Here is a 55,209-nt window from a genome sequence, read left to right on the forward strand (position 1 = left end):
GGGCTCCCAGGCGAGGGACTCGTGCAGGACATGGCGGATGGTCGTGGTGACGGCGGCCAGGGCGATCGTGTTGCTCACCGGGACCACCTGCTCCGCTGCCGGTCGAGGTAGTCGGCGTGGTCGACCTGCGGCGGGCCGGCGGGGGCCTGCGGCGGGGCCGCCGGCTCGTCGCGCCGGACCTCCAGCCGGTCGATGTGCACGTGCACGTCCCCGGCCGCCGGGACGTCGAGCTGGTCGAGCCCGACCTCGTGCGCGCGGCGGTTCCGCCGTCCGGAGGGGACGGCGACCAGCCGGTCCGCCTCGCGACGGGTGACGGCGCCGGCCTCGACGAGGGCCGGCGCGACGTACCGGGCGAGGAGCTCGGCCGGATCGATCGTCCGCGTCGCCGGTGGGCTGCCCGGGTCTCGCACGCCGGTGTCGCTGGCGGGCTCGCCGGGATCGGCGGGCTCGGCGGGCCTCGTCGCGGCGCGGGTGACGACCGGTTCGCGGGACGGGGCCGGTTGCCGGGCTGCCGGCGCCCGTGTCGGCGGGGCATCGGCCGCGGCAGCTACCGTCGTGGCAGCTTCCGTCGCCACCGCTTCCGCGGCCGGCGCGTCGGTGGCCGGCGCCGTCGGCCGGTTCGTCGGCTCAGAACGGGCGACAAGCGCGGGGCGAGGCGCCGGTGCGGTCCGGTCGCCGGGCACGGACGGCTGTGCCGTCTCCGGCCGTGCGGACCTCCGCGGCGTCGGCTCCCCCTGGTCCGGCGCGATGTCGCGCGACGGCGGGGAGGTCTCGTGCGGCCGTGCGGCCGTGACCTCGTCCCGTGCCGCCTCGTCCCACGCGGGCGCCGCCGGCAACGACCCGGCCACCCGCTCCGGGAACGGGAGCTCCCGTTCCGCCGGCCCGATCTCCCGTGCCGGCGCCGCGGCGTCGGCGGGGGCGCGCTCGAAACGCGATGCCCGGCGGGCGGTCAGCGCCGGCCCGGCGGCCCCCGAGGCCCGTGCCGCGATGCGGTCGAACACGTCGGCCATCTCACGCCCCCGCTCGCGTCAGGCCGAGGTACGCCCGGCGGCGCCACGGGGACATCGCCAGGATCTCGTCCTCGGACCACCCGAAAGCTCCCGCCAGCTCGGCGACGTCGGCGAGCAGCGCGGACGCCTGCTCGGTGACCCGCTCGGCCAGCAGCCGCACCACGTCGACGTCGGCCACCGTCTCGCGACCGCAGCCCGGGCACGTCACCCGGGCGCGCGCGGCGGCGGCGCCCGCGAGCGCCTCGGCCGCGTCCGCCACCCGGTCGGCGAGGCCGGCGCGGTCGGCGCGGTCGGCGCCTGGAGGCCACTGCTCGCAGCGTTCCCGGAGGTGCGTTCCGGGGTCGTCGGACTCGAGGGCGGCCAGGACGTCCGTCGTCGTCGGCGTGCGGACGACGACGTCACCGCCCGCGGCGGGCACGCGTGCCTCCGCCGGGGTGGCGGCCGGGGCCGCGAGCGCGTCGAGGGCGAGGGCCACGTCGAGCACGTCGCCGCACCCGGCACAGTCCAGCACGGTGGCCAGGGTGGGGCCGGTCCGCTCCCGCAGCTCGGCCAGGGCGGCCTGGGCCGCGACGGCGAGCGGCAGGTCGCACGCCGTGGCGAGGTCCGGCGCCGCGCCGCGCGCCAGCAGCACGACGGCACCGCCCGCGGGAGGCGGCGTCGTGCCGAGCGCCTCCCACAGCGCGAGCGTGGCGGCGGTCGAACCGTGCGCCGTTGCCGGATCCGCCATCACGTCACGGCTCGACGAACGACGGCTCGGTCGGCTCGGTCACGGCGTAGTCGCGTTCCCAGCCCTCGTTCTCCAGCTTGAGGGTCTGGATCGCCACCGCGTTGGCGTTGGCGTCGAGCTCCGGCAGCGCCTGGAACTCCGATACCCAGCACCGGTACAGCCGGTAGGAGATGGCGAGCTGTCCGGCCTCGTTGTAGACCTCGATGATGACGTCCTTGCGGAAGTCCTTGAGCGCGACCTCCGAGCCGAGGCCCGAGCCGTAGTTCCATACCTTGTTGGCCCACTGCTCGAACTCGACGTCGTGCGTGACGCCGCGCTCCAGCGTGATGGCCTCGAACTCGCTGCGGCCCGGGGACTTGCGGGACGACGACGGGTCGCCGCCGTGCCGGTGCTTGACCACCTCGGTGGTCTTCTTCAGTGCGCCGACCTTGCTCACGCCGGCGACGAACTTGCCGTCCCATTTCACGCGGAACTTGAAGTTCTTGTACGGGTCGAAACGCGTCGCGTTCACGGTGAACTCAGCCACGGGATGCCTCCTAGCCTGCCGCAGCAGAGGTCTTCTGCTGGATCGAGATCATGACGAATTCCGCGGGCTTGAGCGGTGCGAACCCGACCTGGATGTTCACGATGCCGCGGTCGATGTCGTACTGGGTGGTGGTCTCGGCGTCGCACCGCACGAAGTACGCGTCGCGCGGCGTGGTGCCCTGGAACGCGCCCTTGCGGAACAGGTCCTGCAGGAACGCTCCGACGGACAGGCGGATCTGCGACCACAGCGGCTCGTCGTTCGGCTCGAACACGACCCACTGCGTGCCGCGGTAGAGCGACTCCTCGAGAAAGAGGGCCACCCGCCGCACGGGGACGTACTTGTAGTCGTCGGCGAGGGCGTCGGAGCCGCGGAGCGTGCGCGCGCCCCACACCACGGACCCGGACTCGCGGAAGGTACGCAGCACGTTGACGCCGGCCTGGTTGAGCGGCCCGTTCTCACCGTTGGTGAGGTCGAGGGCGAGGTCGACGACGCCGGTCAGTCCGGCCTCCAGCCCGGCCGGGGCCTTCCACACCCCGCGCGAGCCGTCGGTGCGCGCCATGACGCCGGCGACCGCGCCACCGGGCGCGAACGTGTCGATCGTCCCGTTGCGCAGCGGGTCGGCGTGCCGGATCCGCGGGAAGTAGAAGCCCGCGTTGCGGGTCGCGGTCCCGGTGAGCCCGACGCTCGTCGCCCATCCGGCCGCGTCACCCAGGGTGAGGGCGGCGGGCGGGTCGACGACGAGGAACGCACGCCGGTCGACCGCGTAGTCCAGCGCGTCGGGCCACACGGCCGCCGGGAGGGTGCCCGCCGGCGTCGGCGGCGGCAGCACGATGATGTTCACGAGGTCGGCGAGCTCGAGCGCGTAGAGCCCGCGCTTGGCGGCGGCGAAACCGGTGCCGACGTAGTCGTCCGCCACGACGGCGCCGCCGTCGGCCCCGGCGGTGCCGTCGAGCTCCACCGTCGAGGTCACGGGCGTCGGCCGGACGCCGGGCAGAGGGCCGTCGACGCGCAGCAGGCGCGACGACCCGAGGATCCGGTCCACGCGCAGCGGCCCGTCGGCGACGGTGACGTTGCGGAAGACCTCGAGCGGATCGGTCGTGGCGGGGTCGCCGTCGTGGATCGCGAGGGTGAACAGGTCGCCGCCGGTGATGCCGCCGCCCTGGCCCGCCGCGATGTCGTCGGCCTCGGCCGTCGAGGCGGGGTGCGACACCACGACCTGCAGCGTGTTCGCCCAGACGCCCGGGCCGACGGCAACGAGCCCGAGGCCGTCCACGTCGACGGTCGCCGTCGCGGCGTCGTCGTGCGCGACCCGGACCACCAGAGCCGGCCCTCCGCCGTTCAGGTAGAAGTCGCGCACCGCGTATCCCAGGCCGCCGTCGCGCGACAGCCCGCCGAACGTGCGCTCGAACTCGGAGAAGTTGCCGATCGCGACAGGCGTGTCGGCCGGGCCGCGGCGAGCGACCCCGACGAACGCCGTGACCGCAGTCGCGACACCTGTGACCGTGCGGTTTCCGCTCGGCACCTCGGTGACATAGACGCCCGGGTAGGTGGGTGTGATGGTCATGAGTGCTCCTTCGTGGCCACGGTGCGGTGAGGCGCCGTGATCCGAGCATCCAGGCCGTCCGTCACCCCCGCGTCACCCGGTCGTCACGGGTTCCCGTCCCGGGTCCCCGCCCGGATGCCGAGGTCGCCGAGGCGCAGCAGAACGTCGCGCAGCCTCCCGCAAGCCGGGGAGAATGACCGTCATGAACTGGAATCTCGTGCGCAATGTCATGGTGCTGGTCTCGATCGCCTACGGCGTCACGACCGGCCTCCTCTGGAGCATCGACTCCCCCGCCGCCCTGGTGTTCACGATGGTCGGGGCGGGCGTCGTCGCCATCGGCTGGGTCGCCGTCGGGTCGTTCGGCCAGCAGGACGGAAACGGCCCCAGGGGTCAGCACTGAGGCGATCCGGCAGCCCGCGCCGTCGTCCCACGGTCTACCGGGGAGTCCCATCGGTGGCGGGCCGATGCGGCCCGCCACCGGCAGCGGCGAGGTTCAGGTCGGAGCGATGATTCCGGCCGGTCGCTCAGTGGCCCGGGAACGATGGTGGCCGCTTGGCCAGGAACGCTGCCGTGCCCTCGCGCATGTCGCCGGTCGCGAACGTCCTCCGGAAGGCCGCTTTCTCGATGGCGAGCGCGTCGGTGACGGGGCGCCCGATCGAGCCGTCGATGGCTGACTTGGACAATGCGACCGCGACCGGTGAGCGGGTGGCGATCTCGGCAAGTGTCGCGGCGGCAGAGTCGAGCATCTCTTCCCGGGTGTCGAACACCCGGTTGACCAGTCCGATACGCCGCGCTTCGGCGGCGTCGATCTTCCGGCCCGTATAGATCAGCTCCCTGGCCCAGCCGGGGCCGACCCGGTGGTGCAACCGCGCGCAGCCGCCGAAGCCTGGGATCAGGCCGAGCGACACCTCGGGCTGGCCGAACACCGCTGAACCGGTGGCGTAGATGAAGTCAGCGGCCATGGCCAGTTCGCAGCCGCCGCCGAGCGCATAGCCGGACACACAGGCGATCACCGGGACGGGCAGTTCTTCGAGCAGTCGGGTGACCCTCTGGCCGAGCGCACCGAACGCCTCGCCCTCGTCCGGCGTCATCACGGACATCTCCTTGATGTCGGCTCCTGCGACGAACGCGCGCTCACCGGCTCCGGTCAGGATGACGCCGCGGATGGCGCCGCCGGTCGACGGCAGCGGGCCTTCCAGGAGGGTGCGCAACTCGGTGAGCACCTGTTCGTTCAGCGCGTTCAGCGCGTTCGGCCGGTTCACGGTGACGGTGAGGACGCCGTCGTCGTCCGACAGCAGCAAGGTCTTGTCGCTCATGGTCGTTGCCTCTCAGGAGTCCCAGATGGCGCCATAGGCCGGGATGCCCCGCATCTCCAGCTGCTCGACCACGTTCCAGGTGGTCTTCTTGTTGGAGATGCAGATCACCGCTTCCGCGTCGAACTCGCGGTACGCCTGGTAGGCGAGCGCCACCAGGTCGGGCTTGCCGGAAGCCGTGGTGTCCCAGATGACCGGGTCAGGTTGCACGGCGAGGATCTCGTCGACCAGGTCGTCGCCGAAGGTGGCCCGCGGGTCGCGAGTGGACCAGACGAGGCGAGAGGGCGTCTCGCGCGAGAGCAGGTGCGGCAGGCAGGGACCGATACCGCTGCCGGTGGCCACCCACACGACGCGGCGGAACAGCCGGTCGATGTTCCCGACGCCGGCTGTCGGGATGCCCTTGACCCACAGGTGCGACGGGCGGTCGTCGATCAGCGCACCGGTCCAGTCGCCCGCCCGGGAGATGGTGAGCCGGAATCCGGGCGCACCGGGAGACGGCACGTTGGCGAAGGAGTGCCATTCGCGCCACGGGCTACGGCTGACCGTGGTGGACGAGCCGGCGAACGGCGTCACGCCGTAGTCGAAGCGCACGAGCACGACATGCGAGGAGGGCGAGGTCGTTCGTACCGGCACCCGGCGGAGCCGGAGCCAGGGCAGGGCGATACTGACCGACACGACGAGCAGCACCAGGAACGGCGCCGGCCCGGCCTCGGAGAAGAGGAAGGAGTGCAGCCAGAACAGGGCGAGCAGGCTCCAGCCGCCGAAGCGGTGCATCAGCTCGAACCGGTTGTGGTGCCGCGCCCGGAACGCCGGCAGCGCGAACGCGATCATGGCGAGCAGCAGTGCGGCGATCACGTAGGTCACCACGAGCACCGCCACACTAACTGGCCGCACGGTCGCAGTGGCCGCGAAGACCAGGAACCACCCGGTCGCGGACACCATCCCACCGACGTGGATACCCCCGAACACGTGGTAGACCTTGCCGAGCAGGGCGCGCACCGGCAGCGGCCAGGTCACCGGCGCGCTGGTCGCGGACAGGAAGATCGCGTTGATCACGTACTGCTGCCGGATCAGCACCGCGAGTGCGACGTTCGCCAGCATCATGCCGGAGATCGTGCCCAGGTCGCCCGGCCGGCCGCCGCCGGCGAGGACCACGAGGTTGACGGCGACCACGCCGGCGGCGAGCCGGTTGTGGTGCATCAGACGCCTGTGCCGCCACATGCGGCGCCACCTCCCGTGAACCGGTGGCAGCGGGCGGGCGAGTTCGGTGTCGGCCGATGTCATGCCATGACCTCCTGCGCGGCGAGCCCGGCAACCAGGGCCCGCTTGTCGACCTTGCCGCGGTGCGTGGTCGGCAGCTCGGCGACGGCGCGGACGGTGGCCGGCACGCAGTAGTACGGCAGGCTGCCGGCCACCACATGGCTGGCCGTGACGACGTTCACTTCCTCCGGGGTCACGAAGCCGATCAGTTCGCCGTCGTGCAGCACGGTCGTGGCCCGTTCGCATCCGGGCGTCCGTTCCAGCGCGGAGGTGACCGCGTCCAGTTCGATCCGAAAGCCACGAACCTTCACCTGTTCGTCAGTGCGTCCGTGGTGCTCGAGCCGGCCATCGGCAGTCCAGCGGCCGAGGTCGCGGGTGCGGAACATGCGGTTCTCGCCACCAAGGAACGGATCGGGAAGGTAGCGCTGCGCGGTCAGCTCGGCATTGCCGAGGTAGCCCTGGCTGACGCAGGCTCCGCCTGCCCACAGTTCGCCGACCTCGCCGACCGGGCACGGTCGCAGGCGCTCGTCGAGAACATAGACGGTGGTGTTGGGCAGCGGCGAGCCGATCGTGGGTTCCTCGCCGCGCCGGTGCGGCGGGGCGACCGTGTTCACGATGGTGACCTCGGTGGGTCCGCACGCGTTGTGGAACCGGGTAAACGACGACCAGGTGTCCGCGAGCAGGCGCGGGCAGCGCTCCCCGGCCACCGCCACCACGGAGACGTTGCGGCACAGGTCCGGATCCAGGCCCGCCAGCACGCTCGGTGTCGCGATCACCACATCCACCGAGCGCACTGCCTGGAGGATCGAGGTGCCCCTGATCACCAGTTCCGCGCCGTTGCAGAGCGCCACGAAGATCTCCCACACCGCCATGTCGAACGCGATATTGAGCAGCTGCGACACCTTCATGCCCGGCCGGACGCCGAGTGCTCCCGGCCCGTGCGTGACCACGTTGCACAGGTTCGCGTGCGTGACGACGACTCCGTTCGGCACGCCCGTGGTACCCGAGGTGAAGATCACCACCGCCGGATCCTCCGGCGCGCTCGCGACCACCGCGGGCGGTTCCGGACGCTCCCCGGAGAGCTTGTCCACGGCGAGCACCACCCGACCGGGCAGCGCGGGCAGGGCCGCGACGAACTCGGACAGCGTCAGCACGACACGGATGTCAGCCGTCGCGACCATGTGCGCCAGGTGTGCACTCGGCGCGATCCGAGCGTCCTGCGGCACGTACGCGGCCCCCGCCTTCAACACCCCGAGGATGCCGACAACCATCGGGATCGAGCGCTTCACGAACAGTCCGACTCGATCACCTTTCCTGACGCCGAGCCGCACGAGCGCTTCAGCGAGCAGATTCGCTCGCCCGTCGAGCTCGCGGTAGGTCAGGGACTCGCCGGCGTGCGTCACCGCGACAGCCTCCGGCCGAACCCGGGCCATGGCCTCGAACGCCTGATGCAGCAGGACGAACGGCGGCCGTACCGACGCCCCCGTCCCGAAGCGTTGGAACAACTCCTGGTCGGATGGCGTCAGACCAGCCAAGGTGGACCGGTCGATGTGATGGGTCATTTGCGGCTACTCCGTTTCGAGACACGCTCGCAAATGAGAGCGGCGTCGAAGCCCTCATCGACAAGCCCAGACAGAGATTCGACGCACGGGGCCTCCGGAAGCCGGCGGATGGCGAGCCCGAGGCCCCCTTACGTGATGTCACCGTAGGGCAGATCACCACGAACCCGGCATGGATGTAAACGTTTTAGTCGACCGGAAGTGCAGTCACCCGGCGAGATCCTGCGCGAACTCATCCTCGACCCCACCCGGATCTACCAGCCCACCAGGCCCACACCGAAAACGACGAATGGCCTGAACCTACGAAACGTAGGTTCAGGCCATTCCGATGTCCTGCGACATCACACGTCGGGCTGACAGGATTTGAACCTGCGACCCCTTGACCCCCAGTCAAGTGCGCTACCAAGCTGCGCCACAGCCCGTCGGGCGTTCCCGAGCAAGCCCGAGACTACCCTGTTCGGCCCCGGAGGGCCGACCGAAATACTACCCCACCTCGGATCGTGTCTCGCACTCGGACCGGTGGTGACGGCCGACACGGTCCGACGACGACGCCACGGGGCACCCTCCAGGCAGCGCCGAAATTGCGTTGCGCCCCCGGTTCGCCGTCGTCGATGCTTGGCCGCCTGCCACCGGCACCATCGATCACAGAACCGGGAAGGAGGAGACACCATGAGCAGGAAGCGAACCCAGGGACACGCGCTCCCCGCCGACGCCGTCCGCGAGCGTGCCGAGCACCGCCGGTCCGGCGCGGCCGGGGTGCACGCCGATCAGACCGCCCGGGCGCACCGCACCGGCCGCACGAACCGCATCGGATCGCGCTCGGCCCGCCGTCGTGCGGCGATCGCAGGCGAGGCGGCGTGAGCCTCAGGACCCGGCGACGACCCGCAGGTCCGGGTTCAGCTGGACCACTTCCCCGACGCCGTCGAGGTCACACTTCTCCTGGTACTCCGCGTCGTCGTCGAGCGGAACCCACCCGCCGCCCGATTCCACGGTGTCGCCCGGACGCACGGTCACCTCACCGCCGCCGACGACGACGTCGTCGCCCTCCTTGCCGCGCCGCGTCCCGAACGGCCAGGACACGAGCGACGGCTTGCCCTCGCCCGAGAGCAGGACGAAGCAGCCGCCCTGGACGGCGATCTCGCCGCCGACGAGGGCCTCCATGTAACCGTCGGGCTCGATCGAGGGCTGCACGACGAACGGGCTCCTGCCGTCGTCGGACGGCGCGGAAGCTGCGCAGCCGGCCGCCGTCGGGACGACGACGATCGCAGCCAGAACCCGGCTCACGATTCCCGTTGACCACCGCATGTGCATCTCCTGTCCGGATGGCCGGCGGACCGCACGACCTCTCACACCCTCGATGTCGTGTGAACGTGGATCCTTGCGGACGGGGCCCTCACAGCTCGCCCAGGAGGTCGAAGTCGAAACCGTCGGCGCGGGCGAGGTAGAGGCGGTGCGCGGCGTGGTTGCCCTGGAACCGCATCAGGCCCCGCGGCCCCTCGTAGACGACGCCGTCCACCGAGCGGTCGATCGCGGCCACCGCCGCGCTGCCCGCCCGCTCGACGATGGTGCGCAGCGCGAAGATGCCCTCGTAGCAGGCCTCGGCCGCCGCCCCGACGGCCGGGGCGTGCGCGCCGTGGTGGGCGGTGTAGCGGCCGATCAGGTCCAGCGCCCCGCCCGTCGCCAGGCTCCGGAACCAGCCCCCGGTCGAGTAGAGGTTGGCCGTGCCGCCGGCACCGCTGCCCATGAGCATGTTCTCCTCCATGAGGGTGCTCAGGCGGACCATCCGCTCGTCCAGGCCCCGGCGGGCGAACACCCGGTTGAAGCGGACCGCGTTCTGCCCGACCATCAGCATCAGCACGCCGCCGGCGCCCGAGGACTCGAGGTCGGTCGCCACGCCGCCCAGCTGGGTGGCGCTCGCCCCCTGCGCGGGCAGGAACCGCGCGCCCGCGAACTCCACCCCGAGGGACGCCACCTGCGCCGACAGCACCTGGAACGTGCGCCGCGGCCACGCGTAGTCGTCCCCGACGACGTACCAGCTGCGCACCCCGAGCTCGGCCCGCAGCCGCGCGACCGCGGGGAACAGCTGGGCGGACGGCACCTCCCCGGTGACGTACAGCCCGGGCCGCGTCTCGGCGCCCTCGTAGGCGGCCGGGTAGACGTAGGGCACGCGGCGCCCCACGAGCGGGACGACGGCGTTGCGTACCGCTGACGTGTGCCATCCGGTCAGCGCGTGCACGCCGCGCGACGTGAGCACGCCGGCCACCTGACGGCGCAGCACGGGGAGCGGCTGGCCTGCGTCGAGGAACCGGGCCCGCACCGGGCGGCCGAGGATCCCGCCCGAGGCGTTCAGCTCCGCGACCGCCAGCTCCGTGACGGCCTGGCACGACGGGCCGTAGATGCCGCCGGGGCCCTGGAAGTGCAGCAGGGCACCGATCACGAAGTCCGACATGACGCCCCGTCCCGCGATGGGCCCTTTCCTGGGCTCGGCCAGTGCTGGCGGGTAGTGTACGAGCACACAGGGAGGGCGAGCGATCATGCGGTCTGGACGTGAGACGGCCACGGCCACGCGCCGCGCCGGCGCCGGCGCGGGCACCGGCGACACGGCAGCCGCCGTGGCCACGCTGCGCGAGTCCGTCCTGGCCGCGCGCCGCGCGGCCAGGACCGCCGCCGGCGTGCTCGGTCCCGAGGGCTTCGCCCTCGACGAGTGGCTGGTGCTCGACGCCCTGGGCGCGGGCGACGGCCTGACCATGTCCCAGCTGCGCGCGGCGGTGCTCGTGGACAAGGCGACGCTCGGCCGCCGCGTCGACGACCTGCTGACCAAGGCTCTCGTCTACCGGGAGGTCGACGGCCTCGACCGCCGTGTCATCCGGGTCTACCTCTCCGCCCGCGGCCGCGACGTCCTCTCACGCCTCACGGCGCGGCTGGCGCAGGGCTAGCAGTCCCCCGCCCCAGACCGCCAGCAGCACCACGGTGAGCACCACCCCGTACGGCTCGAGGCTGATCGCGTCCACGGGGAGCCCGCCCAGCCACGGAGCGTGCTCCGCCGCGACCTGGAGCAGGGTCACCGTCCCGATGCCCAGGGCCGCGAGCGCCGACACGCCGGTGACGACGACGTCGTAGCGCACCCCGGCCCGAGGACGAGGGCCCGCCGTCCCGGCACCCGCCCCGGTGTGCGCGTAGACGCGCCGGGTGGCCGCGCCCTGGGCCGAGTCCAGCAGGGACATCCCGGCGGCGAACAGCAGCGCCAGCGGCAGGGCCGCGTACCACGCGACCTGCCCGAGGGCCGCCGACGCCGTGATCGCCATCAGGCCGATCTCCGTCGCGGTGTCGAACCCGAGCCCGAACACGAGCCCGACGGCGTACATCCGGGACGGCCTCTGCGTGGCCCACCCGAACCGGCGCAGCGCCCAGCTGACCGGGCCGCCCGCCGGGTGGCGGCCGTCGCCCGGCGCGGATCCCGCCCGGTGGCGCAGCGCGCGCCGCAGCATGACGAGGTTGACGGCGGCGATCGCCAGCAGGAACGTCCCGGAGACGAGCGGGCCCCAGACGCCGGTCGCCCGGTGCAGCGGCGAGGACTCGTCCTCGAGCATCGGGGCGAGGGCGCCGGCTCCGAGCGTCAGCAGCAGGGCCGCGGCGAGCACCACGGTCGAGTGCCCCAGCGAGAACCAGAGACCGACGCCGCGTGCGTCCCGGCCCGATCGGAGCAGCCTGCGGGTGGTGTTGTCGATGGTGGCGATGTGGTCGGCGTCGAACGCGTGGCGGAGGCCCAGCGCGTAGGCGGCCAGCCCCGTCGCGACCGTGATCGCCCCGGCCCCGCCGTCCAGGGCCAGCGCCGCGGCCAGGCCCCCGGTCCCGGCGACATGGAGCGCGGCGACCACGGGCACCGTGGCGCCACCGCGCGGGTACGCCGGCCGGGCGCCGGTCGGGTTGCTGGTCATGCTACCTCCGTGGGTTCTGCCTGGTCAGGTTCGGGAAGCGCCGGCGGTTCGAGCGGGCTGAGGTGGGTGGCCGGCCCGAGCCAGCGGCTCAGCACCCCGCCGCGTGCGAGCCGGAGCACGACCGCGTCGCCGCCCGCCGCCCCGGGCCCGCTGACACCGCCGGCGCCGGGGTCCGGGCCGCCGTGCAGCGTCACCACGGTGTCGATGACCGTGTGGTCGCCGAGGACGCCGGGAACGGGGTCGTCCCCGGCCGCGGACAGTTCCTCGACCAGGACCGGCCCGTCGTCGTCGGCGACGTCGGTGCGGAGCACGACGCGGCCGCCGCGCTCGCCCGTCCGGCCCAGCACCACGGTCTCGCGCAGGGCGAGCCGGGATCCGGCGCCGAGCCGCACCGTGGTGGTGCGGTGCGCCTGCGCGCCGTCGGCCACGACGAACGGCAGGCCCGCCCAGGCCGCGACCGCCCCGGCGCCGAGCCGGATGTCGGCGTCCCAGCGGCAGCGGGCGCCGGCGCCGTCGTACGCGACCGTGCCGCCGACGTCGGTCAGGGTGAGCGCGCATCCGGGGTCCACCCGCACGCTGACCACCACGTGGTCCCCGCCGAGCAGCAGGGCGCCGCCGGCGACGAGCGCCACCTCGGCGTGCACCCGGTCACGGGCGACGAGCCGGGCGGCGAGCAGCCCGTCGGAGGTCCGCACGCGCACCGGCGCGCCGGGCACGGCCGGGCGCTCGACGGCTACCCGCGTCACCCGCGGGACCGGCGTGGCCGGCGGCATCGGCCGGTCAGCGGGCGTGGTCGTGCGCACGCTCGCCCTCGTGACTGTGCACGAAACCTCCGTCCTCGTCCGCGTGGAAGTGCGGCGCCATGGGGCCGGGATCCTGCGCGACGTGCGCGCCCGCGCGGAAGCTCGCCAGCACGCCGAGCACCCAGGTGCGCAGCTCGGCCACCGATGCCTCGTCGCCGCGCGAGAGGGCGACGACGGCGCGGCCGTCCCGCGCCGCCGAGGCGTCGGCCACCATCCGGGCGACGTCGACGCCCACGTACGGCGCGAGGTCGGTCTTGTTCACCACCAGGAGGTCGGCGCGGCCGATCCCGGGACCGCCCTTGCGGGCGACGTCCCCGCCGCCCGCCACGTCCAGCACGAAGATCTGGGCGTCGACGAGCGCGGGCGAGAACGTCGCGGTGAGGTTGTCGCCGCCGGACTCGATGATCACCAGGTCCAGGGGGTCGAAGTCGCGCTCCAGGTCCTCGGCGGCCAGCAGGTTCGCGGTGACGTCGTCGCGGATCGCGGTGTGCGGGCACGCTCCGGTCTCCACGGCGCGGATCCGCTCGGGTGCGAGCACGCCGGCCGAGCGGAGGAAGCGCGCGTCCTCGTCGGTGTAGATGTCGTTGGTGATGACGCCGAGGCGCAGCTCGGCGCCGAGGGCGCGGCACACGGTCGCGATGAGGGACGACTTGCCGACGCCGACGGGCCCGGCGACGCCGAGGCGGAACGCCCGGGAAGGGGGGATCGCGGGCACGGGGACGGGTGTGGTCTCAGGCACGGAACAACCTCTGGCTCTCCAGGGCATGGGCCTGCGCCCAGCCCTCGGTCTGCGGTGAACCGGAGGCCGGGATGTCCTCCGGGGTGGTGCACGCCGCTACGCGGAGCACGTGCGGCTCCGCGGCGGCGCACGCGTCGAGGACCCAGCGCGCGGGGGTGACCGGATCCAGGGGTTCGAGCTTGAGCAGTGCGGACGCCGCCGTCTGGGCGTCGTCGTACACGGTGAGGCGGACCGTGTCCGCGGCGGGCAGGCCGGTCGCCGCGGCGACCGCCCCGAGAACGACCGCGCGAGGCAGCGGCCCGTGTGCGGCGGCATGCGCCGCGAGGGCCCGGACCGCGGGCGCCTCCGGCCAGAGGGAGCAGGCCAGCCGCAGGTAGCCGCGGCCGAGCAGGCGCGCGGCCTCGCGCAGCGCGGGCGCGGGTGTCCGGGCGGCCCACGCGCCGACGACGTCGGTCAGGGAACGCGCGGGGAAGCCCCCGAGCGACCGCGCCGTCACCACGGCCGTACCCGCCTCCACGAGGCTCGCGGTCGTGGCGCGCCCGGCGAGCCAGGCGGGCACCGCCGTGACGGGCATGCCGCCCAGCAGCGCCGGCTCGAGACTCGCCGAGTGCGCGTGCCCGCCGCCGGGCAGGCGTCCGTCGGCGAGCAGCATCGCCACCGAGAGCGCGTGTCGTGAGGTCACGGGCCGTCCCTTCAGAACATCGAGTAGAGCTGGGCGAGCGGGAGCCGGACGGCGGGCGCCGGCTCGACGAGATCGCCGTCGACCCGGATCTCGAACGTGTCGGGGCGGATGTCGATGCGGGGCAGGGCGTCGTTGTTGCGCATGTCCGCCTTGCCGACGTCGCGGGTGGGCGTCACGGCTACCAGGTCGCGACGCAGCCCGACGCGGCCGGCCAGCCCGTCCTCGATCGCGGCCCGGGCGACGAACGCGAGCGAGAGGTCACCGGCGATCGCGTCGCCGAACGCGGGACGCTGCAGCACGGGCTGCGGCGTCGGGATCGACGCGTTCGGGTCGCCGAGCGCCGCCCAGGCGATCACGCCGCCCTTGAGCACCAGATCGGGCCGGACGCCGAAGAACCGCGGGTCCCACAGCACGAGGTCGGCCAGCTTCCCCGGCTCCACCGAGCCCACGTGATCGGCGACGCCGTGGCCGATCGCCGGGTTGATCGTGTACTTGGCGACGTAGCGGCGGGCACGCTCGTTGTCCGCCGGCTCCGACGCGCCCAGCGGCCCGCGGCGGTGCTTCATCACGTGCGCCACCTGCCAGGTACGGGTGATCACCTCGCCGATCCGGCCCATCGCCTGGGCGTCCGAGGACGTGATCGACAGCGCGCCCATGTCGTGCAGCACGTCCTCCGCGGCGATCGTCGTCGCGCGGATCCGCGACTCGGCGAACGCCAGGTCCTCGGGGACGGCCGGGCTCAGGTGGTGGCAGACCATCAGCATGTCGAGGTGCTCGGCCACCGTGTTGACCGTGTGCGGGAGGGTCGGGTTGGTCGAGCCAGGGATCACGTGCGGGAGGCCGGCGATCGTCAGGATGTCCGGCGCGTGCCCGCCGCCCGCGCCCTCGACGTGGAAGGCGTGGATCGACCGGCCGCCGATCGCGTCGACCGTCGAGGACACGAACCCCGCCTCGTTCAGCGAGTCCGAGTGCAGGGCCACCTGCAGCCCCCACTCGCCCGCGGCTCGCAGGGCGGCGTCCAGCGCCGCCGGGGTGGCGCCCCAGTCCTCGTGGATCTTGTACCCGCCCGCCCCGGCGAGGGCCTGCTCCGCCAGTGCTTCCGCACCGACGGTGTTGCCCTTGCCGAGCAGCAGCACGTTCACCGGCACCGGGTCGAGGGCGCGCAGGACGTGGCGCAGATGCCCGGCGCCGGTCACCGTCGTCGCCTTGGACCCCTCGGACGGACCGGTCCCGCCGCCCGCCACGGTGGTGATGCCGGTGGCGAGCGCCTCGTGCAGCGCCGACGGCGACAGCAGGTGGACGTGGGAGTCGAAGCCCCCGGCCGTGAGGATCCGTCCCTCACCGGAGATGACGTCCGTCGAGGGCCCGATGACCAGGTCCGGGTGCACGCCGTCGGCGATGTCCGGGTTGCCCGACCGGCCCAGGGCGACGACCCGCCCGTCCCGCACGCCGACGTCCGCCCGGATCACGCCCCACCAGTCCAGCACGACGGCGTTGGTGATCACCGTGTCGAGCGCGCCCTCGGCCCGGGTACGGGTCGACTGCAGCATCGACTCCCGGATGGACTTGCCCCCGCCGAACACCGCCTCCTCGCCGCCGGCCGTACGGTCCTCGGTGACCTCGATCCACAGGTCGGTGTCGCCCAGGCGCACCTGGTCGCCCGCCGTCGGTCCGTAGAGGGCGGCGTAGCGCTCGCGATCGATCCAGGCCATCAGCGGTCCTCCTGCTCGTGGGCGACCGGACCCAGCTCGCCGTCGTCGTCCTTGCCGCGCCGGATCCCGGGGACGCGCCGCGCGCCCCGGATCGTCACGGCGCCGACCCGGCGCCCGGCACCCGGCTCGAAGCGCTCGGACGTGCCCGCGGGCACGTCGAGCCGGAACCCGCGGGCGGCTTCCCGGTCGAACTCGAGGGCGTCGTTGGCGTCGGGCAGGTGCAGGTGGGAGCCGATCTGGACGGGCCGGTCGCCCGTGTTCAGGATCACGAGGGACAGTCGTTCGTGCGGCGCGCGGTCGGCGTTGATCTCGATGCGGCCGGGGGCGACGCGGACGGCGCCGGGCCCCGCGGTCGTGCGGGCGGACATGTGGCCTCCTACTGGACGGGATGGTGCAGGGTGACGAGCTTGCGGCCGTCGGGGAAGGTGGCCTCGACCTGGACGTCGGTGAGCAGCTCCGCGACGCCGTCCATGACCTGCTCCCGGGTGAGGACCTCACGGCCGGTGTCCATGAGCGTGGCGACGTCGGCGCCGTCACGGGCCCGCTCGATCACCCAGCAGGACAGCAGGGCCACGGACTCCGGGTAGTTGAGCCGCACGCCACGGGCGAGACGGTCGCGCGCGACCATCCCCGCCGTGGCCAGCAGCAGCTTCTCGACGTCACCAGGCGTCAGGCGCACGGGAACTCCTCTCCGCGGAACGCACGGGGCCGGGGCTCACAGGGCCAGCGCCTTCCGGGCGCCGGCGGCCGCGTCCGCGCCGCCGCTCCCGCGGTGGACGACACGACCGGAGGCGAGCACGACGAAACCGGCGGCGTGCTCCACGGCGTAGCCGATGTGCTGCTCGACGAGCAGCACCGACAGGTCGCCCGCGGCGGTGAGCGCCGAGATCGCGTCGTAGATCTCGGTCACGACGTTCGGCTGGATGCCCTCGGCCGGCTCGTCGAGAACGAGCAGACGCGGCCCGGTGACCAGCGCCCGGGCGATCGCGAGCTGCTGGCGCTGCCCGCCCGACAGCAGCCCGGCCTGGCGGCCGAGCAGGTCGCGCAGCGCGGGGAAGAGGTCCAGCGCCTCGTCCGTCCGGCGGCGGCCGTCCCGTCCGTACGCGTCCGCGACCACCCGCAGGTTCTCCCGGGCGCTGAGCCGGCCGAAGGACTGCTGGCCCTGCGGCACGTAGGCGATGCCGCGCCGCACCCGCTGGTGGGTGGCGAGCGACGTGACGTCCGCCCCGTCCAGGCGGACCGCGCCCGCACGCGCCGGCAGGAGGCCGAGCACCGCGCGCAGGAGGGTCGTCTTGCCCGCGCCGTTGTGCCCCAGGACGGCGGTGAGCGCGCCGCGGGGCACGGTCAGGTCGACGCCGTGCACCACGACGGTCCGGCCGTAACCCGTGGTCACGCCACTCAGTTCGAGCATCACGGGAGATCTCCTTCCGTCGTGCCGAGATACACCTCGACGACTGCCGGATCGTTCTGCACCTCGTGCACCGTGCCCTCGGCGAGCACGCGCCCCTGGTGCATCACGGTCACGGAGTCGGCGAAGGAGCGCAGGAACTCCATGTCGTGCTCGACGACGACCACCACCCGCTGCGAGCCGATGCGGCGCAGCAGCTCGCCGGTCTCCTCGCGCTCCGCCTGGGTCATCCCCGCCACGGGCTCGTCCAGCAGGAGCAGGTGGGCGTCCTGGACGAGCAGCATCCCGATCTCCAGCCACTGCTTCTGGCCGTGGGCGAGCACGCCCGCCGGGGTGTCGCGCAGCGCCGTCAGCCCGACCGTCTCCAGCGCCCGCTCGACGACCGGGGGCGTGGCACCCCGGCGCCGCAGCAGGGTCAGCGGCCGGCGGCGTGCGCCCGCCGCGATGTCGAGGTTCTGCAGCACGGTCAGCTCCTCGAAGACGCTGGCGGTCTGGAACGTCCGGCCCACCCCGGCGCGCGCGATCCGGTGCGTGGCGCGCCCGATCAGCTCCGTGCCGCCGAAGGCGGCCGAGCCCGTCGCCCGGACGAGCCCGGTCACCGCGTCGATGAGCGTCGTCTTGCCCGCGCCGTTGGGCCCGATGAGGAACCGCAGATCGCCCTGCGTGACCGTGAGGTCGACGTCACGCACGGCGACGAAGCCGTCGAACTCGACGCGCAGCCCCCGCACCTCGAGGTAGTCGTGCCGGAACCGCGTGGCGTCCGTCCCGAGCAGGGCGTCGGCGGCGGCGATGTCGATGTCGTTCATGCCGGGATCCTTTCCTCGGGACGCCGCCGGAACCTGGCCGCCGCCACCGACGCGAGCCCGCCGGGGAGGAAGGCCACGACCAGGACGAACAGCGCGCCCTGGAGGTAGATCCAGCCCGACGGGAACTGCTCGGAGATCGACGTCTGCGCCCAGCTCACCGCGATCGACCCGAGCACCGGGCCCAGCAGGCTCGTCCGGCCGCCGATCGCCACCCCCACGAGAAATCCGATGGAGGGGACGACGCCGACGTCGGCGGGCGAGACGATCCCCACGATGGGCACGAACAACGCTCCGCCGACCGCGGCCGTCACCGCCGCGACGACATAGGCGACGACCTTCACCAGCGCGGGGTCGTAGCCGAGGAACCGCACGCGATCCTCCCCGTCCCGCACGGCCACGAGCAGTTCGCCGAACCGGGAGACGGTGAGCAGGCGCACCACCGCCACCATGAGGAGCAGCACGCCGGCCGCGATCAGGTAGAGCATCTGCTTGTTGACCGGGTCGGCCAGGTCGTAGCCGAAGAACGCGCGGAACCCGTTGAGGCCGTTCGTCCCGCCGGTGGTCTGCTGCTGGCCGACGAGCAGGATGGCGAAGGCCGCGGCCAGCGCCTGGGACAGGATCGCGAAGTACGCGCCCCGGACCCGCCGCGTGAACACCGCCCAGCCGAGCAGGGCGGCGAGCGCGGCGGGTACGAGCAGGACCAGCAGGACCGCCGCGACCGGCGAGCGCAGCGGCTCCCACCAGCCGGGCACCTGCCCCGTGCCGTACAGCAGCATGAAGTCGGGGACGCCGCCCGGGCCGGCGTCGGCGAGCTTGAGGTGCATCGCCATGAGATAGGCGCCGAGGCCGAAGTACACCCCCTGACCGAGGGTGAGCAGGCCGCCGCGGCCCCAGGCCAGGCCGATCCCGACGGCGACCATCGCGAGGCACAGGAACTTGGCCAGCAGGTCGAGCCGGAAGGGGCTGAGCACCGCCGGGGCGAGCAGCAGCAGGCCGGCGGCCAGGCCGAACGCGGCCAGGGTCCGGGCGCGCCCGGGCCGCACGAGTGCGGTGAGAGCGGTCATGCGAGGCTCCTCGTCCGGACCGAGACCAGCCCTTGAGGTCGTAGCTGCAGGAAGGCCACGATCGCGACGAACACGAGCACCTTGGCGACCGACGCCGTCGTGGAGTACTCGAGGAACGCCTGCATCAGGCCGAGTGCCGTGGCTGCGATCACCGTGCCCTTGATCTGCCCGATACCGCCCGCGACGACGACCAGGAACGCGTCGACGATGTAGTTGGTGCCGAGCGTCGGCCCGATCGAGCCGAGCAGGGTGAGCGCGACTCCCGCGATCCCGGCCAGCCCGGAGCCGAGGAAGAACGTGATCCGGTCGGTGGAGCGCGACGAGATGCCGGACGCCTCGGCCAGATCCCGGTTCTGCACGACGGCGCGGATGCGCCGGCCGAGCGGTGTGGCCCGCATGGCCAGCGCCAGCGCGACGACGCAGGCCGTGGCGAGCGCCAGGATGAACAGGCGCGTCCTCGGCCAGGCGAGGCCCCCGATCTCGACGGCGCCCGACAGCCAGGCGGGCGCGCGGACGTCCACGTTGGGCGCGCCGAAGACGTCCCGCGCGACCTGCTGGAGCACGAGCGCGACCCCCCAGGTGACGAGCAGCGTGTCCAGCGGCCGCCGGTACATGCGGCGGATCAGCGTCGCCTCCAGCAGCAGGCCGAGCAGGCCGCCGACGACGAAGCCGAGCGGGAGGGCGAGCAGCAGGCTCACGCCGGCGTCGCCGACGACCGCCTGGATCAGGAACGCCGTGTAGGCGCCCGCCATCATGAACTCCCCGTGGGCCATGTTGATGACGCCCATCTGCCCGAAGGTCAGGGAGAGGCCCAGTGCGGCGAGGAGGAGGACGGAGCCGAGGCTCAGTCCGGCGAAGAGCTGGGCGACGATGTCCATGTCAGGTCCGTCTCGTGTCGGGCCGGCTCAGGACAGGCCGTCGGCCCAGTCGTAGCCCTCCAGGTAGGGGTCCGGCTCGATGGGCTCGCCCGAGCTCCACTCGGTGTGGATCAGGCCGTCGGCGCCGATCTTCCCGATCAGCGCCGTCTTGGCGACGTGGTGGTTCTCGCCGTTGACCACGACCTCGCCCTCCGGCGCGTCGAAGGTGACGCCGTCGGCCGCGGCCACGACGTCGTCCACCGCGAACGACCCGGCCTTCTCGACCATCGCCCGCCACAGGTGGAGCGAGGTGTAGGCGGCCTCCATCGGGTCGGAGGTGGGCCGGTCCTCGCCGTACCTCGCCTGGAACGCCTCGACGAACGTGGCGTTGGCGGGGAGGTCGACGGTCTGGTAGTAGTTCCAGGCGGTGAGCTGACCCTCGACGTTCTCGACGCCGATACCGCCGATCTCCTCCTCGGCGATCGACACCGACACGACGGGCATCTTCCCGGCGGACATCCCGGCGTTGTTGTACTCCTTGAAGAACGCCACGTTGGAGTCGCCGTTGAGGGTGTTGAACACGGCGTCGGCGCCGGCCGACTTCACCTTGTTCACGATGGTGGAGAAGTCGGTGTGGCCGAGCGGCGCGTACTCCTCGCCGACGATCTCGATGCCGTGGGCCTCGGCGTAGGCGTTGATGATCTTGTTGGCCGTACGCGGGAAGACGTAGTCGGAGCCGACGAGGAACAGCGACTCGGTGCCCTGCTCTGCGAGGTAGTCGAGGGCGGGCACGATCTGCTGGTTGGTGGTGGCGCCGGTGTAGAAGATGTTCGGCGAGGACTCCAGACCCTCGTACTGCACCGGGTAGAACAGCAGGGAGTCCTGGGCCTCGAACACGGGCAGCATCGCCTTGCGCGACGCCGACGTCCAGCCGCCGAAGACGGCCGCGACGCAGTCGCTGGTGATGAGCTTGCCGGCCTTCTCCGCGAACACGGTGGGTTCGGACCGGCCGTCCTCGGACACGATCTCCAGCTGCTTGCCCAGGACGCCGCCGTCCGCGTTGATCTCCTCGGCTGCGAGCTGGAGCGCGTCGTGGACCGTCTGCTCGGAGATCGCCATCGTGCCCGACAGCGAGTTGAGGAAGCCCACCTTCACGCTCTCGCCCGAGGTGTCGACGCAGCTCTCGGCGGCTGCGGACGTGCCATCGCCACCGCCGTCCACCCGCGCCCCGCAGGCGGCGAGGGCGACGATGCAGAAGGCGGCGAGCGAGGCGGTGCTCAGGCGTGTGACGGCGTGGCGTGAGGGGGACCGAAGACGCATGGGGGTGCTCCGTTCGTGGCGTCGGCCCGGGGGGCGGGGCCGTCGATTAGGTTCAGATGAACCTAACTGGACGGACATTTCGGCTTGGTGCGGCCACGGTAACTTTCGTGTTTCGCACCACCCCCGGCACCCGGGCCCGGCCGGCGCCGCCCTCAGTCGCGCGCCAGCAGCTCCAGGGTGTCGATCACGCGGTTCGAGAAGCCCCACTCGTTGTCGTACCAGGCCACCACCTTGACGTGCCGGCCCTCCACGCGGACCAGGGCGGAGTCGAGGATCGCCGACGCCGCACGCCCGGTGATGTCGCTCGAGACCAGCGGCTCGTCCGTGTAGTCCAGGATGCCCGCCAGCCGTCCGCCGGCCGCCTCGCGGTAGGCCGCGAGCACCTCGTCCCGGGTGACCTCGCGCGACACGGTCGTGTTGAGCTCCACGAGGGAGCCCACCGGGACGGGCACGCGGATCGAGTCGCCGGACAGCCTGCCGTCCAGGCCCGGCAGCACCAGCCCGATCGCCTTGGCCGCACCCGTGGTGGTGGGCACGATGTTCACGCCCGCGGCCCGGGCGCGGCGCAGGTCACGATGGGGGCCGTCCTGCAGGTTCTGCTCCTGGGTGTAGGCGTGCACGGTGGTCATGAAGCCGTGCTCGATGCCGGCCAGGTCGTCCAGCACGGACGCCACGGGGGCCAGCGCGTTCGTGGTGCACGAGGCGTTCGAGACGATCACGTGCCGGGCCGGGTCGTACGCGGCGGTGTTCACGCCGTAGGCGAGCGTGACGTCGGCGCCCGCCGAGGGGGCGCTGACGAGCACCCGCCGGGCGCCGGCGGTGAGGTGCGCGCGGGCGGCGTCGGCCGAGGTGAACCGGCCCGTGGACTCCAGCACGAGGTCCACGCCGAGCTCGGCCCACGGCAGCTTCACGGGCTCGCGCTCCCCGAGCACCCGGATGCGCCGGCCGCCGACCACCAGGTCGGTGCCGTCGACCTCGACGGTGCGGCCGAGCGGGCCCAGCGCGCTGTCGTACCGCAGCAGGTGGGCGAGCGCGTCCGGGGCCGTGAGGTCGTTGACCGCGACCACGTCGAGGTCGCTGTCGCGCTCCAGCAGGGCGCGCAGGGTGTTGCGGCCGATCCGGCCGAATCCGTTGACGGCGATGCGAGTCATGGGGACTCCCTTCCTGTCGTTGCCTCCCATGCTCGGCTGCCGGCCGGCCCGGCGACAGTGGCTCGAAAGCCAGGGTCCGCAAGGATCTCGCCGGACTTTCCGCCACGGTTCGCAAGGATCTCGCCACGCCCGCGGCGGGCCGGGCGCCGGGAGCCGTCAGGGCGCGAAGGTGCGCCGGTACTCGGTCGGCGTCGTGCCGAGGATCCGCTGGAAGTGCAGGCGCAGGTTGGTCCCCGTCCCGAGCCCCGCCTCGTGCGCGATCTGCTCGACCCCCAGGTCGCTGCGCTCCAGCAGCTCGCGCGCCAGGTCCACGCGCGCCCGCAGGACCCACTGCATCGGCGTGTAGCCGGTGTCGGCGACGAACCGGCGCGAGAACGTCCGGGCGGAGACCCGCGCGTTCCGGGCGAGCACGTCGAGGGTCAGCCGCTCGGCGAGGTGTTCCAGCGCCCAGGCCCGGGTCTCCGCGAAGAGGTCGCCGAGCGGCTCGGGCACGCTGCGCGGCACGTACTGCGCCTGTCCCCCGCTGCGGTACGGCGCCGCCACCAGCCGCCGGGCGACCTCGTTGGACAGCCCCACCCCGTGGTCCCGCCGCACCAGGTGCAGGCACAGGTCGATGCCCGACGCCGCCCCCGCCGACGTGAGCACGTCGCCCTCGTCGACGAACAGCACGTTGCCGTCCACCTGCACGAGCGGGTGGCGCGCGCGCAGCGCCCCGGTGTAGTGCCAGTGCGTGGTCGCGCGCTTGCCGTCGAGCAGGCCGGTGGCCGCGAGCGCGAACGCCCCCGTGGAGATGGCGGCCAGCCGTGTCCCGCGCGCGTGGGCGCTCCGGAGGGCGTCGACGACGACGGCCGGCGGGTCGGCGTCGGCGGGCGTCCGGTAGCCGGGGACGAAGACGGTGTCGGCGCGCTCGAGGGCCTCGAGCCCCTCGGCCACGTGGTAGGCGAGGCCGTCGCCTCCGGTGACCAGCCCGGGCGCGGCACCGCACACGCGCACCTCGTACGGCATGCCCGGCCGGTGGGAGAACACCTGCGCCGGGATCCCGACGTCGAGCGGCTTGGCTCCCTCCAGCACGAGCACCGCGATCTGATGGTTCCTCCCGGCCGGCCCGCCACGTCCCATGGCCGTCACGGTAGCCGCACGTCACCCTCGGCGCCGGGAGATCGTCCGGCCCAGCCACACCAGCGGGTCGTACCTGCGGTCCGCCACGCGTTCCTTCATCGGGATCAGCGCGTTGTCGGTGATCTTGATCCCCTCCGGGCACACGTCGGTGCAGCACCTGGTGATGTTGCAGCGCCCCAGCCCGTGCTCGTCCTGCACGGCGGCGACCCGGTCGGCGACGTCCAGCGGGTGCATCTCCAGCTCCGCCACCCGCATGAGGAACCGCGGCCCGGCGAACGCCGGCTTGTTCTCCTCGTGGTCGCGCACCACGTGGCAGGTGTCCTGGCACAGGAAGCACTCGATGCACCTGCGGAACTCCTGCGAGCGCCCGACGTCCGCCTGGGTCATCCGGTACTCCCCCGGCGCGAGCCCGTCGGGCGGCGTGAAGGAGGGAATCTCGCGCGCCTTCGCGTAGTTGAACGACACGTCGGTCACCAGGTCGCGGATCACGGGGAAGGTGCGCAGCGGCGTGATCGTCAGCACCTCGCCCGGGGAGAACACCGACATCCGGGTCATGCACAGCAGGCGCGGCCGCCCGTTGATCTCGGCCGAGCAGGAGCCGCACTTGCCCGCCTTGCAGTTCCAGCGCACCGCGAGGTCGGGCGTCTGGGTGGCCTGCAGCCGGTGGAGGAGGTCGAGCACGACCTCGCCGTCGTGCGCCTCGACGTCGTAGCGGGTCAGCTCGCCGCCGTCGCCGTCCCCGCGCCACACCCGCAGGCTCGCCGTGTACGTCATGCGGGGCTCCCGGGGTCGCGGGCGGGATGGGCGGCCAGCTCGGCCGGCGTGTAGTACTTCTCCAGCTCGGAGAGCTCGAACAGCGCCAGCAGGTCGTCGCGCATGGGCGCCCGGTCCGCGGGTCCGACGACGACGCGCGGGACCCCGGCGTCGTCGTCCCCCGGAACGCACCGCGACAGGAGCGCCCGCCGCCGCCATTCGGGATCCAGCCCCGGATGATCGGCGCGGGTGTGCCCGCCGCGGCTCTCGGTCCTGGTCAGGGCCGACGTCGTGACGGCCTCCCCGACCACCAGCATGTTCCGCAGGTCCAGCGCGAGGTGCCAACCGGGGTTGTACTGCCGGTGTCCCTGGACGACGACGTCGCGCACGCGCCGCCGCAGCTCGCCGAGCCGCTCGAGCGCGGCGGTCATCTCGGCCCCGGTGCGGATGATGCCGACGAGGTCGTTCATCAGCTGCTGCAGTTCGGCGTGCAGGGCGTAGGGGTTCTCGCCGGTGCCCGACGACGGCGGGTCGAACGGGACGAGGATCGTGGCGGCCGCGGCGTCGACGTCGGCGGGCCTGACCGCGGGACGGCGCCCGAGCCCGGCGACGTAGTCGGCGGCCCCGAGCCCGGCCCGCCGCCCGAACACCAGCAGGTCCGACAGCGAGTTCCCGCCCAGCCGGTTGGACCCGTGCATCCCGCCCGCGCACTCCCCCGTCGCGAACAGGCCGGGCACGCGCGACTGGCCCGTGTCGGGGTCGACCTGGATGCCGCCCATCACGTAGTGGCACGTGGGGCCGACCTCCATGGGCTCGGCGGTGATGTCGACGTCGGCCAGCTCCTTGAACTGGTGGTACATGGACGGCAGGCGGCGCTTGATCTCGTCCGCGGGCATGCGGCTCGCGATGTCCAGGTAGACGCCGCCGTGCGGGGAGCCGCGGCCCTCCTTCACCTCGGTGTTGATGGCGCGGGCGACCTCGTCGCGGGGCAGCAGGTCCGGGGTGCGGCGGTTGTTCTCCTGGTCGGTGTACCAGCGGTCGGCCTCCTCGGGGTCCTCGGCGTACTGGCCCTTGAACACGTCGGGGACGTAGCCGAACATGAACCGCTCGCCGGCGGCGTTCCGCAGCACGCCGCCGTCGCCGCGCACGCCCTCGGTGACGAGGATGCCCTTGACGCTCGGCGGCCAGACCATGCCCGTGGGATGGAACTGGACGAACTCCATGTCCACGAGATCCGCCCCGGCGCGCAGCGCGAGCGCCTGGCCGTCGCCCGTGTACTCCCACGAGTTGGACGTCACCGTGAACGACTTCCCGATCCCGCCCGTGGCCAGCACCACCGCGGGCGCGTGGAACTCCAGGAGCCGCCCGGACTCGCGCCGGTACCCGAACGCGCCCGCCACGGCGCCGTCGTCGGACGACAGCAGTTCCGTGACCGTGCACTCGGCGAAGACGCGCAGCCCCGACTCGTGGTCTCCCGTGACGGCGTGGTCGGCCTGCTGCAGCGCGACGACGCGCTGCTGCATGGTGCGGATGAGCTCCAGCCCGGTGCGGTCGCCGACGTGCGCGAGGCGCGGGTAGGTGTGGCCGCCGAAGTTGCGCTGGGAGATCCGGCCGTCGGGCGTGCGGTCGAAGAGCGCGCCCCAGGTCTCCAGCTCCCAGACGCGGTCGGGCGCCTCCCGCGCGTGCAGCTCGGCCATGCGCCAGTCGTTGAGGAACTTGCCGCCGCGCATCGTGTCGCGGAAGTGGACCTGCCAGGAGTCGTTCTCGTTGGCGTTGCCCATCGCGGCGGCGCAGCCGCCCTCCGCCATGACGGTGTGCGCCTTGCCGAACAGGGACTTGCAGACGACGGCGGTGCGCAGGCCGCGCTCGCGGGCGGCGATCGCCGCGCGCAGGCCCGCTCCCCCGGCCCCGATGACGAGGACGTCGTACTCGTGCCGTTCGGTCTCGGTCAAGAGGGCTCCTTGGGGTCGGCGGCGCTCAGCCGACGAGGCGCAGGTCGGTGATCGCGCCGGACGCGACGAGCATCACGTACAGGTCCGTCAGCACCAGCGTGCCGAGCGTGGCCCACGCGAACGTGGCGTGCCGGGTGTTGAGCGCGGAGACCCAGGTCCAGGCGCGGTAGCGCAGCGGGTGCGCCGAGAAGTGCTTGAGGCGGCCGCCCACGGCGTGCCGGCAGGAGTGGCAGCTCAGCGTGTAGCACCACAGCAGGAGCACGTTGCCCAGCAGGATCAGGTTGCCCACCCCGACGACGAAGCCGTCGGTGGGGTGACGGAACGCGACGACGGCGTCGTACGTGTTGACCAGGGAGATGACGATCGTCAGGTAGAAGAGGTACCGGTGCGCGTTCTGCAGGATCAGCGGGAACCGGGTCTCGCCGGTCTGCCGGGCGTGCGGCTCGGGGACGGCGCACGCGACGGGCGCCAGCCAGATCGAGCGGTAGTAGGCCTTGCGGTAGTAGTAGCAGGTCAGCCGGAAGACCAGCAGGATCGGCAGGCTGAGGGCCGCGTACGGGAGCAGCGGATGGTCGGGCAGGAACATGCCGAGGTGGGCCGAGCCTGGCTCCGCCGCGCAGCCGAGTGAGACGCACGGCGAGTAGAACGGCGTCAGGTAGCGCTCGTCGGCGAAGAAGTGCTCCTGCTGGAAGGCGCGCACGCCGCCGTAGACGAGAAAGGTCAGCAGGCCCAGGGTGGTCGACGCCGGGAGCAGCCACCACCGGTCCGAGCGCAGGTTCCGGGCCTCGACGCGGGCGCGGCCGGGGGTGTCGACGCCGTGTTCCGCGACGCCGTGCGCCGTCACGAGCGGTCGCCGTGATAGCCGCCGAGCCCCTCGTCGTCGGCGTCGGTCCAGGCCGTCAGGTCCTCCCGGGAGTCCGGGACGTAGATCGTGTCCCGGCCGGCCGCCTCCCGCGCCCGGGGGCGCGCGCCGGCGAGCTCGGCGGCGTCGATGTCGAGCCGCTCCAGGTCGTTGACCAGGCGGCGCACCTCGGGGCCGTCGCCGAACGTGGCGCGCACGGCGGCCACGCTCCCGCGCAGCTGTTCGATGGAGCGGCACAACGTCTCGTACTCGGCGGTCGCCATCGGCACCTCCCTCGCAGGGTGCGCCTCACGCGTGAGGCACGTCACATCCGACTGTGCCGTGAACCCGACGTGAAGGCAACAGCGAGCTGCCGCGCGGTGTCCGCGTCCGGGAGCACCCGGAGCTGCCCGGCGATGTAGACGTCGAGCCGCAGGCGCGCACGCTCCCACAGGGCGCCCAGGTGCTTGTCGTGCGACCCGACGTACTCCTGCATGCCGCCGGGGCGGGGCGTGAACTCGCCGAAGACGACGCCGCGGTCGGTCTCGTACAGGTCGACCCGCAGGAACGGGATCCGCGCGGCGACGGACAGGTCACGGGCCCGCTCGACCATCTCGGGCAGGCACTCCGGGACCGGGATCGTCGGGTCGACCGCGTTCTGCTTCGAGACGGCGCCGAGGTCGTCGCCGTGCTCGTCGACGTAGCGGTAGCGCACCGACCCCGGGTCGCCGTGCGACCCGACCGACCGCAGCAGGATGTGCCCGATCTCGCCGTAGAAGGCGTAGATCTTGATGTCCTCCAGGATCTCGTTGCCCGTGACCCCGACGAGGAACTCCTCGGCGAAGAACGGGCCCCGGGCCTTGCCCTGCTCGCGCTTGCGGGCGAAGTACTCGACGACGCCGGCCTCGTCCAGGACGGTGTCCGTGCTGATCACGCGGAAGGCGCCGCCCTCGCGCGCCAGCGGCAGCACGCCGTGGGACGACGCGCCGCCCGCCGACTTCACCACGAACCGCTCCGGCAGGCCCGCCAGGTCCATTCCCTCCGGCTCGTCCCAGGTGCGGTGGACGGCGGGCATGGCGATGCCCGTCGCCTGCGCGAGCGCCTTGCCCCGCAGCTTGTGGATCAGGGCGTGGCGCGGGTCGTCCGTGTGGTCCGGCCGGACGGTCTCGTCCGCGAAGAGCTCGGACCACCGCGCCGCCGTGCGCCGCTCCGCCATGAGGTACCGCCGGAACGACGGCCGGGCACCCGCGCCCCGCCGCCCGGCCGACCCACTCCGGTTAAACGCTTCAGCAGGCATTCCGGGCATGACGCGAGCAGTAGCCTCGCGTCGTGCCGGGGCCCGAGACCTCGGCCGACGCCCCGACCCGGGAGGCCCGATGAAGCGCCCTGCCCTGCTCCTCGCCACCAGCGCGGCCCTCGCCTGCGCCATGATCCTGACAGGCACGGCCGCCGGTAGTTCCGCCACCCCGGCCCCCGCCGCCGTCACCGACCAGGTCCACACCGTCGGCCGGGTCAAGGAGGCCCCGCTCGGCACGGGCCCCGCCCGCGCCGCGTTCAGCTGGCCCGGCGTGTCCTTCGAGGGCCGCTTCAAGGGCACCGCCGTCGGCATCGACCTCGACGACGGCAGCGCCGACTACGACGTCCAGATCGACGGCCGGACCGTCCGGACCCTGGTCACCCCGGGCGCGGGCGTCCACTGGATCGAGGGCCTCCCCTACGGCAGGCACACCGTCCGGGTCGTCAAGCGCGGCGAGAGCCCGTGGGCGACCAGCTCCTTCGGCGGCCTCGTCCCGGCGGCCGGCGGCCGGATCCTCCCTCGCCCCGCGCCCCGCGCCCGGCAGATCGAGTTCATCGGCGACTCCCACACCGCCGGCTACGGCCTGGAGTCCACCACGCGCGAGTGCACCGGCGACGACGTCAACCGCACCACCAACGCGGACCGCACCTTCGGCGCCCTCACGGCCCGGGCCCTGCGCGCCGACCACCAGCTCAACGCCATCTCCGGCCGCGGCATGGTCCGCAACTACAACGGCGGCGAGCCCGGCACCAGCTACCGCACCTACTACGACCGCGCCCTGCTCGCCGTCGACGGGGACGTCTGGGAGCGTCCCGCGAGCTGGAACCCGCAGCTCGTCGTCGTCGGCCTGGGCGTCAACGACTTCTCCACCCCCCTGCACGACGGCGAGGAGTGGGCCGGGCAGGACGACCTCATCGCTGCGTACACCGAGGCGTACCACGACTTCCTCGACAGGCTCCGCGGCCGTTACCCGGACGCCGACATCGTCGTGACCGCCACCGACGCCGGCCCCATGGTCGCGACGACCCGCCAGATCGTCGCCGACCGCAACGCCGCGGGCGACGCCGACGTCACCCACTGGCACTACGGCGCGGGCCTCGACCTGATGGGCTGCCACTGGCACCCGTCGGCCGCGGACCACGAGCTGATGGCCGACCGGCTCCAGGAGCTCGTCGCGACCCTCGACGTGCCCTGGCCCCGCACCCGCGGACCCGTCCGCTGACCCGCGGACCGGGGCCGATCAGCCCCGGTCGCCCGGCGGGCCCGTGTGGGTGTGGATGCGGGCGCCGTCGTCGTTGAAGATGCTGATGACCTGGGCGGGCTTGCCGCCCGTGGCGCTGATGGAGTGCGGGGTGCGCGTGTCGAACTCGGCGGCCTCGCCGCGGGCGAGGACGAGGTCCTGGTCGCCGAGGATCAGGCGGATCCTGCCGCTCAGGACGTAGAACCACTCGAAGCCGTCGTGGACGCGCGGCTCGGGCGGCTCCGCGCGGGGCGGGAAGGTGATCTTGTAGGTGCTGATCCGGGAGTCCTCGGGGGCGAGGGGGACGATGACCTGACCGTCGCGGCGGATCTCGGGGCGCCGGACGCGCGGGTCGGCGTCCTCGGCGGGCAGCAGGTCGTCCACGCGGATGCCCAGGCGGCGGGTCAGCGGCAGCAGCAGCTCGAGGCTCGCCTGCCGCTTGCCCGACTCCAGCCGGGACAGCGTGCTGGCCGACATCCCGGCGCGCTCGGCCAGCTCGTCCAGGGTCCAGCCCCGCGCCTGGCGCGCGGCGCGCAGCCTGGGGCCCACCTGCTTCAGGTCCTGTGACATCGGTTCCCCTCGTCCCGCAAAGGTGCTTGCCGGTCCCGCAAGACTTGCCAATACTGCAAGTCTGCTTGCACTCACGATACCTTGCGGGCGATGGTGGCCGCATGAACGAGTCCTGGGAAGTGATCGTGATCGGCGGCGGCCCCGCGGGCCTGTCCGCCGCGCTGCTGCTGGGGCGGGCGCGCCGCAGGGTGCTGGTGGTCGACGCCGGCAGCCCGCGCAACCGCTTCGCCGCGCACATGCACGGCGTGCTCGGCAACGAGGGGGCCGAACCCGCCGCGCTGCTGGCGCGCGGACGCGAGGAGGTCGCCCGGTACGGCGTCGAGGTCCGCGACGGCCGGGTGACCGAGGTCCAGGAGCAGGACCGCGCCGTCGTCGTCTCCCTCGACGACGGGACCGAACTGACCGCGCGGGCGCTCGTCGTGGCGACCGGCATCACCGACTCCCTGCCCGGCGTGCCCGGCCTCGCCGGGCGCTGGGGCACGACGGTGCTGCACTGCCCGTACTGCCACGGCTGGGAGGTGCGCGACCGGCGGCTCGGCGTGCTCGTGACGTCCGCGATGGACCTGCACCGGGCGCAGCTGGTGCGGCAGTGGAGCGAGGACGTGGTGGTGTTCGCGGGCGGGGTGTCCGACGGCATGGCGTCCGACGGCGCGGCGTCCGACGCGGGTCTGCTCACGCCCGAGCTCGAGGCGCGCCTGCGCGCCCGCGGCGTCGAGATCGTCACCTCTCCCGTGGTCGAGGTGCTCGGGGACGACGGCGCCGGGCGCGGCGCCGGTGGAGCCGGCGGCGATTCCGCCGCGATGTCCGGCGTGCGCACGGCGGACGGCGTCGTCGTCCCGGTCGACGCGATCTTCGCCGGCGGCGAGTCCGTCCCGCACGACGCGTTCCTCGCGCCGCTGGGGCTGGCTCGCTCGGAGACGCCCATGGGCAACTTCCTCGACGTCGACCAGACCGGCCGCACGAGCTCCGCGCGGATCTGGGCGGCCGGGAACGTCGTCAACCCGGGCCTGACGGTGCCGATGTCGATCGGCGCGGGCGCGCAGACCGGCGGCGCGGTGAACATGGCGCTGGTCACCGAGGACTTCGATCTCGCGGAGGGCGCCGCACCCGCACCTACGGCCGCAGCCACAGCCACAGCCACCACCGAGGGGACCGCACGATGAACCACGCAGCGAACCACACGCACACCGGCACCACCCCCGACGGGATGACCCCCGCGGAGTTCTGGGAGGACCGCTACGCCGGTTCCGACGGTGTCTGGTCGGGCCGCGTCAACCAGGTGCTGTCCGACGTCGCCGGGGACCTGCCGCCCGGCCGTGCCCTCGACCTCGGTTGCGGGGAGGGCGGCGACGCCGTCTGGCTCGCGCGGCAGGGCTGGACCGTGACCGGCGTCGACCTCTCCCCCACCGCCGTCGCGCGTGGCCGGGCGGCGGCCGCCGCGGCGGGCATCCCGCCGGAGCGAGCGGAGTTCGTCGCGCACGACCTCGCCACCTGGACCGCGGAGACAACGTACAACCTGGTCACGGCGTCGTTCCTGCAGTCGTGGCCGGTCGAGATCCCGCGCGCCGACATCCTGCGGCGGGCCACCGGGGCGGTCGCGCCCGGCGGCCGGATGCTCGTCCTCGCGCACGCCGCGGCGCCGTCGTGGGCCCCGCCGGAGATGACGGAGGGCTACCCGTTCCCCAGCCCGGAGCGGGACCTGGCGGCCCTCCAGCTCGGCGCCGGCTGGACCGTCCTGGCGGCAGAAACCCGCGAGCGCCCCGTCACCAGCCCGGAGGGCGACCCGGCGACGCTGCTCGACAGCGTGGTCCTGGTCAAACGTGAGGATGCAATGTAGTCGGCGGCTTGCCGCGGACGGTCGGTCGAAAGTCGAGAAGTCGGCCCCTCGGGGAACCGACCGCACGGACATCGGACCGACCGCTCGGCAGCCGGCCGACCGCAGCCCCGACCCACGCCGTCCACTCTCCGTTCAGCCGGGCGGGTTAGCGTGCCCGCATGCTGGAGGACGTGCGGCAGTACATCGACAAGCTGCAGATCGACGGGCACACCGTCGGCGAGGACCACGACGACGACCCGGTGCTCATCGACCCGGCCGGCCGGGCGGTGGACACCTGGCGGGACAACTACCCGTACGAGGAGCGCATGCCGCGCGCCGAGTACGACGAGACGAAGTACCTGCTGCAGGTGGAGCTGCTGAAGCTGCAGAGCTGGGTCACGGCCACGGGCGGGCGGCACGTGGTCCTGTTCGAGGGGCGTGACGCCGCGGGCAAGGGCGGCACGATCAAGCGGTTCATGGAGCACCTCAACCCGCGCTACGCCCGGACGGTGGCGCTCTCGAAGCCCACCGAGCGCGAGCAGAACCAGTGGTACTTCCAGCGGTACGTGCAGCATCTGCCGACGGCGGGCGAGCTGGTGCTGTTCGACCGGTCCTGGTACAACCGGGCCGGGGTCGAGCGGGTGATGGGTTTCGCGGAGGCCGACCAGTACGAGCAGTTCATGACGCAGGCGCCGCTGTTCGAGAAGATGCTGGTGGAGTCGGGCATCACGGTGACGAAGTTCTGGTTCTCCGTGACCCAGGCCGAGCAGCGCACGCGGTTCATCATCCGCCAGGTGGACCCGGTGCGGCGCTGGAAGCTCTCCCCTATGGACCTGGAGTCCCTCGACAAGTGGGAGCAGTACACGGCCGCCAAGGAGGAGATGTTCCGCCGCACCGACACGGACTGGGCGCCGTGGATCACCATCAAGAGCAACGACAAGAAGCGCGCCCGCGTGAACGCGATGCGCCACTTCCTGTCGCGCTTCGACTACGAGGGCAAGGACGACGCCGTCGTCGGCACCCCGGACCCGGAGATCATCCGGCGGGGCATCGAGGCGGTCGGCGACTAGCCCGCGACCAGGGACGGGTCGAGCAGTCTCACGCCCGCGAGCGCCTCGACCTGGTCCCACACGCTCGCCGCGAGCGCCGGGTCCGGTGACGCGGTGCGCGGCGTCGGCTCGACGCGGACGGGCCGGCCCTTGAAGGCGCCCGCGGGGGCGAAGTAGTCGCCGCCGCGGGCGCCGGGGTCGGTCAGCGCGCGCACCGCCGCCCAGGCGGCGGTGTCCTTGCCCTGGGCGAACGGGGTGAAGGGGTTGCGCTGGTAGGGGGTGCCGGCGTCGCGGACGCCGGGGCGGTGCGGGGTCCGCGCGTCGACGCCGACGCCGGGGCGGGTGACGATCGAGGCGACGGGGACCCCGGCGGCGCGCAGGCGGCGGTCGAGCTCGAAGGCGAGGATCTCGGTGACGGTCTTGACCTTGGTGTAGGCGTGCACGCCGAGGCGCGGCACCCCGGCGACGTCGTCGGCCCGCTGCTTGAAGCGGGTGACGAAGCCCGTGGAGGCGTGCACGACGCGGGCGGTGCCGTGGTCGCGGCCGGTGGCCGCGAGCGCGGGCAGGATCCCGGCGAGGAGCGTGGCGTTGGCCAGGACGTGGCTGGTCAGGAGGGTGGGGAGCCCGTCGGGGGTGGTGCTGTGCCTCAGGTCCATGACGCCGCCGTTGAGGAAGATGCCGTCCACGCGGGCGAGGCCGGCGATACGGACGGCGGCGTCGGCGACGGACGTCAGGGAGGTGAGGTCAACAACGACGGTGTCGACCTGCGCGCCGGGGACCTGGCCGCGGAGGGCGGCGCGCGCGGCCTGGAGCTTGCTCTCCGAGCGTGAGGCGAGGACCACGTGGGCGCCCGCGGCGGCGAGCTGCTCGGCGGCGAAGTAGCCGATGCCGGCGCTGCCGCCGGTGACGACGTGGGTGCGGCCGGTCTGGTCGGGGAGGCGGGCGGGGTTCCAGGTCATGGGGTCTCCAGGGGGCTCGTCACAACCGGATCATCTATCCGGTTGACCGTCGCCAACGTAGCCCACCCCGAAACGGATCGTCAATCCGGTTGGCGCGCTAGACTCTCCCCGTGCCCGCCCAGCGATCCGACGCCGTCCGCAGCCGCGCCCGCATCCTCGACGCCGCCCGCGGCGCCGACGCCGGCTCCCTGCGGTTGAACGACGTCGCGCGGGCGGCGGGCGTCGGCGTCGGGACGGTCTACCGGCACTTCCCCACGGTCCAGACGCTGCTCGAGGCGCTCACCACCGAGGCCCTGGAGCGGCTGCGCGACCTCGCGCGCGAGGCAGCCGCGGACCCCGGCCCGGCGGCGGGCCTCGGCCGGCTGATCCGGGCGGCCCTCGACCTGCAGCTGGAGGTCGGCGGCCTCCAGGCGGTCATGACCAGCCCCGACGTGGGCGAGACGACGGCTGCCCTGCGCACCGAGATCTTCGGCCTGTTCGCCCGGATCCTGGACCGCGCCCAGGCGGCGGGCGCCGCGCGGGCGGACCTCACCCCGGCGCGCGTCCAGCACCTGGTGTGCGGCATCGAGCACGCCGTCCAGCTCGGCACCCCGGAAGACCGGGACGTGTACGTGGACATCGTCCTGGCGGGGCTCCGGCCGGCGCCGGGCTGACCCGCGCCGCACGGCCCCTCCGAACCGATACGCACCAGCTCGGCCCCTTGTTCGCGGCCCCCGGACTCCCTACTGTTGAAGCGCTTCGACGGAGTCTCCGCCGGAGCGTCTCCACCATGCGCGAGGAAGGGCATCGGAGTGAAGAATTCAACGTTGCGGCCGGCGGCACGGCCGGGAACAGCAGGGCGCCGGAGGCCGGTACGCGAGGTGGTCGCGGTCGCGGTCGCCGGCCTGGCGCTCCTCGCCGGTTCGGTGGCCCCCGCCACGGCGCAGCCCGCCGCCCGGCACGCACCCGCGAGCGCCGCCGACGTCGTCGCCGCGATGCAGCCGGGCTGGAACCTGGGCAACACCCTGGACGCCCTGGGCCCGGACGAGACGGCCTGGGGCAACCCGCGGGTGACGCGGCAGCTGCTGGACGAGATCGAGGACCAGGGCTTCCGGTCGGTCCGGATCCCGGTGTCGTGGGGCCAGCACCAGGGCGGGGCGCCCGGCTACGCCGTGGACCCGGTGTGGATGGACCGCGTCGAGGAGGTCGTGGACCTGGCGCTCGACGAGGACCTGATGGTCCTGCTGAACATCCACCACGACTCGTGGACGTGGGCGAACGCGATGCCGGCGGAGCACGACGCCGTCGTCGCGCAGTACGACGCCCTGTGGGAGCAGATCGCGGAGCGGTTCCGCGATCACCCGCGCGAGGTGCTGTTCGAGAGCATCAACGAGCCGCAGTTCGCCGGGGTCGACGACGCGACGTCATACACCCTGCTCGACGAGCTGAACACGCGCTTCCACGAGATCGTGCGCGCGTCGGGCGGCGGCAACGCCGACCGCGTGCTCGTGCTGCCCACCCTGCACACGAACGCCGACCAGGGGCGGCTGGACGCGCTGAACGCGACGTTCGACGAGCTCGCGGACCCGAACCTCGCGGCCACCGTGCACTTCTACGGGTACTGGCCGTTCAGCGTGAACGTGGCGGGTGGCTTCCGGTTCGACGCGACCGCGCGGGCCGACGCCGACGGGACGTTCCAGCGCGTCCACGACTCGTTCACGGCGCGCGGCATCCCGGTGATCCTCGGGGAGTTCGGGCTGCTCGGCTTCGACCGGCACACCGGCACGATCGAGCAGGGCGAGAAGCTGAAGTTCTTCGAGTACACCGGCAACCTGGCGCGCACCACCGACGTCACGACGATGCTCTGGGACAACGGCCAGCACTTCGACCGCACGGCGTTCACGTGGCGGGACAAGGAGCTGTTCGCGTACCTGTCCACGAGCTGGGTGCGGCGCAGCGGCACGGCGTCGTCGGACCTGGTGTTCGTGGACGCCGACGGCGCCGCTACGGCGCGGACCGTCACGCTCGAACCGCACGGGACCTCGTTCCGCGGGGTGTACGAGGGACCGCGGGCACTGCGGGCGGGGCGTGACTACACGCGTTCGGGCGACACGCTGACGCTCTCGGCGGCATTGCTCGGGCGGCTGGCGGGTTCCGGCGCGACCGGCGAGCGGGCCACGCTGCGGGTGAAGTACTCCTCGGGCCTGCCGTGGAAGCTGCACGTGATCCGGTTCGGCACGCCGGAGCTCGGCGCGGCGCAGGGCACGACGGACGGCTTCGCGATCCCCACGTCCTTCGACGGCGACCGCCTCGCCACGATGGAGGCGAGGTACGCCGACGACGGCACGAACGCCGGCCCGCACAACTGGACCTCGTACAAGGAGTACGACGTCGCGTTCACGCCGGACGAGGCGAACGGCGCGATCATCCTGCGCCCGGCCTTCTTCAACGAGGTCGCCGACGCGCGGCCCGTGCGGCTGACGTTCCACTTCTGGAGCGGCGAGAAGGTGTCGTACACGGTGACCCGCGAGGGGACCGCGGTGTCGGGGGCGGCGGGCTGACGCCTGCTCGGTACGAGGCGGGGCCGCGGATCGCACGGATCGCGGCCCCGCGTCCTGTCAGGCACGACGTCAGGCGCTCCACCCCCCCCGTGAAGTGGTCGTAGCACCGTGAACCGTCGATACCGTTCCGGTCGACGACGGCGCCGGGGTTGGGGTCGGTCAGGCGCCCCTCTCGCTCGGGGTCCGGCGCCGACCGGCGGTCCTGCGGCGGTAGTGTCGCGGCGTGGACGGTGCGTTCGGTGGACGGTTCGGCGGACGTGCCGGTGGACGCCTTGGCGGGCCAGGCCGCGGATCGTCCGGCGAGCGGGGCGGCGGGCCGCGGCGCTACCGGGACGTGCGGGCGTCTCAGGTCGCGGCGTCGCCGGAGGTGGTGTGGGCGGCGGTCCTGCTTCAGGTCGAGGTGCTCGGGCCGGACCGGTACGTGCGGCTCATGGGCTGCCGGGACCGGGGCCGCGGCGGCCCACGGCCGCTCGCGGCGGGTTCCCTGGTCCCGGGTTTCCGGGTCGACGGCGCGATGCCGCCGCAGGTGCTCGTGCTCGACGGTGCGCATCGGTTCTCCGCGTATCGTCTGACGTTCCGGTTGCTGCCGGGCGCCGACGGCGGGACCCGCCTGGAAGCACACACAGACGCCGTCTTCCCCGGGGTGCTCGGGACTGTCTACCGGCTGCTGGTGTTCGACTCGCGGCTGCACAAGCTGGCGACGTGGAGCATCGTGCGGCGGGTCCGGAGGCGTGCCGACCGGATGGCGCGGAGGGGTCTACCCGCGTGAGAAGCGGGCCGGAGAAGACCGGCGGGAACGCGAGACGAGATGGGATGAGACGAGACGAGATGAGTCGCGAGATAGTACGCAGCAATCCTGAGTCGCTCCATCCGACGCCCGGCTACCACCACGTGACGATTGCCGACGCCGGCCCGACGGCATACCTGGCCGGGCAGTGCCCGCTCGATCGCAGCGGGACGCTGGTCGGCCCGGGCGACCTGGACGCCCAGACGGATCAGGTCGTCGTCAACGCCCTCGCGGCGCTGGACGCGGCGGGGGCCCGGCCGGACGACGTCGTGCGATCGGTGATCTATGTCGTCAGCGACGACTCCGGGGTGCTCGGCGCCGCCTGGCACCGGTTGACCGCATCCGAGCTCGGGCCGGCGTTCACGTCGGCGAGCACGCTGCTGGGGGTGGCGCAGCTCGGGTTCCCCGGGCAGCTCGTCGAGGTGGACCTGACGGCGGCGTTGCCGCGCCGGGCGACGCCGTCGTCGTGACGGGGAGCGGGAGCGGGAGCGACCGACGGTGACGGGTAGGTTCGGCCACGAGTAGCGTACGTGTCGTGTCCGGCAACGGATTCGTGGCGGAGCCTGCTCCCCGCGTCAAGGACGACGAAGACCACGGCGGGCGGGGACACCGGGAGTGATCACGACGCCCGGGAATGTTCACGGAACGATCCGCACGCACAGGCAGGAGAAGCATGTCCCGCAACGCCCTCATTCTTCACGGGACCGGGGCCCGGCCCGAGTGGCTCTGGTACTCGTGGCTCGGCAGCCGGTTGCGCGAACGAGGGTACGACGTCGTCGTCCCGCATCATCCGGGGATCAACGTGGACCCGCTGGCGGACGTGCTGCCGCAGGTCCTGGCGCATCGGTTCGACGAGGAGACCGTCCTGGTGGGACATTCCGGAGGGGCCGCGTTGCTGCTCGCCGTCCTGGAACGGCTGGAGGTGGCAGTCGCGCAGAGCGTTCTCGTGGCGGGGTACAGCACTCCCCCGAACGACGGCACCGAGCCCGCCCTGCAGACGACGTACGACTGGCCCGCGATCCGGCGCAGCGCCGGTGACCTGTGGTTCGTCAACTCCGTGACCGATCCGTACGGGTGCGACGCCGAGCAGGGACGGGCCATGCAGCGCCGGCTCCGCGGGACACTGGTGGTCCGGGACGATCCGGCGCCTGGCGCGGGTACGCAGCTCGATCCCCGGCATTTCGAGGCCGACACCCTGGAACTGGTGGATCGGTTGATTCCCTGAGCACGCTGTCGACCCAACGCCGGACCCTGCGGGGGGCGACCCGTTCCACCGGCCCGTTCTAGAAGGGCGGCAGCGCATCGTCGTCGCCGTCTGAGATCGAAGAGCTCCCGCTAGGGGTAACCCGTTTCGCGGCCCTTGGGGTTGGGGTCGCCGGGTTCTTGAGTGGGCGGGCGACGGTCAGCCGCGGGACCGATTGCGGCTCCGGCGTCGGTCGCCGCCGGAGACTGCCTTCAGGTGTGGTCCGGCCGGCGTTGTCGTTGTCGTTGTCGGGGTTCTGTCGGTCGGGGTTGGTGGTGTCCTGCAGTTTCTGCCTGTTGGCGTTCCGCTCATCGGCGCCGCTGGCTGGTCGTCGGTTGCGATCGTAGGCGGGGTGTCCTTCTGGTTTGCGGGGGTTCTGACCGCCGGTTCCGCCGGCTTCTCCTGCTTCAGTGTTGCTGTTGGTCGGCTGACTCCCGGCACCGGCAGCGGGTGGCGTGTCGTCCCGTCGCTGGTCCCTGGACGTACTGGTGTCGGACGGCGTGCTGCCACGCCCGTTGTTTTCAGGCAGCGTGCTGCCACGCTCGTCGTTTTCGGGCAGCTGGATCTGGTTGATGGTCTGGTAGCGGTGTTGTGGGTCGGTGGGTTGGGGTTGGTAGGTGGCGGTGTGGCCGGTGGGCGAGGTCCAGTGTTCGGTGCCGGTGGTGGGGTCGCGTTGGACTTCCCATCCGGCGAGGGTTTTGAGGTTGTGGTGGTGGCGGCATAGGGCGTGGAGGTTATCGGCTCTGGTGGGTGGTGGCTGGCCGGGTGGTTGGGGTTGCTGGTGGTTGTAGGGGGTGATGTGGTCGAGGTCGCAGTGGGTGGCGGGGTGGTCGCAGCCGTGGTGGGTGCAGGTGTGGTCGCGGTGGCGCACGGCGTCGCGGAGGTGGGTGGGGGGTTGGTAGGCGGTGGTGCCGTAGTCGGTGAGGATTCCGGTGACGGGGTCGGTGACCAGGCGTCGCCAGAGTCCTTCGGCGGCGATCTGGCGGGCGAGGTCGGCGGGGATGGGTCCGAGGTGGTCCAGGATCCCGGGGGTGTCCTCGCCGGGGTCGGCCAGGACGTTGGCGGGTACGACGACGTTGATCGTGGCGGGCACCTCGATGCCGCGGATCACGACCCCGACCTCACCGGCGGCTGCCTCGTTGTCAGTTGGTCGGGGTGCGGTGGACAGGATGCCGTCGTCCTCGTGGGGGACGGGCACGAGGTCGGTGTCCGCGGACGGCTCCACGAGCACCCCGGGGCCGGTCACCGGAACGCTGAGACGGACCTGTCCAGTGTCGGTGTCGGTGTCGCGCCTTGCACCGATGCCGGCCGCGGTGCTCGATCCAGTCCGTCCCATCACGCCGGTCGCCGTGCCGCCTGCTTCCCTGACCGTCGTGTCCACGCCAGGCGCGTACCTGGTAGCGACGTCCACGGCTGTGACGTCGCTGGTCGTGGTATCCGGGTCGGTGGTGTGTTCGCTGATGGGGTGGGGGATGATGCGGCCGGTGATCAGGGAGGTCAGGGCGGCAGCGCGGGCCTGGCCGCGGCGGCGGGTCTGCCCGGGCAGGCGCATCAGCTGGTCCGAGCCGGCCTGGACGGCGTTGTAGACGCGGGCGGCGTCCTTGGCGGGTAGGAGCGCGGACAACAGGCCCATGCCGGGGCCGGCGGTCTCCAGCCACACGTTGGAGCGTTCCTCGGCCTGACGGACCTCCAGGGTGGATCCGTGCAGACGGACCGTCAGGGCGTTGAGTTGGTCCGAGAGCCATTTCCAGGTGCGTGACGGGGCCTCGGGCAGCAGCACCTCGATCGCGGCGGCGCGCTCGTCTTCGGTCAGACCCTGGCCCGCACGCAAAAGGGTGTCGGCCTTACGGGCGGTGACCTGCCCTGATTCCAGGGCGTGAAGGACCCGCGGGAACCGGGCACACTCGTGCGCGCGGATCACCGCCTGACTGCCCTCGGCCGCAGTGACCTTCAACCGGTCCTTCACGATCGTGGCCGCCTGCTCCACCCCCCATGACCCCACCCTGCTCCCTGACAAGCACGGCCCCGGCCCGCGCCTGCACCGCCCGCGCCCACGACACCAACCGCTCCGCACCAGCAATCACCACACCCAACTCCACCGAATCCAAACCCGCCAGCACCGACAACGGTTCCACGGGCGGCAGGCCACTCGACCCGGCTGGGCCCTGCGGGACGGCCGTACCTTCTGGCCCGATTCCCGCGGCCAAACATCCCGACGCGGGAGTGTCCGCTTTCTCAGAAGTGATGGGCTCCTCAGGAGCAGCGACGCCCTCGGGAGCAGACGGGCCCTCCACGTCGTCCGGGCGGACCGCCGCCTGCGATGCGGTCACCAGGATCTCCAGCAAGGATGCGAGCCGCGGCCCCGGCGTGCACCGACGCAGCTGCACCAGCAGACCCGCCACTGCGTCGTCGTCCAGCCGTTGTTGCGACGGCACGGCACCACCTGGCATCACCTCGGTCACGGTGCACACCCCCCCTGCCAGAACTCACCGGATCGCTCTCATGTTCGATCCTATGCTTACCAATCACGAGTCGCTACTCGGACAGCGAATCTGTGGATAAACCCCATCGGTCGACAGCCGACCAGCACAGGGAGGCAATTCGCGTCAGTGACGCCACGACAATCGACCCGTCCCGCGCGAGAAACATTGTGCACAATCCTTGTGCACAAGTATTCTGCACTCATGTCCACCCCCGACTCCCATCTCCACCTCACCGCCGATGCCGTCAAGACCCTGGCTCACCCCCTCCGCTCGCGCCTGCTGACCAGGCTCCGTCGCGACGGCCCCGCCACCGCCACCGAGCTCGCCGCGAAACTCCGCACCAACACCGGTGCCACCAGCTACCACCTGCGAAGACTCGATGCGGTCGGGCTCGTCGAGGACACCGGCGAAGGCGCCGGAAAACGCCGCCTGTGGCGCGCCAGCACCAGCAGCCACGGCTGGACGACATCCGACTTCGCCGACGACGAGGACGCCGCGACCGCCCTGGGCTGGCTGGTCCGCGACTACCACCGCCTGTTCGACACCGAGTACACCCGCTGGCTCGACGTCGTCGGCGCCTGGCCCGCCGACTGGCAGGACGCCACCGGCATGAGCGACGCCTGGGTCGAGGTCACCCCGGAACGGCTCACCCGGCTCAACGAGGAGATCGAGGCCGCCGTCCGCCGCTACCGCGACGCCGACGCCGGAAACCCCCGGGCACGCCGCATCCACCTGTGGCAGTTCAGCTTCCCGATCGACCCCGACGACGCGCCGCCCGCACCCGGCGAACCGCCGCACGACGCCGCCCCACCGCGCCCCGCGAACCCCGCGAACCCCGCGAACCCCGCGAACCCCGACAACCTCCCAAGCCCCGGCAGCCCCGGCAACCCCAGCACCGACCCTGCCGGAAACACCCCGCTCCCCCTCGACCCCACCCCGGAAGTGCACCGATGACGCCCGTCACCGCCCGCCGCACCCTGCTCACACTCAGTTTCACGCGCTGGTTCCCGGTGGGCCTCGTCGTCGGCGTCACGACCCTTCTGCCGCTCGAACGCGGCCTGACGGTCGCCGAAGCCCTCGCCGCAGCCGCCGTCACGGGCTTCGTCGTCTTCGCGCTCGAACTGCCGACCAGCGGTTTCGCCGACGCCTTCGGACGACGCCGGGTCTACCTGGCGGCCGCCGTCGTCCAGATCGGGGCCGCGATCCTGTTCACGGCCGCGCACTCGTTCTGGGCGTTCGTACTCGCGTCGGCCGCGTTCGGGATCTTCCGCGCGCTCGACTCGGGACCGCTGGAGGCCTGGTACGTCGACACGGTGCATCGCACGCGGCGCGGCACCGACACCGACATCAGCCGGGCCCTCGCCGCCGCGGGCGCCGTCCTCGGCGTCTCGATCGCGATCGGCGCGCTGATCGGCGGCGGTCTGATCTGGTGGCATCCCGTCCCGGCATGGTCCGCGCTCACGCTCCCCTACGCGGTCTACGCCGCGCTCGCGTGCGGGCACCTCGTCGCGGTCGCCCTCCTGATGAAGGAACCGCCCCTGCGGGAGCCCTCGGTCGCGGATTCATCCCTCACGAATCCGCCGGTCGCAGGTTCGCCGGTCACGGGTTCCCCCGCAGCGAGTCCGCCGCCCGGCAACCCACCCGTCGGCAAACCGCCGGCAAGTCACCCGACGGCGACGCCCCGCCCCCTCACCGTCGTCTCCGCCGGAATCCACGACACCCTCGCCACGATCGCCGACGGCATCCGCCTCCTGCGCACCAACCGCGTGCTCCTCGGGCTGGTGCTCGTCGAGGTGTTCTGGTCCCTCGCGATGATCGTCTTCGAGACGTTCCAGCCGATCCGCCTCGCCGAGATCCTGGCCGGCACCGGGGCCGAGAACGGCGAGGCGGCCGCCGGCGCCCTGAACGGGCCGGTCACGGCCGTGGGCTGGGCGGTCTTCGCGGGCGGGTCGGCGCTCGCCGGACTCGCGTCCCCGCGCCTGGGAGTCACCCGGACCGCGATCCTCGCGCGCGTCCTCAACGGCCTCGGCGCCGTCGTCATGGGCCTCGTCACCGGCCCCGCGGGACTGATCGCCGCCTACCTGTTCACGTACGCCCTGCACGGCAGCGCGGGCCCGATGCACTCCGCCCTGCTGCACCGCGAGGCGGAGGCCCGCAACCGCGCCACGGTGCTGTCCCTCAACTCGATGGTCGCGTTCGGCGCGTTCTCGGTGGGCGCCGTCGCGCTCGGGCAGCTCGCCGGGACCACGTCGAACCAGACCGCCATGGTGGCCGCCGGCGCCCTGAGCGTGCTCGGCGCCTTCTGCTACCTCCCGACCCTGCGCCGCGAGCGCCCGCCGGCCTGAGGCGAGCCCGCCGCCGCGGCGCCGGGCCGTCTCAGAGCCGGACCCCTCAGCACCAGACCACCCAGCACCGGACCCCTCAGCACCGGACCACCCGGCGCCAGCCCCTCAGCGCGAGCCCTCTCAGCCCCGGCCCTCTCAGCCCCGGCCCCCTCAGCGCCGGACCCCGAGCGACCGCAACTCCAGATGCGCGAGCCGCCGGATCACCGCCTCGTCGCCCGCGCGCCAGGCCGCGATCGGGTCCGGGCTGATCGCCGCCAGCTTCGCGACGGGCTGGTTCGCGAGCGCCCGCAGCGCGAACAGCTCCAGGGCGAGCTCGGCCCGCTCCCCCGACGAGAACGTCCGCACGGCGCGGGCCGCGGCGCTCGCGCGCCGCACGAACCGGATCCGCAGGGGCACATGGACGACGGCGACGAGCAGCACCGGGATCAGCAGCACGGCGATCCCGACCGCGAGCGCCAGGGTCTCCACGGTCTGCACGAGGGACGCGCCCGCCGCCCCGAGGTTGTCGGTCTGCTGCGCGAGCCCGCGGAAGGGCGCGGTGAGGTCGTCGCCCACGAGCGGCACGCCCGCGATGCGGGACTCCACGTCGCGCAGCTGCGCGGACATGTCCCCGGCGACGTCCATGGTGGCGCGGCCGGGCTCGGCGAGCTGCCGGACGCCGTCGTGCGCGATCGTGGCGGCCCACGCCCACAGCGCGATCCAGCCGAGGAAGAGCAGGTCGCCGAGGATCTGCCGGAAGGCCCGCCCGGGTGCGGCCGCATACAAGTTCATGGCGTCATAGTTCCGCATATGTCGGTGCCTTGCGCCGCGACCCGGCGCCGGCCCGAGCACCGGGCAAGGTGCCGACCACTGTTCAGCCGGGCGTCGGGCAACGGAAACGTTCTCCGGCTTGGGTGGGACCACCCACCCTCCAGGAGGAACCGTGCGCTTCTCCCGCACCGGCGCGGCAGCCGCCGCACTGACCGCGGCCCTGTCCGTCGCGACTCCTGCGGCAGCCGCCCCTGCCGCAAGCACTCCGCCCGCCGACCCGCCACCCGCGGTCGCGCCGTCGGCGATCGGCCTGTCGCCCCGCCCGGGGATCCTCCCCGACCGCCGGGACGACGACGTCGCCGACCTCCCCCTCGACGACGCCGGCGCCGCGATCGTCACCCGGCGCGACGAGCGCCTGATCGCGCCCGGCCTGGAGCTGACGCAGTTCTCCCGGATCTCCGGGGACGGCCGGCTCAGCGGCGAGGTCCTCGTCGCCCGGCTGGGCGACGACGTCGAGGCCGGTTACCTCGGGCCGGAGCGCGCGCCCGGCCTTCCGCTGGTCGCCGGGAACGCGACCGTCACCGAGATGGCCGCCGCGCGGGGCGCGGTCGCCGCGATCAACGCGGACTACTTCGATATCAACAACTCGGGGGCGGCGCTCGGCGCCGCCGTGGACGGCGGCACGATCCTGAAGTCCGCGAGCCCCGGACGCACGCGCTCCGCCGTGTTCGGGCCCGACGGCGCGGGCCGCCTCGCCCAGCTGCTCCTGCAGGGAACGATCTCCTGGGGCAGCAACGCCGGCACCGCGCCCGCGAGCGGCGGTGCCCCGAGCGAGGTCCCGGTCGCGGGCGTCGACGTCACCGCGGTCCCCGCCGGGGGCGTCGCCGTGTACGACGCCGCCTGGGGTCCCTTCACCCGCGCCCGCGCCCTGACCTCGGGCGAGACGGGGGTCGAGGTCCGGGTCGACGCCTCCGGCACGGTGACCGCCGTCGGCCCGATCCGCGCCGGGCAGGCCGGCACCGGCCAGCTCCCCGACGGCGAGCGCGCGATCGTCGCCCGTCCCGGCGCCGCGGCGACCGCGCTGGCCGCGATCCCCGTGGGTACCACCGTGGCGATCTCCTACTCCCTCCGCGACGACCTGGGCGGCGACCCCGCGGACATCACCACCGCGGTCGGCGGCGGGATCGAGGACTGGCTCCTGGAGGACGGCGAGGTCACGTCCGCCACGGGCGACCACGTCGAGCTGCGCCACCCGCGCACGGCCGTCGGCTTCGGCGAGGACGGCCGCACGGCGTACTTCGTCGTCGTCGACGGGCGGCAGAGCGGTTCCGTCGGCACGGACCTGTACGACCTCGGCAGGCTGTTCGCCCAGCTCGGCGCCGACGACGCGATCAACCTCGACGGCGGCGGCTCCACCGAGATGGTCGCCCGCCTGCCCGGCGACACGGCGACCACCATCCTGAACAGCCCGTCGGACGGCTACGAGCGCCGGGACGCGAACGGGCTCGGCCTGTTCGTCCCCGCGGGCAGCGGGCGCGTGCGGGCCTACGACGTGCGAACCGCCGTCGGCCCCGCCACGGCCACCGCGGGCGCCGACAACCCCGCCGCCGCCCGCTCCGCCGACGCCACCCGGGTCTTCCCCGGCCTGCACCGCACGCTCGTCGCGAAGGGCCACGACGAGCGCATGCACCCGGTCGGCACCCCGCCGACCGGCTGGATCGCCGGTTCCCCGGTGGTGCGGGTCACCCCCGCGGACGGCACCGGGACCACCGCGACGGTGACGGGCATCCGGCGCGGCACGGCCGAGGTGCGCGCCCATCACCTCTCCGCGCAGGGCGCCGCCCGCGGCGGCCTCGACGTGCGGGTCCTCGGCCCGCTCACGCGGACCGCCGTCCCCTCCCCCGTCGTCACGTTGCCCGACGCCGGCGCCACCGCCCCGCTCGTCCTGACCGGGTACGACGCCGCCGGCTTCGCCGCCCCGGTCGAGGCCCGCGATGTCACGGTCACCGGCGGCACGGGCGACGACGGCGAGGCTGTCGCGGAGCTCGTGCCCGCGGGCGACGGGTCGTTCACCGTGCGAGGCCTGACCTCCGGCGCGACGTCGTTCACCCTCGCCGTGCAGGCGCGTGGCAGGACGTTCACCTCGCGCGTCGCGGTCGCCGTCGGCCTGGACGACGTCCCCGTCACAGACCTTTCCGACGCCGCCGCCTGGAAGTCCGCGAACGACCGCGCACCGGGCGGCGGCGTCGGCCCCGCAGAGGGCCACGACGGTGCGGCCGGCCTGCGGATCGCCTACGACTTCACGCAGTCCACGGCCACGCGCGGGCAATACGCCGTCGCGCCCGGCGCCGGCCTGCCGATTCCCGGGCAGCCGCGCACCCTCTCCCTGTGGGTCCACGGCGACGGGAACGGCGCCTGGCTGCGGCTGCAGGTCAAGAAGGGCGACGGCGTCGTCGCGAACCTCGACGGCCCGCTCGTGAACTGGACCGGCTGGCGGCTCGCGCAGTTCACCGTGCCCGACGGCGTCGGGTTCCCGCTGACCCTGCAGCGGATCCGCGTCCTGGAGACGCGGCCGGCGGCGAGCTACCGCGGCGAGATCGTGGTCTCGGACCTGCGCGCCCAGGTGCCGGCGCGGGTGGACGTGCCCCCGGCGGCCCGCGTCGAGGACCCGGTCGTCGCCCGCGACGGCGCCACGGCGCACGCCCCGCTGCGGATCGCCGTCCTGTCCGACGCCCAGTTCGTGGCCCGCACCCCCGACTCCCCGGCCGTCGCCGGGGCACGCCGGACGCTGCGCGAGATCGTCGCGGCGGACCCCGACCTGCTCGTCATCAACGGCGACCTCGTCGACGAGGCCACCCCGGCCGACTTCGACCTGGCGCGGCGGATCCTCGCCGAGGAGCTCGGCGAACCCGGGACCGAGCCGTTCCCGTGGTACTACGTGCCCGGCAACCACGAGATCATGGGCGGCGCCATCGGCAACTTCCGCGACGAGTTCGGCGAGACGACCCGGGTCCTGGACGTACCCTCCGGTCGTGACCGGCAGGTGACCCGCCTCGTCGTGCTCGACTCCTCCACCGGACGCCTCGGCAGCGACTTCGCCCAGCTCCAGCTGCTGCGCCGCACCCTCGACGAGGCAGCCCGGGACGACGCCGTCACCGGCGTCGTCGTCCTCGCCCACCACCCCCTCGACGACCCGCTGCCCACCCGGGCCAGCCAGCTCTCGGACCGCCTCGAGGCCGACACCCTGCGCGACTGGTTCGAGGACTTCGAGGCCCGCAGCGGCAAGCAGCTCGCGAGCGTCGGCGCCCACGCCGGCGTCTTCCACGCCACCACCCAGGACGGCATCCCGTACCTGGTCAACGGCAACTCCGGCAAGTCCCCGGCCGGCACCCCCGCCGACGGCGGGTTCACCGGATGGTCGATGCTCGGCGTCGATCCCGCCGGGGACGACGACGCCGGCGCCCGGGACTGGCTCGGCTGGGAGGTCGAGGCGCGCGCCGACGAGGTCCGGGTCTCGGGTCCGGAGACGCTCGTGCCGGGCACGACCGGGGAGATCCGCGCCGTCGTCGTCCAGGACGATGACCGGCAGGTCCCGGTGGGCTGGCCCGTCTCGGCGTCCTGGGGCGGCGACGACGTCTGCGTCACGGCCCTCGACGGCCACCACGACGCCCGCGACGCCGCACGCGAGTGCGACCCGCACGACGTCGTCGCCGTCGACCCCGGCACCGGCGGCGTCCTGGCGCTGCGACGCGGCGACGCAACCGTCACGGTCACCGTGAACGGCGTCACGGGCGCGCTCCGGGTCGTGGTTACCTCCCGCTGACGCCGGATCACGGACCACCGACCACCGACCACCGACCACCGACGAGCATCCGTGATCTGTCGCACCCGAGAACCGTGGTGCGGCAGAGAACCGTGGTGCGGCAGATCACGGACACACGACGACCCGCCGGCCCGGCCCCGCGCCGCGCTGTTATCTTCGCGGCGTGACCCCCTCCCGGACCCGCACCTCCCCGAAGTTCCTCAGCGCGCAGTGGCGGCGGCTCGTGATGCTGAACTACGAGATCGACCCGGGCGTGCTGTCGCCGCTCGTGCCCGCGGGCGTCGAGCTCGACACGCACGACGGCCGCACCCTGGTCAGCATGGTCGGGTTCGAGTTCCTGGACACCCGGCTGCACGCCGGGCCGGTCGGCGTGCCCGTGCCGTACCACCGGAACTTCGACGAGATCAACCTGCGGTTCTACGTGCGCCGCGAGACGGCGGGGGCCGAGGCCGCCCGCCGCGGCGTCGTCTTCGTCAAGGAGATCGTGCCGCGGCCGGCGCTCGCCGCCGTCGCGCGGCTCGCCTACGGCGAGCGCTACGTCTCCCGCCCGATGCGGCACCGCATCGAGCTGGCCGACGACGGCGAGACGCCCGCCGGGCTGGTCGGCTACGCCTGGCGCGAGGGACGCACCTGGCAGCGCCTGCACGCCGAGGTGACCGGCGCACCGGCCCTCCCGGAACCGGGGTCCCACGAGGAGTTCGTCACCGAGCACTACTGGGGCTACGCGGCCCAGCGCGACGGGAGCTGCGTCGAGTACCAGGTGGAACACCCGCGATGGCGCGTCTGGCAGGCGCGCCACGCGGAGCTGGACTGCGACGTCGCGACCGTCTACGGCCCCCGGTTCCGGGAGGCCCTGCGAACCGCCCCGTACTCGGCCTTCGTCGCCGACGGCTCCGGGGTCGCGGTCCGCAGGGGCCGGAGACTCCCGCCTGCCTAGAGGGTCCAGCGCTGGTTGGCGCCCGAGTTGCAGGTGTACTGCTTGAGGCGGGTGCCGTCGGACGTGCTGCCCGCCGGGACGTCCAGGCACTTGCCGGAGTGGCGGGCCACCAGCTGGTGGCCGCCCGTGACCGCGCGCAGCTGCCACTGCTGGTTCGTGCCGCTGCCGCACGCGTACTGGATGATCGCGGCGCCGTCGGCGGTCGACGCCTGGTTCACGTCGAGGCACTTGCCGGAGTGCTGGGCCACGAGGTTGTGGTAGCCGTTGCCCAGGTCCCGCAGCAGCCACTGCTGGTTGGACGCGCTGCCGCAGGTGTACTGGATCACCTCGGCGGCGTCGGCGGTGGACGCCGAGACGACGTCCATGCACTTGCCGGAGGCGGCGTTGACGACGTCGGTCACCGTGCCGCCGCCGGAACCGTTGCCGGCGTTCGGGTCCACGTCGTCGCCCCACGCCCAGCGCAGGCGGTTCGCGCCGGACGTGTTGCGGACGCTCAGGGTGAGGTTCGTGCCGCTGCCGGTCTTGTGCAGGATCGAGTAGCCGTCGTAGCCGAGGGTCCCGGTCGGCTTGCCGCCGAGCGCCGGCCAGTAGGTGCCGCCCATCGTGTGCGAGCGCATGACGTCGGTGACCGCCCGGATGTGCCGCACGAAGTTGTCGCCGCTGTTCGGGTCGCCGTAGTTCAGGCCGGTGTGCATGGCACCGCCGAACTCCGTGACCACCGCGCGCGACGCGCAGTTGCCCAGGCGCGTGGTCATGTGGCTCTTCCAGCCGTCGTACGTGTTCTCGCCGTAGAAGAACGCGTAGTGGTGGAACGACAGCAGCGTGCCGCCGAACCGGGAGTCGTTGCACACGTCCCGCAGGTCCTGGCTGTACCCGGTGCCGCCGATCAGGACCCGCTCGCGCGGGGCCGAGTAGTGGTACTCCAGCCAGTCGGCGGCGACGTCGCGCCACGCGGCGGACGTGTAGCCGTGCGGCTCGTTCATGGGCTCGAAGTAGACCCGGGAGTTGCCGCCGTAGCGGTTGGTGACCTCGGACCACATGGTGTTCCAGGCGGCGTAGTTCGTGACCTTGCCGCCCGACGCGGCGCCGTCCTCCCAGTACGCGAGGATGACCTTGAACCCGCGGTCCGTGGCCGCGTCGATCACGCCGCGGTAGCGGGTCCACCAGTCGGTGCCGACCGTGTGGGTGTTGACCGGCAGCCGCACGGTGTTGACCCCGAGCAGCGACTCCATCTGGTCGTAGACGACGTCGGCCTTGGCGTAGACCGTGGCGTAGCTGTCGGAGCCGGACAGGCCGTCCAGGACGAGCGGGCCCGTGACGAAGTTGTCGCCGTACACGGCCCAGTTCACGCCGCGGAACTGGCTGGTGGCGGCGGTGGCCGCCGGAGCCGTGGCGACCGCGGCCGCCAGGGCGGTCGCGGGGAGCAGGGCGAGCGCCGCGAACGCGGCGACGGCTGCCGCGGGACGACGGCGGCCGACGACGCGACGGCCCTCCGAACCGCGGCGGACTGCGCTTTCCCCAGGATTGGGGCGATGCTTGCGGAAGATTCTCATGGCGCCGGACCGATCTCGTGCGACTCTGCACGGTAGGGGGCTGATGCGAACCGATGCCGACGTCAACGCAGCATGTTAACGTCACCATCCGCGACAAGAATGGCGACCGCCGGACCCGGAGTCAATGGCGGGGGCTCCTGAGCCGCCTCCGAATCGAATAAGCGGGCCGCCGCCGTCGGCCACTGCCGACGACGACGGCCTCGCTCGTCAGCGCCAGGGCGCCCGGTCGTACTGCGCCTGCACGCCCACGCCCGCCGCCACCGGCGCCCGCGGCACCTCCACCCGCAGCTCCCGCGCCGCGCGCAGCGGCCAGTGCGGGTCCCGCAGCGCCTCGCGCCCGATCATCACGGCGTCCGCGGCGCCCTCGACCAGCACCTGCTCGGCCTGCACCGGCTGCGTGATCAGCCCGACCGCGCTCACCGGCAGCCCCGACACGTCCCGGATCCGGCGCGCGAACCCGACCTGGTACCCCGGCCCGGAGGTGATCCGCGCGGGCGCCGCTCCCCCGGTCGTCACGTCGACGACGTCGGCGCCGTCCGCCTTGAGGTCGGCCGCGAGCGCCGCGACGTCCTCGACGCCGAGCCCCTCGGGCAGCCAGTCGGTCGCCGACAGCCGCACGAACACCGGCAGCTCGTCCGGCCACACCTCGCGCACCGCCCGCACGGTCTCGCGCACGATCCGCGCGCGCCGCTCGGCGGACCCGCCCCACTCGTCGTCGCGCGTGTTGACCAGCGGCGACAGGAACTGGTGCAGCAGGTAGCCGTGGGCGGCGTGCACCTCGGCGACGTCGAACCCGGCCGCCAGCGACCGCCGGGCGGCGGCGGCGAACTGCCGCGGGACGTCCTCGATCTGCTCGGGCGTCATCGCGGCGGGCGCGGCGAGCCCGCCGAAGGGTTCGGCCGCCGGGCCGAGGGTGGTCCAGCCGCCGTCGGACGCCGGCACGGTGGTGTCGGCGAGCTCGTGGAACGGCGGGTACGCGGAACCCTTGCGGCCGGAGTGCGCGAGCTGGATCCCGGCCTTCGCGCCCCGCGCGTGGAGGAAATCGGTGATGCGGCGCCAGGCGGCGGTCTGCTCGTCGTTCCAGATCCCGGTGTCGGCGGGCGAGATGCGCCCCTCGGGGACGACGGCGGTCGCCTCGGTCATCACGAGCCCGAACCCGCCGGCGGCCCGCGCCCCGAGATGCACGAGGTGCCAGTCGCCGGGCAGGCCGTCGGTCGCGGAGTACTGGCACATCGGGGCAAGCCAGACACGGTTCGGCAGAGTCAGGCCGCGCACCGTGATCGGCTGGAACAGAAGGCTCATGCCGCGGACAACCATCCGCCGCCCGGCAGGATTCCCCGGCCGGGCGGCGTCGCACGCTTGGCACACTATTCCCGCATGCGTGCCGCCTGCATCAGGAGATGGGTCCGCTCCGCCGTGCCGTCGGCCGCATCGGCCGCGGCCGCGTACCGGCGGGCCGCCTCCGCCCGCTCCCCGGCCAGCTCGTGCAGGTAGGCGGCAGCGGCGTCGTACCGCGGCAGGCCGGCGTCGAGTCCGGCGAGCAGCCGCAGCCCGGCGTGCGCGCCGTCGACGTGCCCGACGGCGACCGCCCGGTTCAGCTCCACCATCCGGTTGCCGGGCGCCAGCCCACGCAGCTCGTCGTACCACCCCAGGATCTGCGGCCAGTCGGTCTCCTCGGCGCACGCGGCGTCGTCGTGCAGCGCGGCGATCGCGGCCTGCGCCTGGTACTCCCCGAGCAGCTCGCGCGCGAGCGCGTGCTGCAGCACGTCCACGCCCTCCGCGATCATCGTGGTGTCCCAGCGCGTGCGGTCCTGGCGGCCGAGCGGGACCAGGAGCCCGGCGTCGTCGAACCGCGCCGGGCGCCGCGCGTGGTGCAGCAGCATGAGCGCGAGCAGCCCGGCGGCCTCGGGATCCCCGGGGACGACGGCGACGAGCAGGCGGGTCAGCCGGATCGCCTCGGCGGCGAGGTCGACGTCGTCGTCCGCGCCGGGACGGTGCCCGCTCGTGAAGCCCTCGTTGAAGATCAGGTACAGCACCCGCAGCACGAGGCGCACGTCGCCGGGTACGTCGAACCGCGCGCCGCTCACGGTCCGCTTGGCCCGCGAGATGCGCTGCGCCATCGTCGCCTCCGGCACGAGGAAGGCGCGCGCGATCTGCGCCGTCGTCAGCCCGCCGACGGCGCGCAGCGTCAGCGCGATCGCCGACGACGGCGTCAGGGCCGGATGGCAGCACCGGCTCAGCACCAGCAGGGTGTCGTCGTCCTGCTCGGCCGGGCCGGGCGGCGGCTCGAGGCTGACCCGGACCTCGCGCATCACCCGGGACGACGCCGACCGGCGGGCGTCGAGGAACTTGCGCCACGCGACGGTGACGAGCCACCCCTTCGGGTCGCCCGGCGGAGCCTGACGCCCGCCGGCGTCGCCCCAGCGGCGGACCGCCTCGAGGAGGGCGTCCTGGACGGCGTCCTCGGCCGCCGCGAAGTCGGCTCCGCGGCGGACGAGGACGGCCAGGACCTGCGGGGTGAGGTCGCGCAGCAGGGTCAGCGGGTCCCCGGCGGGCGTCGTGTCACCAGGCAGGTTCGGTGACATCCGTGACCTCGGACGCGTCCGTGAGGAACGGCCGGACCTCGATCCACTCGTGCAGGGGCCTGCCGTCCTTGCCGGGCGCGGACGACAGGTGGGCCGCGGCCTCGTGGGCGCGCTCGTCGGACTCGACGTCGATGACCATCCAGCCCGCGATGAGGTCCTTCGTCTCCGCGAACGGGCCGTCGGTGACCGGCGGGCGGCCCTCGCCGTCGTACCGCACGAACGCGCCGCGCGGCGACAGCGCCTGCGAGTCGACGAACTCGCCGCGCGCCCTCAGGTCCTCGATCATGTCGTCCATGAACGCGACGTGCGCCGAGATCTCCTCGGGCGCCCAGGTGTGGATCATGTCGGTGGCGTTCGCGTGCTTCGCGGGGCCGCCGCGGTAGTGCTTGAGGAGCAGGTACTTCGTCATGGTTCCATCCTCCGGTTCCGGGCGGTGTCTGTCACCGCCTACGCCCCTGGGACGGAGCCGGGCGAGGATTCTCGACATCGCCCGCGAGGATCGGCGCCGTTCGACGTGCCGGTGGTGCGGGGACCTGGCTCAGCGCCGCGGTTTGTCCGTGACCCAGAGGTGGATGATCCCCTCGGCCACGACCGTGCCGTCGTCGCGGGTGGCGGTGACCGTGACCGGGACGTCCGGGTCGGGGTCGAGCCAGCGGGCCGGGTCGCTCTCGGCCGTGCAGGTGATGTCGCTGGTGGACTTCGCCGTGTAGCGCACGTCCATGCCCTTGGGCAGCCAGCGCTTGTGGTCGGGGACGGTGGCCTCCGCCATCGCGCCCATCGCCGCCTCCAGGCCGTTGCACACGGCGATGGCGTGCACCGTGCCGATGTGGTTGCGCACCCCGCGGCGGTCCGGCACCACGAGCCGGCAGAAACCCGGGCGCACCTCGGTGAAGCGCGGGCGGATCGTGCGGAAGTACGGGACCTTGAGCCCGTAGGCCCTCCCGAAGGCCCACTTCCCGAGGGGGCGGCCGGAGAGCTTCTGCCACAGGCGGTAGACATCGGTGGTCACGCCCCGGAGCATAGCTTGTTCGTGGGACGCTCAGTAGCAGGAACCTCGCGTGCGGCCGTCCTGGACGCGCCGCCGATCGCGTGACAGCCTGCGGACATGGAATCTCATGCGACCTCGCGGCAGCGGCGCCTCTGGGACCGCACCGCGCCCGGCTACGACAAGGGCATCGCGTGGTTCGAGCGCCACCTGCTCGCGGACGGGCGCGAGTGGCTCGGCGCGCGCACCCGCGGGCGCGTGCTGCTGGTCGGCGCCGGCACCGGCCGTGACCTGGAGTTCCTGCACGACGACGTGACCAGGGTGGCCGGCATCGACCTGAGCGTCCCGATGCTGGAGCAGGCGCGCCGCCGCGCGGCCCGGCTCGGCGTCGCCGCCGAGCTGCGGGAAGGCGACGCCGAGCACCTCCCGTACGACGACGCCACGTTCGACACCGTCACCTGCGTGCTGTCCCTGTGCACCATCCCGCGGCCCGAGGTCGCGCTGGCCGAGATGCGCCGCGTGCTGCGGCCGGGCGGCAGCCTGCTCCTGCTGGACCACGTCGGCAGCACATGGCCCCCGGTCCGGCTGGGCCAGTGGATCGTGGAGGCGTTCACGATCCCCGCCGCGGGCGAGCACTTCACCCGGCGGCAGCGGCGCCGCGTGCGGGACCTGGGCTTCGAGATCACCGAGACGGACCGCTACGGGCTGGGCATGGTGGAGCGCATCCACGCCATCCGGCCGTGAACCCGCTGGTGGGCCCGCCGGCGGCGAGCTGCGGCCAGTAGCCTGTGGGGGTCACCGCCGTCCCCCGGAGAACTCACCGTGAACCTCACGTCCCGCCCGCTCGCCTCCCTGGTCACGCCCAGCCGGGCCGGTGACCGGGTCACCACGCTCGAGCTGTTCTTCGACCTCGTGTTCGTCTTCGCGTTCACGCAGGTCACCGGACTGATGGCGCACGGCGAGACGCCGGCGTCGGTGCTGCAGGGCCTGCTCGTGCTGTCGCTGCTGTGGTGGGCGTGGTGCTGCTTCACCTGGCTCGCGAACCAGGCGCGCGCGAACCGCGGCATGCTGCAGGGGGCGTTCGTCGTGGCCATGGTCGCGATGTTCCTCGCCACCCTCGCGATCCCCGAGGCGTACCACGACCTGCCCGGCGGGCTGTACGCG

The 55,209-nt window shown here is 73.2% G+C and carries 56 protein-coding genes and 1 tRNA gene (2 of these 57 only partly in view); 18 read left to right on the forward strand and 39 right to left on the reverse strand.

Going from position 1 to position 55,209, the window contains the following annotated elements; genetic code table 11:
• The 5 genes in view from ABD208_RS06640 to ABD208_RS06660 are tightly spaced (at most 10 nt apart) and all read right to left on the reverse strand, a layout consistent with a single transcriptional unit that may run on beyond the window.
• A protein-coding gene (locus ABD208_RS06640; RefSeq protein ID WP_344100803.1) for a Pvc16 family protein crosses the window boundary here: on the reverse strand, positions 1-78 show its start. 1,167 nt of this gene lie to the left of the window's left edge; the window shows 78 of its 1,245 coding nt (coding positions 1-78); it begins with the start codon at positions 76-78; its stop codon lies off the left edge, out of view.
• Positions 75-1,010 carry a hypothetical protein gene (locus ABD208_RS06645; RefSeq protein ID WP_344100805.1) on the reverse strand — a complete coding sequence of 312 codons (936 nt, stop codon included), beginning with the start codon at positions 1,008-1,010 and terminating at the stop codon, positions 75-77. The genes ABD208_RS06640 and ABD208_RS06645 overlap by 4 nt, the downstream gene beginning before the upstream one ends.
• 1 nt (position 1,011) lies before the next feature.
• Positions 1,012-1,737: a hypothetical protein gene (locus ABD208_RS06650; protein WP_344100807.1), complete on the reverse strand. Its 726-nt coding sequence runs from the start codon at positions 1,735-1,737 to the stop codon at positions 1,012-1,014.
• A 4-nt stretch (positions 1,738-1,741) separates the two neighbouring features.
• The gene (locus ABD208_RS06655) at positions 1,742-2,263 is read right to left on the reverse strand and encodes a phage tail protein (protein WP_344100809.1); all 522 of its coding nucleotides are present in this window, start codon (positions 2,261-2,263) and stop codon (positions 1,742-1,744) included.
• Between the two features lie 10 nt (positions 2,264-2,273).
• Entirely contained in the window at positions 2,274-3,827 is a 1,554-nt protein-coding gene (locus ABD208_RS06660) for a phage tail sheath family protein (RefSeq protein ID WP_344100811.1), read from the reverse strand.
• Between the two features lie 181 nt (positions 3,828-4,008).
• Here ABD208_RS06660 and ABD208_RS06665 point away from each other — a divergent pair, with 181 nt between their 5' ends.
• Positions 4,009-4,206: a hypothetical protein gene (locus tag ABD208_RS06665; RefSeq protein WP_344100813.1), complete on the forward strand. Its 198-nt coding sequence runs from the start codon at positions 4,009-4,011 to the stop codon at positions 4,204-4,206.
• 124 nt (positions 4,207-4,330) lie between these two features.
• On the opposite strand, the gene ABD208_RS06670 is transcribed toward ABD208_RS06665, so the two are convergent.
• The 4 genes from ABD208_RS06670 to ABD208_RS06685 all read right to left on the reverse strand — a co-directional run bounded on the left by ABD208_RS06670 (position 4,331) and on the right by ABD208_RS06685 (position 8,360).
• Positions 4,331-5,122, reverse strand: coding sequence for an enoyl-CoA hydratase-related protein (locus ABD208_RS06670; protein WP_344100815.1), 792 nt, complete (start codon positions 5,120-5,122; stop codon positions 4,331-4,333).
• Positions 5,123-5,134: 12 nt separating this feature from the next.
• Positions 5,135-6,340 (reverse strand): ferredoxin reductase domain-containing protein, encoded by a 1,206-nt coding sequence (locus tag ABD208_RS06675; RefSeq protein ID WP_344100817.1) that lies wholly within the window; start codon positions 6,338-6,340, stop codon positions 5,135-5,137.
• A gap of 59 nt (positions 6,341-6,399) precedes the next feature.
• Positions 6,400-7,941 (reverse strand): amino acid adenylation domain-containing protein, encoded by a 1,542-nt coding sequence (locus ABD208_RS06680; RefSeq protein WP_344100819.1) that lies wholly within the window; start codon positions 7,939-7,941, stop codon positions 6,400-6,402.
• Positions 7,942-8,286: 345 nt separating this feature from the next.
• Positions 8,287-8,360: transfer RNA gene (locus ABD208_RS06685), tRNA-Pro, on the reverse strand.
• A gap of 247 nt (positions 8,361-8,607) precedes the next feature.
• Between ABD208_RS06685 and ABD208_RS06690 the strand changes: the two genes are divergently transcribed.
• Complete coding sequence (locus tag ABD208_RS06690) at positions 8,608-8,799, forward strand: hypothetical protein (RefSeq protein WP_344100821.1); 192 nt, start codon at positions 8,608-8,610, stop codon at positions 8,797-8,799.
• 3 nt (positions 8,800-8,802) lie between these two features.
• Here the strand turns inward: ABD208_RS06690 and ABD208_RS06695 are convergent, their stop codons facing one another.
• The gene (locus tag ABD208_RS06695) at positions 8,803-9,243 is read right to left on the reverse strand and encodes a hypothetical protein (RefSeq protein WP_344100823.1); all 441 of its coding nucleotides are present in this window, start codon (positions 9,241-9,243) and stop codon (positions 8,803-8,805) included.
• 88 nt (positions 9,244-9,331) lie between these two features.
• Positions 9,332-10,387, reverse strand: coding sequence for a substrate-binding domain-containing protein (locus tag ABD208_RS06700; protein WP_344100825.1), 1,056 nt, complete (start codon positions 10,385-10,387; stop codon positions 9,332-9,334).
• Between the two features lie 85 nt (positions 10,388-10,472).
• On the opposite strand from ABD208_RS06700, the gene ABD208_RS06705 reads away from it, so the two are divergent.
• Positions 10,473-10,874 carry a MarR family winged helix-turn-helix transcriptional regulator gene (locus ABD208_RS06705; RefSeq protein WP_344100827.1) on the forward strand — a complete coding sequence of 134 codons (402 nt, stop codon included), beginning with the start codon at positions 10,473-10,475 and terminating at the stop codon, positions 10,872-10,874.
• Here the strand turns inward: ABD208_RS06705 and ABD208_RS06710 are convergent.
• The 19 genes from ABD208_RS06710 to ABD208_RS06800 form a co-directional block, all read right to left on the reverse strand.
• A complete protein-coding gene (locus ABD208_RS06710) occupies positions 10,842-11,876 on the reverse strand; it encodes a HoxN/HupN/NixA family nickel/cobalt transporter (protein WP_344100829.1) in 1,035 nt (344 codons plus the stop codon). The genes ABD208_RS06705 and ABD208_RS06710 overlap by 33 nt on opposite strands.
• Entirely contained in the window at positions 11,873-12,679 is an 807-nt protein-coding gene (locus ABD208_RS06715) for an urease accessory protein UreD (protein WP_344100831.1), read from the reverse strand. Before ABD208_RS06715 ends, ABD208_RS06710 begins: the two co-directional genes overlap by 4 nt.
• Positions 12,657-13,445: an urease accessory protein UreG gene (ureG, locus tag ABD208_RS06720; RefSeq protein WP_425561073.1), complete on the reverse strand. Its 789-nt coding sequence runs from the start codon at positions 13,443-13,445 to the stop codon at positions 12,657-12,659. Before ureG ends, ABD208_RS06715 begins: the two co-directional genes overlap by 23 nt.
• Positions 13,411-14,100 carry an urease accessory protein UreF gene (locus ABD208_RS06725; RefSeq protein WP_344100835.1) on the reverse strand — a complete coding sequence of 230 codons (690 nt, stop codon included), beginning with the start codon at positions 14,098-14,100 and terminating at the stop codon, positions 13,411-13,413. The genes ureG and ABD208_RS06725 overlap by 35 nt, the downstream gene beginning before the upstream one ends.
• A gap of 11 nt (positions 14,101-14,111) precedes the next feature.
• The gene (locus ABD208_RS06730) at positions 14,112-15,812 is read right to left on the reverse strand and encodes an urease subunit alpha (protein WP_344100837.1); all 1,701 of its coding nucleotides are present in this window, start codon (positions 15,810-15,812) and stop codon (positions 14,112-14,114) included.
• A complete protein-coding gene (gene ureB / locus ABD208_RS06735; protein WP_344100839.1) occupies positions 15,812-16,180 on the reverse strand; it encodes an urease subunit beta in 369 nt (122 codons plus the stop codon). Before ureB ends, ABD208_RS06730 begins: the two co-directional genes overlap by 1 nt.
• Before the next feature lie 8 nt (positions 16,181-16,188).
• Complete coding sequence (locus tag ABD208_RS06740; RefSeq protein ID WP_344100841.1) at positions 16,189-16,491, reverse strand: urease subunit gamma; 303 nt, start codon at positions 16,489-16,491, stop codon at positions 16,189-16,191.
• 36 nt (positions 16,492-16,527) lie between these two features.
• Positions 16,528-17,223: an ATP-binding cassette domain-containing protein gene (locus tag ABD208_RS06745; RefSeq protein WP_344100843.1), complete on the reverse strand. Its 696-nt coding sequence runs from the start codon at positions 17,221-17,223 to the stop codon at positions 16,528-16,530.
• On the reverse strand, positions 17,223-18,026 hold the full coding sequence (urtD, locus tag ABD208_RS06750) for an urea ABC transporter ATP-binding protein UrtD (protein ID WP_344100845.1): 804 nt from the start codon (positions 18,024-18,026) through the stop codon (positions 17,223-17,225). The genes ABD208_RS06745 and urtD overlap by 1 nt, the downstream gene beginning before the upstream one ends.
• The gene (gene urtC / locus ABD208_RS06755) at positions 18,023-19,090 is read right to left on the reverse strand and encodes an urea ABC transporter permease subunit UrtC (RefSeq protein ID WP_344100846.1); all 1,068 of its coding nucleotides are present in this window, start codon (positions 19,088-19,090) and stop codon (positions 18,023-18,025) included. Before urtC ends, urtD begins: the two co-directional genes overlap by 4 nt.
• Positions 19,087-19,968 (reverse strand): urea ABC transporter permease subunit UrtB, encoded by an 882-nt coding sequence (urtB, locus tag ABD208_RS06760; RefSeq protein WP_344100847.1) that lies wholly within the window; start codon positions 19,966-19,968, stop codon positions 19,087-19,089. The genes urtC and urtB overlap by 4 nt, the downstream gene beginning before the upstream one ends.
• Positions 19,969-19,995: 27 nt before the next feature.
• Complete coding sequence (gene urtA, locus ABD208_RS06765; protein ID WP_344100849.1) at positions 19,996-21,267, reverse strand: urea ABC transporter substrate-binding protein; 1,272 nt, start codon at positions 21,265-21,267, stop codon at positions 19,996-19,998.
• A gap of 152 nt (positions 21,268-21,419) precedes the next feature.
• A complete protein-coding gene (gene gap, locus ABD208_RS06770; protein ID WP_344100850.1) occupies positions 21,420-22,418 on the reverse strand; it encodes a type I glyceraldehyde-3-phosphate dehydrogenase in 999 nt (332 codons plus the stop codon).
• 156 nt (positions 22,419-22,574) lie between these two features.
• Positions 22,575-23,537, reverse strand: a complete 963-nt coding sequence (locus ABD208_RS06775) for a GlxA family transcriptional regulator (protein WP_344100852.1) — start codon at positions 23,535-23,537, stop codon at positions 22,575-22,577.
• Positions 23,538-23,558: 21 nt separating this feature from the next.
• On the reverse strand, positions 23,559-24,311 hold the full coding sequence (locus ABD208_RS06780; RefSeq protein WP_344100854.1) for a succinate dehydrogenase/fumarate reductase iron-sulfur subunit: 753 nt from the start codon (positions 24,309-24,311) through the stop codon (positions 23,559-23,561).
• Entirely contained in the window at positions 24,308-26,242 is a 1,935-nt protein-coding gene (locus ABD208_RS06785; protein ID WP_344100856.1) for a fumarate reductase/succinate dehydrogenase flavoprotein subunit, read from the reverse strand. The genes ABD208_RS06780 and ABD208_RS06785 overlap by 4 nt, the downstream gene beginning before the upstream one ends.
• A 25-nt stretch (positions 26,243-26,267) precedes the next feature.
• On the reverse strand, positions 26,268-27,086 hold the full coding sequence (locus ABD208_RS06790; protein WP_344100858.1) for a hypothetical protein: 819 nt from the start codon (positions 27,084-27,086) through the stop codon (positions 26,268-26,270).
• Complete coding sequence (locus ABD208_RS06795) at positions 27,083-27,367, reverse strand: hypothetical protein (protein WP_344100860.1); 285 nt, start codon at positions 27,365-27,367, stop codon at positions 27,083-27,085. The genes ABD208_RS06790 and ABD208_RS06795 overlap by 4 nt, the downstream gene beginning before the upstream one ends.
• A gap of 41 nt (positions 27,368-27,408) precedes the next feature.
• On the reverse strand, positions 27,409-28,380 hold the full coding sequence (locus ABD208_RS06800; RefSeq protein WP_344100862.1) for an ATP-grasp fold amidoligase family protein: 972 nt from the start codon (positions 28,378-28,380) through the stop codon (positions 27,409-27,411).
• A gap of 79 nt (positions 28,381-28,459) precedes the next feature.
• Between ABD208_RS06800 and ABD208_RS06805 the strand changes: the two genes are divergently transcribed.
• On the forward strand, positions 28,460-29,602 hold the full coding sequence (locus tag ABD208_RS06805) for an SGNH/GDSL hydrolase family protein (protein WP_344100864.1): 1,143 nt from the start codon (positions 28,460-28,462) through the stop codon (positions 29,600-29,602).
• Between the two features lie 18 nt (positions 29,603-29,620).
• On the opposite strand, the gene ABD208_RS06810 is transcribed toward ABD208_RS06805, so the two are convergent.
• Positions 29,621-30,190, reverse strand: a complete 570-nt coding sequence (locus ABD208_RS06810; protein WP_344100866.1) for a helix-turn-helix domain-containing protein — start codon at positions 30,188-30,190, stop codon at positions 29,621-29,623.
• Positions 30,191-30,291: 101 nt separating this feature from the next.
• Here ABD208_RS06810 and ABD208_RS06815 point away from each other — a divergent pair, with 101 nt between their 5' ends.
• From ABD208_RS06815 to ppk2, 3 genes are all read left to right on the forward strand, one after another.
• Positions 30,292-31,353 (forward strand): NAD(P)/FAD-dependent oxidoreductase, encoded by a 1,062-nt coding sequence (locus ABD208_RS06815; protein ID WP_344100868.1) that lies wholly within the window; start codon positions 30,292-30,294, stop codon positions 31,351-31,353.
• On the forward strand, positions 31,350-32,027 hold the full coding sequence (locus ABD208_RS06820) for a class I SAM-dependent methyltransferase (protein ID WP_344100870.1): 678 nt from the start codon (positions 31,350-31,352) through the stop codon (positions 32,025-32,027). The genes ABD208_RS06815 and ABD208_RS06820 overlap by 4 nt, the downstream gene beginning before the upstream one ends.
• Positions 32,028-32,185: 158 nt before the next feature.
• Entirely contained in the window at positions 32,186-33,076 is an 891-nt protein-coding gene (gene ppk2 / locus ABD208_RS06825) for a polyphosphate kinase 2 (RefSeq protein WP_344100872.1), read from the forward strand.
• On the opposite strand, the gene ABD208_RS06830 is transcribed toward ppk2, so the two are convergent.
• On the reverse strand, positions 33,073-34,014 hold the full coding sequence (locus tag ABD208_RS06830; RefSeq protein WP_344100874.1) for an SDR family NAD(P)-dependent oxidoreductase: 942 nt from the start codon (positions 34,012-34,014) through the stop codon (positions 33,073-33,075). The genes ppk2 and ABD208_RS06830 overlap by 4 nt on opposite strands.
• A gap of 110 nt (positions 34,015-34,124) precedes the next feature.
• On the opposite strand from ABD208_RS06830, the gene ABD208_RS06835 reads away from it, so the two are divergent.
• The 5 genes from ABD208_RS06835 (at position 34,125) to ABD208_RS06855 (ending at position 38,566) form a co-directional block, all read left to right on the forward strand.
• Entirely contained in the window at positions 34,125-34,667 is a 543-nt protein-coding gene (locus tag ABD208_RS06835) for a TetR/AcrR family transcriptional regulator (RefSeq protein ID WP_344100876.1), read from the forward strand.
• Positions 34,668-34,874: 207 nt separating this feature from the next.
• Positions 34,875-36,554: a cellulase family glycosylhydrolase gene (locus ABD208_RS06840; protein WP_344100878.1), complete on the forward strand. Its 1,680-nt coding sequence runs from the start codon at positions 34,875-34,877 to the stop codon at positions 36,552-36,554.
• Between the two features lie 334 nt (positions 36,555-36,888).
• Positions 36,889-37,323 (forward strand): hypothetical protein, encoded by a 435-nt coding sequence (locus tag ABD208_RS06845; RefSeq protein WP_344100881.1) that lies wholly within the window; start codon positions 36,889-36,891, stop codon positions 37,321-37,323.
• Positions 37,324-37,382: 59 nt separating this feature from the next.
• Entirely contained in the window at positions 37,383-37,811 is a 429-nt protein-coding gene (locus ABD208_RS06850) for a RidA family protein (protein WP_344100883.1), read from the forward strand.
• A 203-nt stretch (positions 37,812-38,014) separates the two neighbouring features.
• Positions 38,015-38,566, forward strand: a complete 552-nt coding sequence (locus tag ABD208_RS06855) for an RBBP9/YdeN family alpha/beta hydrolase (RefSeq protein WP_344100885.1) — start codon at positions 38,015-38,017, stop codon at positions 38,564-38,566.
• 58 nt (positions 38,567-38,624) lie between these two features.
• Here the strand turns inward: ABD208_RS06855 and ABD208_RS06860 are convergent, their stop codons facing one another.
• On the reverse strand, positions 38,625-40,571 hold the full coding sequence (locus ABD208_RS06860) for an HNH endonuclease signature motif containing protein (protein ID WP_344100887.1): 1,947 nt from the start codon (positions 40,569-40,571) through the stop codon (positions 38,625-38,627).
• Positions 40,572-41,268: 697 nt separating this feature from the next.
• Between ABD208_RS06860 and ABD208_RS06865 the strand changes: the two genes are divergently transcribed.
• Positions 41,269-42,021, forward strand: a complete 753-nt coding sequence (locus ABD208_RS06865) for an ArsR/SmtB family transcription factor (protein WP_344100889.1) — start codon at positions 41,269-41,271, stop codon at positions 42,019-42,021.
• Positions 42,018-43,412, forward strand: a complete 1,395-nt coding sequence (locus ABD208_RS06870; protein ID WP_344100891.1) for an MFS transporter — start codon at positions 42,018-42,020, stop codon at positions 43,410-43,412. Before ABD208_RS06865 ends, ABD208_RS06870 begins: the two co-directional genes overlap by 4 nt.
• A 150-nt stretch (positions 43,413-43,562) precedes the next feature.
• On the opposite strand, the gene ABD208_RS06875 is transcribed toward ABD208_RS06870, so the two are convergent.
• Entirely contained in the window at positions 43,563-44,183 is a 621-nt protein-coding gene (locus ABD208_RS06875) for a hypothetical protein (protein WP_344100893.1), read from the reverse strand.
• A 151-nt stretch (positions 44,184-44,334) separates the two neighbouring features.
• On the opposite strand from ABD208_RS06875, the gene ABD208_RS06880 reads away from it, so the two are divergent.
• Together ABD208_RS06880 and ABD208_RS06885 are read left to right on the forward strand one after the other, a co-directional pair.
• Positions 44,335-47,985, forward strand: a complete 3,651-nt coding sequence (locus tag ABD208_RS06880) for a phosphodiester glycosidase family protein (protein ID WP_344100895.1) — start codon at positions 44,335-44,337, stop codon at positions 47,983-47,985.
• Between the two features lie 163 nt (positions 47,986-48,148).
• Complete coding sequence (locus ABD208_RS06885) at positions 48,149-48,922, forward strand: YqjF family protein (protein ID WP_344100897.1); 774 nt, start codon at positions 48,149-48,151, stop codon at positions 48,920-48,922.
• On the opposite strand, the gene ABD208_RS06890 is transcribed toward ABD208_RS06885, so the two are convergent.
• From ABD208_RS06890 to ABD208_RS06910, 5 genes are all read right to left on the reverse strand, one after another.
• Positions 48,919-50,475 (reverse strand): RICIN domain-containing protein, encoded by a 1,557-nt coding sequence (locus ABD208_RS06890; protein ID WP_344100899.1) that lies wholly within the window; start codon positions 50,473-50,475, stop codon positions 48,919-48,921. The genes ABD208_RS06885 and ABD208_RS06890 overlap by 4 nt on opposite strands.
• Positions 50,476-50,682: 207 nt before the next feature.
• On the reverse strand, positions 50,683-51,777 hold the full coding sequence (locus ABD208_RS06895) for an NADH:flavin oxidoreductase/NADH oxidase (protein ID WP_344100902.1): 1,095 nt from the start codon (positions 51,775-51,777) through the stop codon (positions 50,683-50,685).
• 65 nt (positions 51,778-51,842) lie between these two features.
• Positions 51,843-53,060 (reverse strand): RNA polymerase sigma factor, encoded by a 1,218-nt coding sequence (locus ABD208_RS06900; protein WP_344100904.1) that lies wholly within the window; start codon positions 53,058-53,060, stop codon positions 51,843-51,845.
• Complete coding sequence (locus ABD208_RS06905) at positions 53,038-53,469, reverse strand: YciI family protein (protein WP_344100908.1); 432 nt, start codon at positions 53,467-53,469, stop codon at positions 53,038-53,040. Before ABD208_RS06905 ends, ABD208_RS06900 begins: the two co-directional genes overlap by 23 nt.
• A 129-nt stretch (positions 53,470-53,598) precedes the next feature.
• The gene (locus ABD208_RS06910; RefSeq protein WP_344100910.1) at positions 53,599-54,069 is read right to left on the reverse strand and encodes a hotdog fold domain-containing protein; all 471 of its coding nucleotides are present in this window, start codon (positions 54,067-54,069) and stop codon (positions 53,599-53,601) included.
• 96 nt (positions 54,070-54,165) lie between these two features.
• Here ABD208_RS06910 and ABD208_RS06915 point away from each other — a divergent pair, with 96 nt between their 5' ends.
• Together ABD208_RS06915 and ABD208_RS06920 are read left to right on the forward strand one after the other, a co-directional pair.
• Positions 54,166-54,789: a class I SAM-dependent methyltransferase gene (locus ABD208_RS06915; protein WP_344100912.1), complete on the forward strand. Its 624-nt coding sequence runs from the start codon at positions 54,166-54,168 to the stop codon at positions 54,787-54,789.
• A 78-nt stretch (positions 54,790-54,867) separates the two neighbouring features.
• Positions 54,868-55,209, forward strand: partial view of a low temperature requirement protein A gene (locus tag ABD208_RS06920; protein ID WP_344100914.1) — the start only. It continues 846 nt past the right edge of the window; 342 of the gene's 1,188 nt are visible here — the first part of the coding sequence; it begins with the start codon at positions 54,868-54,870; the stop codon falls past the right edge of the window.

The organism is Myceligenerans crystallogenes, assembly GCF_039529775.1.
Classification (GTDB): domain Bacteria; phylum Actinomycetota; class Actinomycetes; order Actinomycetales; family Cellulomonadaceae; genus Myceligenerans; species Myceligenerans crystallogenes.

Excerpts from the sequence above, each read along its gene's own strand:
- ureG (WP_425561073.1), bottom strand. The coding sequence starts at position 13,445 with ATGCCCTGGAGAGCCAGAGGTTGTTCCGTGCCTGAGACCACACCCGTC.
- ABD208_RS06695 (WP_344100823.1), bottom strand. The coding sequence starts at position 9,243 with ATGCGGTGGTCAACGGGAATCGTGAGCCGGGTTCTGGCTGCGATCGTC.
- ABD208_RS06915 (WP_344100912.1), top strand. The coding sequence starts at position 54,166 with ATGGAATCTCATGCGACCTCGCGGCAGCGGCGCCTCTGGGACCGCACC.
- ABD208_RS06855 (WP_344100885.1), top strand. The coding sequence starts at position 38,015 with ATGTCCCGCAACGCCCTCATTCTTCACGGGACCGGGGCCCGGCCCGAG.
- ABD208_RS06805 (WP_344100864.1), top strand. The coding sequence starts at position 28,460 with ATGAAGCGCCCTGCCCTGCTCCTCGCCACCAGCGCGGCCCTCGCCTGC.
- ABD208_RS06730 (WP_344100837.1), bottom strand. The coding sequence starts at position 15,812 with ATGGCCTGGATCGATCGCGAGCGCTACGCCGCCCTCTACGGACCGACG.
- ABD208_RS06795 (WP_344100860.1), bottom strand. The coding sequence starts at position 27,367 with ATGGCGACCGCCGAGTACGAGACGTTGTGCCGCTCCATCGAACAGCTG.
- ABD208_RS06705 (WP_344100827.1), top strand. The coding sequence starts at position 10,473 with ATGCGGTCTGGACGTGAGACGGCCACGGCCACGCGCCGCGCCGGCGCC.
- ABD208_RS06665 (WP_344100813.1), top strand. The coding sequence starts at position 4,009 with ATGAACTGGAATCTCGTGCGCAATGTCATGGTGCTGGTCTCGATCGCC.
- ppk2 (WP_344100872.1), top strand. The coding sequence starts at position 32,186 with ATGCTGGAGGACGTGCGGCAGTACATCGACAAGCTGCAGATCGACGGG.
- ABD208_RS06745 (WP_344100843.1), bottom strand. The coding sequence starts at position 17,223 with ATGCTCGAACTGAGTGGCGTGACCACGGGTTACGGCCGGACCGTCGTG.
- urtD (WP_344100845.1), bottom strand. The coding sequence starts at position 18,026 with ATGAACGACATCGACATCGCCGCCGCCGACGCCCTGCTCGGGACGGAC.
- ABD208_RS06780 (WP_344100854.1), bottom strand. The coding sequence starts at position 24,311 with ATGACGTACACGGCGAGCCTGCGGGTGTGGCGCGGGGACGGCGACGGC.
- ABD208_RS06775 (WP_344100852.1), bottom strand. The coding sequence starts at position 23,537 with ATGGGACGTGGCGGGCCGGCCGGGAGGAACCATCAGATCGCGGTGCTC.
- ABD208_RS06800 (WP_344100862.1), bottom strand. The coding sequence starts at position 28,380 with ATGCCTGCTGAAGCGTTTAACCGGAGTGGGTCGGCCGGGCGGCGGGGC.
- ABD208_RS06670 (WP_344100815.1), bottom strand. The coding sequence starts at position 5,122 with ATGAGCGACAAGACCTTGCTGCTGTCGGACGACGACGGCGTCCTCACC.
- ABD208_RS06905 (WP_344100908.1), bottom strand. The coding sequence starts at position 53,469 with ATGACGAAGTACCTGCTCCTCAAGCACTACCGCGGCGGCCCCGCGAAG.
- urtC (WP_344100846.1), bottom strand. The coding sequence starts at position 19,090 with ATGACCGCTCTCACCGCACTCGTGCGGCCCGGGCGCGCCCGGACCCTG.
- ABD208_RS06870 (WP_344100891.1), top strand. The coding sequence starts at position 42,018 with ATGACGCCCGTCACCGCCCGCCGCACCCTGCTCACACTCAGTTTCACG.
- ABD208_RS06830 (WP_344100874.1), bottom strand. The coding sequence starts at position 34,014 with ATGACCTGGAACCCCGCCCGCCTCCCCGACCAGACCGGCCGCACCCAC.
- ABD208_RS06680 (WP_344100819.1), bottom strand. The coding sequence starts at position 7,941 with ATGACCCATCACATCGACCGGTCCACCTTGGCTGGTCTGACGCCATCC.
- ABD208_RS06875 (WP_344100893.1), bottom strand. The coding sequence starts at position 44,183 with ATGAACTTGTATGCGGCCGCACCCGGGCGGGCCTTCCGGCAGATCCTC.
- urtA (WP_344100849.1), bottom strand. The coding sequence starts at position 21,267 with ATGCGTCTTCGGTCCCCCTCACGCCACGCCGTCACACGCCTGAGCACC.
- ABD208_RS06690 (WP_344100821.1), top strand. The coding sequence starts at position 8,608 with ATGAGCAGGAAGCGAACCCAGGGACACGCGCTCCCCGCCGACGCCGTC.
- ABD208_RS06815 (WP_344100868.1), top strand. The coding sequence starts at position 30,292 with ATGAACGAGTCCTGGGAAGTGATCGTGATCGGCGGCGGCCCCGCGGGC.
- ABD208_RS06820 (WP_344100870.1), top strand. The coding sequence starts at position 31,350 with ATGAACCACGCAGCGAACCACACGCACACCGGCACCACCCCCGACGGG.
- ABD208_RS06700 (WP_344100825.1), bottom strand. The coding sequence starts at position 10,387 with ATGTCGGACTTCGTGATCGGTGCCCTGCTGCACTTCCAGGGCCCCGGC.
- ABD208_RS06810 (WP_344100866.1), bottom strand. The coding sequence starts at position 30,190 with ATGTCACAGGACCTGAAGCAGGTGGGCCCCAGGCTGCGCGCCGCGCGC.
- ABD208_RS06645 (WP_344100805.1), bottom strand. The coding sequence starts at position 1,010 with ATGGCCGACGTGTTCGACCGCATCGCGGCACGGGCCTCGGGGGCCGCC.
- ABD208_RS06850 (WP_344100883.1), top strand. The coding sequence starts at position 37,383 with ATGAGTCGCGAGATAGTACGCAGCAATCCTGAGTCGCTCCATCCGACG.
- urtB (WP_344100847.1), bottom strand. The coding sequence starts at position 19,968 with ATGGACATCGTCGCCCAGCTCTTCGCCGGACTGAGCCTCGGCTCCGTC.
- ABD208_RS06675 (WP_344100817.1), bottom strand. The coding sequence starts at position 6,340 with ATGTGGCGGCACAGGCGTCTGATGCACCACAACCGGCTCGCCGCCGGC.
- ABD208_RS06660 (WP_344100811.1), bottom strand. The coding sequence starts at position 3,827 with ATGACCATCACACCCACCTACCCGGGCGTCTATGTCACCGAGGTGCCG.
- ABD208_RS06710 (WP_344100829.1), bottom strand. The coding sequence starts at position 11,876 with ATGACCAGCAACCCGACCGGCGCCCGGCCGGCGTACCCGCGCGGTGGC.
- gap (WP_344100850.1), bottom strand. The coding sequence starts at position 22,418 with ATGACTCGCATCGCCGTCAACGGATTCGGCCGGATCGGCCGCAACACC.
- ABD208_RS06890 (WP_344100899.1), bottom strand. The coding sequence starts at position 50,475 with ATGAGAATCTTCCGCAAGCATCGCCCCAATCCTGGGGAAAGCGCAGTC.
- ABD208_RS06900 (WP_344100904.1), bottom strand. The coding sequence starts at position 53,060 with ATGTCACCGAACCTGCCTGGTGACACGACGCCCGCCGGGGACCCGCTG.
- ABD208_RS06650 (WP_344100807.1), bottom strand. The coding sequence starts at position 1,737 with ATGGCGGATCCGGCAACGGCGCACGGTTCGACCGCCGCCACGCTCGCG.
- ABD208_RS06865 (WP_344100889.1), top strand. The coding sequence starts at position 41,269 with ATGTCCACCCCCGACTCCCATCTCCACCTCACCGCCGATGCCGTCAAG.
- ABD208_RS06895 (WP_344100902.1), bottom strand. The coding sequence starts at position 51,777 with ATGAGCCTTCTGTTCCAGCCGATCACGGTGCGCGGCCTGACTCTGCCG.
- ureB (WP_344100839.1), bottom strand. The coding sequence starts at position 16,180 with ATGTCCGCCCGCACGACCGCGGGGCCCGGCGCCGTCCGCGTCGCCCCC.